At 39.6% G+C, this 57,671-nt stretch carries 38 protein-coding genes (2 of these 38 cut by a window edge); 14 read left to right on the forward strand and 24 right to left on the reverse strand.

Annotated elements, in window-relative coordinates:
* Both ACHWSC_RS11920 and ACHWSC_RS11925 read right to left on the reverse strand, forming a co-directional pair.
* A protein-coding gene (locus ACHWSC_RS11920) for an isoaspartyl peptidase/L-asparaginase family protein (RefSeq protein WP_394676896.1) crosses the window boundary here: on the reverse strand, positions 1 to 672 show its 5' portion. It extends 414 nt beyond the left edge of the window; 672 of the gene's 1,086 nt are visible here — the first part of the coding sequence; its start codon is at positions 670 to 672; its stop codon lies off the left edge, out of view.
* The gene (locus tag ACHWSC_RS11925) at positions 629 to 1,039 is read right to left on the reverse strand and encodes an RNA-binding S4 domain-containing protein (RefSeq protein ID WP_088159990.1); all 411 of its coding nucleotides are present in this window, start codon (positions 1,037 to 1,039) and stop codon (positions 629 to 631) included. The genes ACHWSC_RS11920 and ACHWSC_RS11925 overlap by 44 nt, the downstream gene beginning before the upstream one ends.
* Positions 1,040 to 1,438: 399 nt before the next feature.
* On the opposite strand from ACHWSC_RS11925, the gene ACHWSC_RS11930 reads away from it, so the two are divergent.
* From ACHWSC_RS11930 to folP, 4 genes are read left to right on the forward strand one after another with little or no spacing between them, the layout of a single operon-like run.
* Positions 1,439 to 2,257, forward strand: coding sequence for a 2,3,4,5-tetrahydropyridine-2,6-dicarboxylate N-succinyltransferase (locus ACHWSC_RS11930; RefSeq protein ID WP_317668667.1), 819 nt, complete (start codon positions 1,439 to 1,441; stop codon positions 2,255 to 2,257).
* Positions 2,258 to 2,281: 24 nt separating this feature from the next.
* The gene (locus ACHWSC_RS11935; protein WP_088159989.1) at positions 2,282 to 2,860 is read left to right on the forward strand and encodes an L-threonylcarbamoyladenylate synthase; all 579 of its coding nucleotides are present in this window, start codon (positions 2,282 to 2,284) and stop codon (positions 2,858 to 2,860) included.
* A 1-nt stretch (position 2,861) separates the two neighbouring features.
* Positions 2,862 to 3,341, forward strand: coding sequence for a DUF4920 domain-containing protein (locus tag ACHWSC_RS11940; protein WP_394676897.1), 480 nt, complete (start codon positions 2,862 to 2,864; stop codon positions 3,339 to 3,341).
* Positions 3,342 to 3,373: 32 nt separating this feature from the next.
* The gene (gene folP, locus ACHWSC_RS11945) at positions 3,374 to 4,216 is read left to right on the forward strand and encodes a dihydropteroate synthase (protein ID WP_394676898.1); all 843 of its coding nucleotides are present in this window, start codon (positions 3,374 to 3,376) and stop codon (positions 4,214 to 4,216) included.
* A 7-nt stretch (positions 4,217 to 4,223) separates the two neighbouring features.
* Here folP and ACHWSC_RS11950 read toward each other — a convergent pair whose 3' ends face one another.
* From ACHWSC_RS11950 to ACHWSC_RS12055, 22 genes are all read right to left on the reverse strand, one after another.
* Positions 4,224 to 5,246 carry a cytochrome-c peroxidase gene (locus ACHWSC_RS11950; RefSeq protein WP_394676899.1) on the reverse strand — a complete coding sequence of 341 codons (1,023 nt, stop codon included), beginning with the start codon at positions 5,244 to 5,246 and terminating at the stop codon, positions 4,224 to 4,226.
* 148 nt (positions 5,247 to 5,394) lie between these two features.
* Positions 5,395 to 6,243, reverse strand: a complete 849-nt coding sequence (locus ACHWSC_RS11955; protein WP_394676900.1) for an MbnP family protein — start codon at positions 6,241 to 6,243, stop codon at positions 5,395 to 5,397.
* Between the two features lie 22 nt (positions 6,244 to 6,265).
* The gene (locus ACHWSC_RS11960; protein WP_394676901.1) at positions 6,266 to 8,254 is read right to left on the reverse strand and encodes a TonB-dependent receptor plug domain-containing protein; all 1,989 of its coding nucleotides are present in this window, start codon (positions 8,252 to 8,254) and stop codon (positions 6,266 to 6,268) included.
* 5 nt (positions 8,255 to 8,259) lie between these two features.
* Positions 8,260 to 9,165 (reverse strand): hypothetical protein, encoded by a 906-nt coding sequence (locus ACHWSC_RS11965; protein WP_394676902.1) that lies wholly within the window; start codon positions 9,163 to 9,165, stop codon positions 8,260 to 8,262.
* Between the two features lie 414 nt (positions 9,166 to 9,579).
* A complete protein-coding gene (locus tag ACHWSC_RS11970; RefSeq protein ID WP_075990767.1) occupies positions 9,580 to 9,957 on the reverse strand; it encodes a hypothetical protein in 378 nt (125 codons plus the stop codon).
* A gap of 197 nt (positions 9,958 to 10,154) precedes the next feature.
* Positions 10,155 to 11,492 carry a DUF5125 domain-containing protein gene (locus tag ACHWSC_RS11975; protein ID WP_394676903.1) on the reverse strand — a complete coding sequence of 446 codons (1,338 nt, stop codon included), beginning with the start codon at positions 11,490 to 11,492 and terminating at the stop codon, positions 10,155 to 10,157.
* A gap of 57 nt (positions 11,493 to 11,549) precedes the next feature.
* Positions 11,550 to 13,022: a glycoside hydrolase family 30 beta sandwich domain-containing protein gene (locus ACHWSC_RS11980; RefSeq protein WP_394676904.1), complete on the reverse strand. Its 1,473-nt coding sequence runs from the start codon at positions 13,020 to 13,022 to the stop codon at positions 11,550 to 11,552.
* Positions 13,023 to 13,101: 79 nt separating this feature from the next.
* Positions 13,102 to 14,619, reverse strand: coding sequence for a RagB/SusD family nutrient uptake outer membrane protein (locus ACHWSC_RS11985; RefSeq protein WP_394676905.1), 1,518 nt, complete (start codon positions 14,617 to 14,619; stop codon positions 13,102 to 13,104).
* A gap of 11 nt (positions 14,620 to 14,630) precedes the next feature.
* Complete coding sequence (locus ACHWSC_RS11990) at positions 14,631 to 17,609, reverse strand: SusC/RagA family TonB-linked outer membrane protein (RefSeq protein WP_394676906.1); 2,979 nt, start codon at positions 17,607 to 17,609, stop codon at positions 14,631 to 14,633.
* Between the two features lie 256 nt (positions 17,610 to 17,865).
* Positions 17,866 to 19,494, reverse strand: a complete 1,629-nt coding sequence (locus ACHWSC_RS11995) for a DUF6377 domain-containing protein (protein ID WP_394676907.1) — start codon at positions 19,492 to 19,494, stop codon at positions 17,866 to 17,868.
* Between the two features lie 164 nt (positions 19,495 to 19,658).
* Positions 19,659 to 24,209 (reverse strand): efflux RND transporter permease subunit, encoded by a 4,551-nt coding sequence (locus ACHWSC_RS12000; protein ID WP_394676908.1) that lies wholly within the window; start codon positions 24,207 to 24,209, stop codon positions 19,659 to 19,661.
* A gap of 13 nt (positions 24,210 to 24,222) precedes the next feature.
* Positions 24,223 to 25,329: an efflux RND transporter periplasmic adaptor subunit gene (locus ACHWSC_RS12005; RefSeq protein ID WP_394676909.1), complete on the reverse strand. Its 1,107-nt coding sequence runs from the start codon at positions 25,327 to 25,329 to the stop codon at positions 24,223 to 24,225.
* Positions 25,330 to 25,512: 183 nt separating this feature from the next.
* Positions 25,513 to 25,875, reverse strand: coding sequence for a hypothetical protein (locus tag ACHWSC_RS12010; protein ID WP_070561742.1), 363 nt, complete (start codon positions 25,873 to 25,875; stop codon positions 25,513 to 25,515).
* 225 nt (positions 25,876 to 26,100) lie between these two features.
* Positions 26,101 to 28,398 (reverse strand): GH92 family glycosyl hydrolase, encoded by a 2,298-nt coding sequence (locus ACHWSC_RS12015; RefSeq protein WP_394676910.1) that lies wholly within the window; start codon positions 28,396 to 28,398, stop codon positions 26,101 to 26,103.
* A 164-nt stretch (positions 28,399 to 28,562) separates the two neighbouring features.
* A complete protein-coding gene (locus ACHWSC_RS12020) occupies positions 28,563 to 30,485 on the reverse strand; it encodes a RagB/SusD family nutrient uptake outer membrane protein (protein WP_394676911.1) in 1,923 nt (640 codons plus the stop codon).
* Between the two features lie 19 nt (positions 30,486 to 30,504).
* Positions 30,505 to 33,759: a SusC/RagA family TonB-linked outer membrane protein gene (locus tag ACHWSC_RS12025; RefSeq protein WP_394676912.1), complete on the reverse strand. Its 3,255-nt coding sequence runs from the start codon at positions 33,757 to 33,759 to the stop codon at positions 30,505 to 30,507.
* Between the two features lie 160 nt (positions 33,760 to 33,919).
* Positions 33,920 to 34,621, reverse strand: coding sequence for a response regulator transcription factor (locus ACHWSC_RS12030; RefSeq protein ID WP_394676913.1), 702 nt, complete (start codon positions 34,619 to 34,621; stop codon positions 33,920 to 33,922).
* Positions 34,622 to 35,944: a sensor histidine kinase gene (locus tag ACHWSC_RS12035; RefSeq protein ID WP_394676914.1), complete on the reverse strand. Its 1,323-nt coding sequence runs from the start codon at positions 35,942 to 35,944 to the stop codon at positions 34,622 to 34,624.
* Between the two features lie 88 nt (positions 35,945 to 36,032).
* Positions 36,033 to 38,327, reverse strand: a complete 2,295-nt coding sequence (locus tag ACHWSC_RS12040) for a GH92 family glycosyl hydrolase (protein ID WP_394676915.1) — start codon at positions 38,325 to 38,327, stop codon at positions 36,033 to 36,035.
* Positions 38,328 to 38,337: 10 nt separating this feature from the next.
* Positions 38,338 to 39,060 (reverse strand): basic secretory protein-like protein, encoded by a 723-nt coding sequence (locus ACHWSC_RS12045; RefSeq protein ID WP_201666722.1) that lies wholly within the window; start codon positions 39,058 to 39,060, stop codon positions 38,338 to 38,340.
* Between the two features lie 10 nt (positions 39,061 to 39,070).
* Positions 39,071 to 41,419, reverse strand: a complete 2,349-nt coding sequence (locus tag ACHWSC_RS12050; protein WP_394676916.1) for a GH92 family glycosyl hydrolase — start codon at positions 41,417 to 41,419, stop codon at positions 39,071 to 39,073.
* A 148-nt stretch (positions 41,420 to 41,567) separates the two neighbouring features.
* The gene (locus ACHWSC_RS12055) at positions 41,568 to 42,554 is read right to left on the reverse strand and encodes a LacI family DNA-binding transcriptional regulator (protein WP_394676917.1); all 987 of its coding nucleotides are present in this window, start codon (positions 42,552 to 42,554) and stop codon (positions 41,568 to 41,570) included.
* A 387-nt stretch (positions 42,555 to 42,941) separates the two neighbouring features.
* On the opposite strand from ACHWSC_RS12055, the gene ACHWSC_RS12060 reads away from it, so the two are divergent.
* From ACHWSC_RS12060 to ACHWSC_RS12105, 10 genes are all read left to right on the forward strand, one after another.
* Positions 42,942 to 44,375 carry an arylsulfatase gene (locus ACHWSC_RS12060; protein ID WP_394676918.1) on the forward strand — a complete coding sequence of 478 codons (1,434 nt, stop codon included), beginning with the start codon at positions 42,942 to 42,944 and terminating at the stop codon, positions 44,373 to 44,375.
* Between the two features lie 161 nt (positions 44,376 to 44,536).
* Positions 44,537 to 45,112: an RNA polymerase sigma factor gene (locus tag ACHWSC_RS12065; RefSeq protein ID WP_394676919.1), complete on the forward strand. Its 576-nt coding sequence runs from the start codon at positions 44,537 to 44,539 to the stop codon at positions 45,110 to 45,112.
* Between the two features lie 152 nt (positions 45,113 to 45,264).
* Positions 45,265 to 46,392, forward strand: coding sequence for a FecR family protein (locus ACHWSC_RS12070; RefSeq protein ID WP_394676920.1), 1,128 nt, complete (start codon positions 45,265 to 45,267; stop codon positions 46,390 to 46,392).
* A 185-nt stretch (positions 46,393 to 46,577) separates the two neighbouring features.
* Entirely contained in the window at positions 46,578 to 50,153 is a 3,576-nt protein-coding gene (locus tag ACHWSC_RS12075) for a TonB-dependent receptor (RefSeq protein WP_394676921.1), read from the forward strand.
* Between the two features lie 12 nt (positions 50,154 to 50,165).
* The gene (locus ACHWSC_RS12080; RefSeq protein ID WP_394676922.1) at positions 50,166 to 52,082 is read left to right on the forward strand and encodes a RagB/SusD family nutrient uptake outer membrane protein; all 1,917 of its coding nucleotides are present in this window, start codon (positions 50,166 to 50,168) and stop codon (positions 52,080 to 52,082) included.
* A 55-nt stretch (positions 52,083 to 52,137) separates the two neighbouring features.
* Positions 52,138 to 53,412 carry a DUF5000 domain-containing lipoprotein gene (locus ACHWSC_RS12085; RefSeq protein ID WP_200845686.1) on the forward strand — a complete coding sequence of 425 codons (1,275 nt, stop codon included), beginning with the start codon at positions 52,138 to 52,140 and terminating at the stop codon, positions 53,410 to 53,412.
* A 6-nt stretch (positions 53,413 to 53,418) separates the two neighbouring features.
* Positions 53,419 to 54,144 carry a DUF4998 domain-containing protein gene (locus ACHWSC_RS12090; RefSeq protein ID WP_394676923.1) on the forward strand — a complete coding sequence of 242 codons (726 nt, stop codon included), beginning with the start codon at positions 53,419 to 53,421 and terminating at the stop codon, positions 54,142 to 54,144.
* A 200-nt stretch (positions 54,145 to 54,344) separates the two neighbouring features.
* Complete coding sequence (locus ACHWSC_RS12095; protein WP_394676924.1) at positions 54,345 to 54,902, forward strand: RNA polymerase sigma factor; 558 nt, start codon at positions 54,345 to 54,347, stop codon at positions 54,900 to 54,902.
* Between the two features lie 209 nt (positions 54,903 to 55,111).
* Complete coding sequence (locus ACHWSC_RS12100) at positions 55,112 to 56,227, forward strand: FecR family protein (RefSeq protein WP_394676925.1); 1,116 nt, start codon at positions 55,112 to 55,114, stop codon at positions 56,225 to 56,227.
* Positions 56,228 to 56,261: 34 nt separating this feature from the next.
* On the forward strand, positions 56,262 to 57,671 hold the start of the coding sequence (locus ACHWSC_RS12105; RefSeq protein ID WP_394676926.1) for a SusC/RagA family TonB-linked outer membrane protein. Its footprint extends 2,049 nt past the window's final position; the window shows 1,410 of its 3,459 coding nt (coding positions 1–1,410); it begins with the start codon at positions 56,262 to 56,264; its stop codon lies beyond the right edge, outside the window.

The raw sequence follows: 57,671 nt of genomic DNA on the forward strand, positions 1-57,671 counted from the left end.
ATCTTTATTGATGACGCCTAAACGTGAGCTTTGTTTTTGATCGTGATCTAGTTGTGTTCGTGTACTGTCATCCTTGCTCACTTTCTGCAAAGCTTCCCAACGTGCTTCCGTCCAAAAATAAGAAGGGTCTACGATGGTCAATCCCACTTGCTTCGCAAACTCTTCGGCACCTTTACCCACCATCATAACATGCTCAGATTTTTCCATCACCGCCTTGGCTGCCGAGATTGGATTTTTGATCGTCGTCACTCCTGCAACCGCGCCTGCGGCTAAGGATTTACCATCCATGATGCAAGCATCCAGTTCGTTGCGTCCGTCATGTGTAAAAACCGCCCCTTTCCCTGCATTAAACAAGGGTGAGTCTTCCATAACATGGATAGCAGATTCGACGGCTTCCAAACTGGATTTACCTTCTTGCAACTTTTGATAGCCCATACGAAGGGCTTGCTCCAAGTCGATCCTATAAGCTTGCTCCATCGAATCCGTCATATTCTTTTTCAAGATCGTCCCCGCTCCACCATGGATCGCCAAAACAAATTTTCCCTCCGTCATGGCCACAGGTTTTTTATACGATTTACAGGAAATTGCCAACAGGCTTCCCGCAATTATCATGGCGCATATCTTGAGGTTATTCATCTTCCTTCTCCCACCATTCTGAAGATTGTAAATCATCTATCTCACGACGGTCTTTTTTAGTAGGGCGCCCTGTACCGCGGTCGCGTTTTAGGACAGGAGCATGAAATACGGATTTAAACCCTACAGTTTCTTCAACAGGTGTTTGATCCTCGTAGAATTGAACAGCAGTCTTGGCGTCAACACGACGTTCCAAAAGACCTGTCACCATCACCACTTTTTTCTCAATTCCCTTTTGGACATGGTATACATCTCCGATCTTAACTTCATAAGAGGGTTTTATATTTTGGCCTTTTAGTTTCACCCGACCTGCCTTACAGGCCTCTGTTGCCAAAGTTCTTGTCTTAAATAAGCGAATTGACCACAAATATTTATCAATTCTCAATTTTTCTGATGTTCCAGCCATAACACAAAAATAATTATATTTTTAGAACCATTATAACCAAAAGCAATTATGGAAAATTCCTATTAAACTGAGTTCACTTATTAAAACGTCTTTCATCCGTTCGCCGGAAGAGTTTAATAGCTAATTGCGGACAAGTTGTCATCAAATACATACCAACTCCTGACTGCAAGCGGACTGTTAAAACAATGTCTGTAGTGTGAATGCACCTTAAAAAGGTGGACTCAACGTGGACTCACTGTGCACACACTGTGGTTAGAGTCAGAAGTTGATCATAATCTAGTAGGGTGTTGTTATCAGGAAAGTCTATTGCAAGGAACAATGGATAAAGTTGTTTTTAAGTCCAACTTTATCTAAGTTTGTACATCAAAATAAACTAATTCAAATAAGAAAATAAATAATATGGTAGAGCCACTTAAAAAACTGATTGAGGAAGCTTGGGAAGATAGGCAATTATTAGAATATAAAGAATATACAGAAGCCATCCGCACTGTTATCATGAAATTAGATAGCGGTGAAATCCGCGTCGCTGAAATGATCGGTACAAGATGGCACGTCAATGACTGGATTAAGAAAGCTGTTATTTTATATTTTCCAATCAATGATATGCGCGAAATGACTGCAGGTCCTTTTGTGTTTCATGATAAAATGAAATTAAAGACAGACTACAAGCACACTGGAGTACGTGTTGTACCAGGGGCTTCTGCTCGTTTAGGTGCATATTTGGCTAAAGGAGTGATTATGATGCCTTCTTACGTTAACATCGGTGCTTATGTAGACGAAGGTACCATGGTGGATACCTGGGCAACTGTTGGCTCTTGTGCACAAATTGGTAAACATGTACATTTAAGTGGCGGCGTCGGAATTGGTGGCGTATTAGAGCCCGTACAAGCAGCTCCAGTTATTATTGAGGACAATGTTTTCATAGGTTCAAGAGCGATTGTAGTTGAAGGTATTCGTGTAGAAAAAGAGGCTGTATTGGGTGCTAATGTCGTATTGACAGCGTCAACAAAAATTATCGACGTTACGGGACCTCAACCAGTAGAATATAAAGGTTATGTACCTGCCCGCTCTGTTGTTATCCCGGGTTCTTACACCAAAAAATTTGCGGCAGGGGAATATCAAGTTCCTTGCGCTTTGATCATTGGTCAACGTAAAGAGTCTACAGACAAAAAGACTTCATTGAATGATGCACTACGTGATCATAATGTAGCTGTATAAAGTTAAAACTAGTATAAAGATAAGATGAGTGCATTCGTAGATCGTGAGGATTTAAATAAGGCCTTGGAGACCTTAAAAAACGGCGGATTAATTCTATACCCCACCGACACCATTTGGGGGATCGGTTGTGATGCCACCAATCCTGATGCCGTGGAGAAAGTTTTCCAGCTGAAAGGAAGAGATAAATCCAAAAGTCTGATCGTCCTTTTACACAACGACAATCAATTGGCAAGTTATGTAAATGAAATCCCGGATGTGGCTTATCAACTTATTGAATACACCGAAAAACCCTTGACAATTGTCTATTCGAATGCCAAAAATCTTGCGCCCAATGCGATTGCTGAGGACGGTTCAATTGGCATTCGAATTGTCAAGCACCCTTTTTGTGAACAACTTTTACAACGGTTTCGCAAACCAATAATTTCAACTTCAGCAAATATCAGTGGTGAACCAACGGCGAAAGATTTTGATGAAATATCTGATGCCATCAAAGATGGGGTAGATTATATTGTCGCCTATGACAGAGACGTAACAACAGATGGGAAATCATCTACTGTCATGAAGCTGGACCCAAGTGGTAAATTTGAATTTATTAGAAAATAGCATGAAAAAGATCGTTTTATTTTTTGCATTAGCATTTGCTGTTACCAATTTATCTTTTGCGCAGCAAAAGGATATTCCCGCCGCCAAGCCTGGTGTAAAATATGGAAAAGAAATCTCTGCGACCAATGCGATTTCAGTGGCAAAGCTTGAAAAAGAACTCACGCAAAAGAACGCATTCAACGGAAAGGTGACAGGTAAGGTCGTTGAGGTCTGCAAGAAAAAAGGCTGTTTCATGACCCTGCAACGGGAAGGCGAAGAGCCGATTACCGTCCGTTTTAAAGACTACGGATTCTTCATGCCAGCAGACATTGTCGGCAAAACGGTGGTTGTCGAGGGTATCGCAAAGAAAAAGGAAGTTTCTGTAGCATCATTACAACATGCGGCAAAGGATCTTGGTAAATCACAGTCTGAAATAGACCAGATTACACAAGCTAAAAAAGATATCAGCATTATTGCTGACGGTGTTTTGGTTGTCAAATAAGGCGTTCTCACACCAAACCTAGCATTGTTCTGATGAAAAGATTCCACACTTCACCCTGTCACTCCATACTGGTCGATGGTACCTTAATGACCTTCGAAAAGCCCATTATTATGGGGATACTCAATGTGACTCCAGATTCTTTTTATGACGGAGGTGACAATACAACCGTCGAACTCGCGGTAGAGAAAGCAAAGAAGCTATTGCTTGAAGGTGCTCAAATTCTTGATATTGGCGCATATTCCTCACGTCCGGGCGCTCCATTAATTTCATCACAGGAGGAAATGGATCGAGCTCTTCCCGCTATTCGAGCAATTAAAACTGCATTTCCTGACGCTATTTTATCAATAGATACCTTTAGGGCAGACGTTGCGGCTGCTGCAATCGATGCGGGAGTGCACATCATAAATGATGTGTCGGGAGGTACACTCGATGATAACATGTTCGCCACGGTGGCAAAATATCAAGTTCCTTATATTCTCATGCATATGCGCGGTATTCCCGAAAATATGCAGGAAAAAACAGATTATACAGATATTGTAACTGACGTAGCCACCTTTTTAGGTGACCGCATTGCGACGCTAAGAAGTATGGGGGTGAAAGATATTATTCTCGATCCGGGATTTGGTTTTGCAAAGACAGTCGAACAGAACTATGAGTTGCTCTATCGTGTCAATGAACTTCACTACTTCGAATTACCAATTTTGGGCGGAATATCCCGTAAATCCATGATTTATAAAAAAATCGGGATCACCGCCCAAGAAGCTTTAAATGGCACCACCGCTTTAAATACCTTACTTCTCGAAAGAGGCATACAAATTCTCCGCGTACATGATGTAAAAGAAGCGAAACAATTGGTTGATCTCTTCTATTCATAAATCAGCATTATTTGCCTACAAATTTGGGATCACTTAATGTTTTAATAAAAGCTATAATAGCTTCCTTTTCTTCTTCTGTCATAGGAATTCTTTTGCCATTTTCTTTAAGAATCGGATCTAGGTTAGCTGCATCCAAAACACCTTTGTCAAAATAATCCAGGACAGATTTCAACGTTGGGAACTGCCCAAAACTTCCATAAGGCGCTGTATATTCCGCATTTCTTAAAGAAGGTACCCGAAAAGCCATATAGTCCGTTTCAATACCTGTGATACGTGCTCGCCCGGCCTCGTCTGGATGTTTATTTAAAGGAAACCCTACATTTCTAAAACTCTGATCGGTAAATAATTCTGTTGCATGGCAGCTTTCACATTTCAACTTAAACAGCTGATAACCACGTTCTTCCTCGATCGTGAATTGCTCCCCTTCACCTCTTTTTACCTGATCATATTTACTGTCGGCCGAAACTAAGGTATACTCATACTGTGCAATGCTTTTATAAATTCGTTCAGGTGTAATATTCTCGTCTCCAAAAGCCTTCTTGAACAATACTTTGTAGTCAAAATCCCCATTAATTTTACCGATAACCTCCAGAATAGAAGAGTTCATCTCCTCATGCGTGATAATTGGCACTAAAGGCTGCTTTTCCAGTTCAAGTATATTGCCATCCCAATTATAAAATTTCATAAAAGCCAAATTCTGTAAAGGTGGAGTGTTCCGAAATCCGACACGATTATCTATACCCACTGCCTGCATCTTTCCATCGGAAAAAGCCAATGAGGGATTATGGCAACTGGCACATGATATCGTATTATTTCCACTGAATCTTTTTTCATGAAATAGCTTTTCACCCAATTCAACACCATACTTTGTTGGCTTATTGCTATTAAATGCATTATTCAGACTCGGAAAATCCGCAGGAATATTGAACGTGACTGTTGGGTTGTCTTCCTGCGTAGATTCAACGATATCATCCCTACTACAGGATAAAGCAATCACTATAACTGTCAGGATTAAGATGACTTTTTTCATCCTTTTATTTTTATCAATGGTTGATGAATATTCAAAATGCACACTTGAAAGTCATGGTGCAATCAGACGGCGTTCTTTTTTTTATGCATAACGTATTTTCAGCAAATGGCTACAACCTCATTCAAGATCATAGCCATTTACGTAAAATTTAGTTAGAAACACTCTCAACAGTGAACATTCCAGCTGTATCGCTGCTACCGTTACCGCCAAGATTATCAACAAATTTGACCATTTCGACTGCCGAATGAATACTAGGCACAGCATTGTTGGCACCCAGTGTGATGGTATTCGTTTTTCCGCTTAAGAGCTTATCGAAATCCGCCCTGATATTAATCTGTGGTACACTTTTTCCAACAGTAACTAAGGAAGGTAAATTCAACGTAATATCCCGATAAGCATCTACCCCCTGTTTATAAGTGGATTCATCACCATTTGTTCCGTTGATCGTACTTCCAGTGTGAATAGACAACTCTTTATGATCTGCATCATAAAAGCCTTCCAATTTCGTAAATCGGTAACCTGTCCCCCATTCCCAGTGCATTTTGGTGTCATTAGCCCCTGCTGTTGCATAGAAAACTGGGAATCTCAGTTGATCCAATGTATTTATTTCCTGTTTTACCCCTAAACCGAATTTGATCTGTTTATACTCGCCAACAGGTATATTACTCAGTACATAATTTAAAGTTGCCGCTTTCGCCTGATCAATTACTGCAGCCCCTTTATCCAGGTCATTTACATTATAAGGGATTTCAGATCCATCGGCTTTAATAAGTCTGATATTGCTAATTACATACTTCAGCTCAGAAAACTGATGCAGTTGTCCACTGGCTGATGTATTTTTTGAGGCAGCTGGTGAATCTGCACTACCCAGCACAATTGTTGTATTTTTAAATGTATTGTTGAAATGTAAGTTAACACTGTTGGCGACATCTTCACTTTTGCTACAAGAAACCATAACCAAAGAAATCATCAGGAGCTTAATTGCATTGTTTATCATTTTATTCTAAGTTTTAAGGTATTTAAAAATTGATTTTTAAGGATGTAAAAATATTCCTACCCATGCGTGGTATATTTCCCCAATCTGCATAGGTACTATAGTATTCATTGAAGAGGTTCTCCGCACCGACCTGAAACATTGCATTCAATTTTCCAATAGTGAAGGTATAGTCTGCCGAAACATTCCATATCTTATAGGATGCAGTTTGGTCCTCTCCGTATTCAGGGCTAAAATTGACCTGGCTAAAGTCCCCGTTCATTGAAGTTTGCACACCGATCGTTTTGTATCGGTAATGCAGTGATGTTTGATAACTTAAGGGACGTATAAAAGGCAGGTTTCCGCCCATATTGTCTTGCCCTCTGGCATAGGTAAGTACGACTTTCCAATCTAGACCTGGCAAAACTTGATATTGCGCATTGAGTGCAAGATTAAACAGAGTCGCATGATCTAAAGAGGTATAGCCTTTCACGCCTACCGATTGATAGTTCATAGGGCTACCCAAACTCAAAATCCGGCCAATAATGTAGTCTTGGATAAAGAAATAATTGGCCTTGGCCCCAATGCTTAACTTTCCGGTCTTAAATCCGGCACTGGCATTGGCTTCATAAGAGACTTCATTTTTTAAATCCGGATTTCCGATATAGTCATAACGATCGAAACTGTTGTAAATGTAATAACCATACGCTTCCGAAACAGAAGGAGCACGATGCCCAAACCCTGTTCCTAGGGAAAAGTCAAACTGACCAATATTTAACTGATAGCTAGCATGTAGGCTCGGCAGAATTCTATTTTTCTTCTGAGGAGAACCAGGATGGAAGATCCAATTGAATTCAACGTATTTCGAATAGTTATAGTTCAAACCCAATGAACCTCCAAAGACAAGTCTACTGATATCAGAAAGATCTAACGAGTTATTAATGGCTACACTCGCGAAACGGGTGGTTACCCATGGCCAGCTATAGGCAAACATGGTCTGTTTGGATCGATCCTGCGGATACATGCGCATCTCAGCTATCGAGAGATTATCGTAAGCATTTACCTGTATTTCCGAAGAATAGCGGTCTTTCTGCAGATTAATTTTAGATAAAAGACCATAGGTCGTACTCCAGCCTGGCATATCCATATGAACCAAATTTTCCGGACGGGTCGTATCATCCATATAGTGCTCAACTGCATTAAAATAAACTTTGGTGTCCCATACTTTTACCAAGCCCTCTTCAAACAACTGTTTGTATGCAGCGGAAGTGATAATCGCTCTGGATAAGGATAAGTCCATTGGCAAAGCAGGAAATCCCACATCTTTTGCACGATCAAAAATAGCATCTACCCGAACAGCAGAAAGCGGACTTGTTTTATAGGCCAAGCCCAACGACGCATTGAATTTATTATATTGCGAATGCCGTACTTCATCGTCATTTCCATCATAATAATTTCCAGCCTTCCGAAAGGCAATACTTCCATCTGCCACAAATTTGTCACTTGAGTAATATAAATTCCCAAGATTGAAAGTCTGCTTATTATTGAATTCAAAACCTGTCTGATAAGCTCCGCCAATTTTTTTCTGCAGACCAAACGCGGTATTCCTTCTTTTTAGATCTATACTGCCAGCGACCGTAGCACCATGCAGATTACCTTCCTGCCCCGATTTAATATCTATCGCAGCAAGGTTATTACTTTCTACATACGAGGTTATCGGGTCCATTTTATCCGTACATGCTCCAAAGACATGCATCCCATCGATCGTAATTGTCGAACGCTCACTACTCATATTATTGAGCAGAGGTTCCCAAGCATAGGCTCCACGTTTTATGAAGCTGATATTACTTGCAGAAGCCAAATATTCATCCACGGAGACTGTCATCTTCAGATCGTTTTCAATCCTCTTTTTGGCAGCTGCATTGACTGTAACCTCCTCCAGACGTCTCGTTGTATCGCGGGTAACAGGACTGTTTTGTCCGTGTACGTTCCATCCCAAAGACAACATAAAGAGAATAATACTTATCTTCCTCATAGCCGCTAGAATAGAATATCAATGTATAACTCACTTTTACGACCTTCTACTCCAGGTGTAAAGTCCTTGGGTACCTCAGTACCTGCTATTACCCTTCCATTTTGGTTGACCAAAATAAAATTCAATGTCCAGTTACCTGTCATTGTGTAATTCACAACACCATGGTACAACCCGTCGGCCTGTTGTACTAAGTCCTTATTATTGGGCGACGAATGGTTGCCCATCGAAGGTTCTGGCATACGCGGATCCAATTGTAAGGTATATCCATTCACTGTCGTATAAGACAATTGTGCAGCGTCTAACTTATAAATCCCGGCGACCAGTTTATTTTCAGAAACAGTTGGTTTCCAAGGAGCAATCAAGGCGATTAAATACTGTTCGCCATCTTTCCCAGTGAAAGTGGTTATGTTACGATTTTTATTTACCTGCGGCTTCACAGTTACATGCTGTGTAGCGGTGAAGGTCTGACCACCAATTGTAAAATCGATTTCCAAACTCCAGTTTGCTGCTGCAGAGCTTTCATCTGTAAACACACTGTAACCCGAAAAGTAGCGACCATCCAACGTGTAGGCCATTTCGGACTGGTGCGGACAAACAATTTTCATTCCTTGCACATTGGTTTGGACTGGCAGCAATTTGACTGAGGAAACGGCTACAGGTTCATTATTTTGCTGCTTATTGATTATCACGCGGATATCATTATAACCGCGATACAATACCCCGCCTAGAGCCTCAACACGAATACTATACCCTGACGAAACAAGGCTTGTAACCTCTTTAAACTCTGTATTCTCTGCCACAGTATTTCCCCGCTCTGCCTCATAGTCTGTTTTCTCCTTTGTACAAGCGATTAGGAGAAAGGATATAATCGCGATATAAAAACCCACTTTTTTTATAAATAAATCTCTCATCTATAATTTTTCATTTGTTAGGAAGCTATCCGATTTATTGCGTGAGCTCCGGAACCCACGCAATAAATCAAAATGATATCCTATTGTGACGAACGGATGTATTTCATCGTAATAGATGCGCTCCATTCAACTTCTAGCGAAATGAAACCATCATACTGATATTAAACAGATTATTAGCTATTATCAATATTCAAATGATTCGGATCCACACCGCGATGTAGCCCAAATAATTAGGAAAGTTTCATTGAAATAAATAGTTATTGAATAAATAGCTTAACCGAAAGATCGATTTTATGGACAAAGCATCACTAAAAGCAGTTTCACAGCGAAATTATAACGCGAAGGAAATCTTAGCATACCTTGTAATCCATCGTCAGTGATCGACTACTTAATCAAATAAATTATTAACTGGATTTAAACCAAAGGGGGGTGAAATATTGTAAAAATGGGATTATAGGAATAATCTTCTTTATATACTGGAAGCAGGCGCTCCACAGTGTCTTCATAAAGAGCCGTATTTTTAAAAGTAAAATCTTGCGTATTATTTATAAAAACGACATCAATAATACGTAATTCAAGATTTTTTTGTTCCTTTTCCTCATGCTCGCGCATTTTTTTCATCAAAATACACTGGCCTCGACAGGCAAGCGCATTATCGTTAAAACGATTGATACATTCGTAACGTGCGATATAATCTCGATTCAACTCGAAGACTGTCCATAGCCATACCGTTGAGAAGCTCTGCAGGAGCATCAAGGGTAATAGAATCCATATAAACAGTCTAATTTTCATTCGAATATTTTATTCTCAATAGCAGCTTACATCGTTAAGATTGTTTCTTTAACTTGTAAACTTACCAAATCGAGCTCATGATGATTCATCTTGAGTTTGGGCAAATATAACAAATGAATTTTGGAATAAACAAATGCTATTTAAAAGAAAAAGTCCTAGGCAGACTACTACCTAGGACTTATAAAACTCAATTTCAATTATTTTGACGCAATCGTCAAAACCGCTTTCTTATTGCCGGCAGTTAAATCCAATGTAAAAACATAGGTTTTACCTGCCTCTAAAACTTTACCCGTTTTGATACCCAAATTGCCTGAATCACGACCATTCTTGCCATCTCCCACAAAGACGATATCATTTGAGGTTGTCACATCTGTACCTCCAAATTCACCTCCCCATCCTTTTTGATGGAAAAATTTGAAGTTGATGTTATCAGAATTTATAGACTCTCCTGCCTTAACAGTTATCTGGTATTTCTTGTTACCTAGTGGAACCAGACAAAGTGCTTTATCCGTGTTCCAGCCCACTTGGTTACTGGATACTTTAGGCTTTCCAATTCCTTCACCAATAATCCACACAGCCCCAGATCCATCATCTTGTAGTTTTGCCAAATCATTGCCTGTCATCGCCTCAACTACAAAGTATTTTAAGTTAAAATCTGCGGTAACACGGTATTTTCCAGTTGATCCTTTAAACGATAGGCTTCCATCGGCCGCTTTGGTAAAGAAATCTGGATCGATCCACCAATCTTGCAGATCCGCAATCCCTTCAAAAGTCGTCGTTTTCCCTTGAGCCAGCTCGAGTTCAACTTTAGCATGTTTATCATCCAGTCGACTGAACTGCGATCCATTTAGCAGTACAACAATAAATGGAGATGCCTGAAATGTCAATGTATTAAATTGAATTGGATATACACCAGAGGTTGAATTTGAAAAAGGAATTTCAGCGGTAGACCCCAAGTTAATAACATTATTGACCCAACCAAAGTTCATCGCATTGCCTTGTGTACCTACTTTTGGCGCTTGAATATAGCCTTTTACCTCAGCTGCAAAATTTTCTTTTGCCGCATATTGATTACGCCCGACCTTTTCCATGCGATAGGATTTGGATTCTGTGACTAAAGTTAAATATGGAAAGTCGGGTCTGCTCAGATTAATATCAAAAGATTGTTCTGTTATTTTTTGGCTAATATTCTGTAAGACAAACTTAAGAGTTGCTTTTCCATCGGGAATATCTTTCAAGAACGGAACATAAATTTTTCCAGCATAGTCTCCATTTTGTTTGGTACGGATGACGGTTTCTGTTACCTTGTCGTCTGTAAAATACAATTGTGCTTTAACAGTAGACAGCGCAACTTCACTATCCGACACATGCACCTGAAACTCGAGACTATCCCCAAAATTTGCGGCCGAGATAGGCGATTTCAATTCGATTTTAGGATCCCCTATTTGATAGGTATATTTTTCATCCTTTTTACAGGAACTAACTGCAGTAATAGCAGCAGTTCCCAATAGTATATTGATGAGATATCTTTTCATTTGTTCATAATTTATGCGCTATCAATGTGATAGCGCTTAGGGTTTATCATCCTCCAGTTAATAGGTCCAACGGTAAGAAACAACCGATTTAGCTGGCACATCATAGCTAAAATGATGTTTACCGTCTGCGACGGTAATTTTACGGCTATCTCCCGACTCGTTTAACAGAACAATAGCGTAGGTCCCATCTGTATTTTGAAAGGCTGTATAAACTAACCCTTCTGCTGTATACCCAGAAGTACCAATCCGCGAGGCTCCTGATTTGACAACCGAAGAAAGATGACCAACAATATAATAATGCGAATTGCGCGTTATATTCTTATAATTTGCCTTACTAATATCCACGGCGCCATAACATGTCTGACAGCCACCTTCGCGATTTGGCCCTTTGTCAGTATCAAGCATCAGGTTCCATACTATGACACCTTTACTCCAATTGTTGACGGTGCCCAATGCAACTTCACGCATATCCTCCATCAAACGTTTTTCAAGATTGCGTCCATCATTCCATTCCCCAATGGATGTTTCTGTAAATACCAGTTCCTTGTCTGGGCGTTGATTATGAATATCGATAAGTTCAGCTTTATCCCCACCATAATTATGGTACGCCGCTCCGGCGAAGAATGAAGCTGCTCCGGCATCGTTATAAATCTTTACTGGGTAATCAGACTGATCGGCAATATTATCATAGTTATAATTATGATCAAATGCATAGATCTTTGTTGATAAGTTAGCCGCTTTTAATTGCGGGCCCAAAGCTTGTTTGACAAAAGCCTGTTGTTCCTGCCATGACATATAAAGCGAAGCGGAATTTTTTCTATTCAATGGTTCATTTTGAACAGTAATCGAATAAATATTAATGCCTTCTTTCTTCAGTGCCTGGATCCATTGAACGAAATACCAACCATAATCCTGGTAATATTTTGGATTTAACTGACCACTGGTCCATGAATCAAAGGGCTTTAAATCAGTCAGGTTGTTAACTTTCATCCATTTCGGTGGAGTCCATGGGGAGCCCATGATTTTTATGGATGGATTGATAGCAAGTATTTCTTTAAGCACCGGAATGATATATTGGGTCTCTTCAGACTGCAATCCAAAATTTTCCTTTCCTTCTTTGTCCCAACAGGTATATTCACTCAAAGAGAAGTCGGAACATCCAATAGCAATACGGATATAGTTCATTCCCATTCCATCTTTATCTGAAAACGTCTCTGTAAGGAATTTTGTCCGATCTTCCTTACTCATTTTCATTAAATTATAACATGTTGAGCCTGTGATGGCTGCACCGAAGCCGTCCATCGTCTGGAATTTCTTAGTAGGATCTAGCGTAATTGTATTGGGCGACATATTAAATTTGGAGCTGAAATCAACAAAGCGTTTTCCAAAATCCAAAGACCGACTGCCTGTCGTCGTATAAATGGTAACATCACCACTTTTTTTAATTTCATCACCTTGCGAAGGTGTATAACTGTCACGTTTACAAGATGTTGCCGTCACTAGACAGGACAACAAGAATGTATATATCATAGTTTTTTTATTAGTACGTTTCATCTGTTAATATATTTGTCTCCATCCATCAGATGGGGGATTCCACTTGTTAAATCAATTAATACCCCGGATTCTGAACTAGATTAGGATTCTGATCAATTTTTGGTTGCGGAATCGGTAAACGGTAAGAGTTCTTCGTGAAGGGATACACCTGTGCCTTTCTTCCAGCGTCTTTTGCATAGACCGCATTCATGACAGATTCCACCTTGTCCAAGCGCACAAGATCGAACCAGCGTTGTCCTTCGAAGGCTAATTCCAGACGGCGTTCTTTCAAATAAGCATCTAATAAAGCATCCTTATTTGAACGTATCGCAGTTGGCAATTTTGGTAATTTAACACGTGTGCGAATTTTGTCAATAATGTCTGCTGCGCCGGATAAATCAGATCCCTGTTGAATTAAAGCTTCTGCCTTAAGCAATAAAAGATCTGCGTAACGAAGCTTGACAATACTATTAAATGCAGACCGCAGTTTAAACATGAATGGATAATGATTGGAAGGATAATAGTTGCTCCAAGTAGTGGAATAATAGACAATAGATTGCCCCAAACGAATCTGATCCCCTTCATTCGTATATGCTTGTATCAAATCCCGTGATGGGGTTATCCATTTTGCCCATGTGAAGTTATTATCATAATTGGACAAATCCCGTCCAAACATCCAAGTCGCCCAGTTACCTCCACCTGAAGTAAACTGTGCTTCCAAAATCGATTCTTTCGTATTCCGTTGCGCAAGATCGGTGTTGCTTGCATTCATTGCATATAAATCCGAGTAATTGGTATTCAGATCAAAACCATCCGCAGTCAATGCGTCAACAAATTGAATAACCTTAGCATAATCTCGAATTGGTTTTTCGGCATAGATCTTTGCCAGCATAGCTCGTGCTACGGATTTGGTAAATAAAGTTTTATTCCCATTATTGTTGGCTGGTGCATCAGCCAATCCATCCATCAAATCTTTTTCGATCTGCTTATAGGCTTCTTCTTCGGTAGCTTGTTTTGGAAAATATTGCGGATAAACTTCATTGACATTATCACCGGTAATATCGGGTGCAATTGTGGTGATGACAGGGATAGATCCGAATATACGGACCATATCAAACATCGCCAATGCTCTGAATAGCTTAGCTTGTGCTTTATAAGTCCTAATTTCTGTATCGCTCACCGATTTATCAGCGACACTATCCACATAAATGATCAATCGATTTGCACGTCCAACATCTTCCAGATATCTTCCCCAATCCCGGTCAACCACAGAATTAGACCCTTCAATAGAATTATTTTCAAAAGGTACAACTTCCGCTCCGGTTGTTCCCGCATAGGAATTATCGGCGTGTGAATCGCCAATCAAGAGCAGGTCGAGGTACCAATGTTCCTGCCTATCTTTCATCTGTTGGTAGATCCCCGCCAAGTAAGTTTCAACTTCGGTTTTGTTCTTGAAAACGATCTGCGTTCCTGTCTCTGTCTTTCCTTGACTAACATCCGAATAATCTGAAAGTGGATCACGGTTCAAAGAGCAAGAAAATAAAAACAAAGAGCCGGTTAGCAAAGAAAGAGCGTTACTTATATATTTTTTCATGATACAGACAATTAAAACTCAATATTAAGACCTAAAACAAATGAACGATTCTGTGGATAGGTTCCCCAATCAATACCCTGGATTCTGGAATCAGATCCACCGGAATACTGGTTTACTTCGGGATCCATACCTGAATATTTAGTCAAGGTAAATAGATTACTTACAGATAGATAAGGCTGAATTTTATGGATACCAATACGTTTCAGTCTCTCCGGAGAAATGGAATAGCCCAAGGAAACATTTTTCATCCGCAAATAACTACCATCTTCAACAAAATAGGTTGAATTTTTCATGTCAAACCCAGCTTTCGGAACGTTGGTAATCTGTCCCGGTACCCGCCAACGATCCAATACAACAGTAGTTTGATTTCGACCATCATACATCCCCTCTGTTTCCATGCGGCTCGCATTGAAGATATCGTTTCCGTAAGTTCCCTGAATAAATATACTAAGGTCGAAATTTTTCCAGGAGAAGTTGTTTGTCATACCATAGACAAACTTTGGAAGAGGATTACCGATATATGTACGGTCGCTCGATGAAATCTTTCCATCGCCATTCAAGTCGCGGTACATCAGTTCGCCGGTTTCAGGGTTTACACCATCAGAGATATAACCGAAGAACCCTGCAAGTGATCTTCCTGGCTCATTCTTCACTACAAAATCATTGACATAATCGTTTGTCTTTACATCGTAGTACACTTGTTGTAGATCCAGCTGTTTCAGTTTATTTCTGTTAAAAGAAATATTAAAATCGGTATTCCAAGTCAAGTTGCCGGTCAGATTTTTTGAATTTACTGCAAATTCAAAACCATGGTTTTTCAGCCGGCCGCCATTTCTTTGGATTGTGGTTGCTTGCTGTCCTGCGGGCAAACTTGCATTCATTAAAAGATCCTTAGTATCCTTGTTGTAATAATCTGCACTGATGCTGAGTCGATTATTCAACATCGTGATATCAAAACCAATACTGGTTGTGCTTGTCGTCTCCCAAGTCAAGTCTTTCGCTCTTAAGATTGTTGGTTTATTGATATTTGGCAATGAATTGTCTTTTCCCTCAACGAACCACTGTTGACGTTGGATCCCACTCAACTGTAGGTACGCATAATCACCTAATCCATATTGATTACCTGTCTGTCCCCATCCGCCTCGGATTTTAAAGTCGTTTATCCAGGTTACGTCTTTCATAAAATCTTCGGAAGAGATTCTCCATGCAGCTGAAACCGATGGGAAATACCCCCAGCGACGTTCCGGACTCAACTTTGAAGAACCATCGGCACGCATATTTGCGGTCAATAAATACTTGCCATCATAATTGTACATTGCGCGTGCGAAATAGGACATAATCCCCCAATTGGATGCTGTAGATCCTGTTCTATCCCAAGAGATCTTATTTGCCGCATTAAGTGTCTCAATGATTCCATTTGCATAGTTTGAACCATAGATATAGCTTCTGGAGTACTTGGAATCTGTCCATGACGAACCGCCCATTACTTCCATGTTATGCTTTCCAAAGTTCTTCGTGTACGTCAAGAAATTGTCCCAAGTCAACACGGTATTTGTATTACGAATATCTGAAGCCTCCCCGAATTGGTTTCTTCCCCAAGCTGTTGTCCAAGGGTCCAAAAAGGTGGTCATCACCCCGGATCTTCTATCCAATGAAAACGCAGTTTTCCAAGTTAAATTAGGCATAAAAGAAACCAGTGCACTTCCTGTGGCAACAAGTCGGTTTTCGCGGTTATTATTATTTCTTGTCCGGGCTAGGTTCTCCAAAGGGCTGGTGATGTTGTTGATCCCATAGAAATTATTATAGAATCGATCCGGATTGGTTGGATCCCATACAGGCGCATAGGTTGGTGTTGTAATCACCGATGTAACTACCCCCCCACGATTAGAACCCAATCCTGAGGTAATTCCATTATCATTGTTATCGGAATAATTGATATTCGCATTCACCTTTAGCCATTTTCGGACTTGATTATCAATATTAGCACGAAAATTATATCGCCTAAAGAAGGATCCCTGTAATGTTCCTTTTTCGTTCAAATATCCCCCACCTAAATAGTAACGAAGCTTCTCATTGCCATCCGAAACGGATATTTGATGATTTTGTTGAATACCTGTCTTATAGGTTTCTTTAAACCAATCTGTTTGATCCAACAATCCCTCTGGCAGATTTATCATGCCTATTTCATCCTGTAAATCTTTGTATTGACTGGTATTTAAAACTTTAACCGTGTTATTGACAACATTGGCTGTCCATTGTGTTCCCAGTGTAATTTTTGCTTCTCCGGCTTTTCCTGATTTTGTCGTAACCAAGATAACACCGTTCGAACCACGCGAGCCGTAAATCGCTGCCGATGACGCGTCCTTTAGAATTTGAATATCCGTGATATCATTAGGAGACAAGAACTTAATATCTTCCACAGGAACTCCATCAACAACATACAAAGGAGTGGTATTACTATTAAAAGACGTTATCCCACGAATTTGTATCTGAGGTGCTGCACCTGGCTGACCACTCGGCTGAATAACAGTGACCCCGGCAGCTTTACCTTGAATGGCTTGCCCAAAATTAGTAACGGGTCTCTTTTCTAAATCTTTGGTGGAAACTGAAGAGATTGCAGTCGTGACATCTTTTCTTTTCACGCTACCATAACCGATTACAATAACATCCTCCAGCAAATTGGTTGAGGAATTTAATTGGACAATCATGGTACTGTTGGCAGGTAGTTCTTTACTGTCGTAGCCAACAAACGTAAATTGGAGTATACTGCCCGTGCTAGCAGAAATTTGAAAACGTCCATCTCCGTTACTGGAGACTGCGTTATTACTTCCTTTTTGTGTAATGGTTACTCCAGAGAGTGGTTTCTGATCTTGGGCATCCAAGACACGTCCACTAACTTGAATTCGGTCTTGGGCAAACACCAAATTCACCAAAGTAAACAAGAAAGCTAACCCCATTGAAAAGGCAACTTTTCGTGTAAAGTAAATCATATGAAATAAAAAAATTGGTTATTGTTTAATCTTTTGGTTATTCCAAAATGGCAATGAGTTTCCCCTGCTTCATTGCTCAAAACAAAACTAAGATCAGCTTGACGGAGAAAAAAGAGCTAGTACTTAAAAAGTACCGAAGAAAAAACATAAATAACTAAAAACAAGATGACTACAAAAAATACACACCCCTAAAAAGTACCTAAAGGAGCGTACAATTGTCTTTAACATAGCTAATTTTCGGGTATTATAGCTCATTTTATGCCCGGTCGATCACCGCAATTTGACATACAGCCGCCTCGAAAGCATCACGATTTCCTGCGGCTTTATTCCGTACTTTTGTTCTATAATTATAAACCGTCCGAAGCGAGTATCGCAGGAAACTTGCAATCTTCACGGAATCATCGATCCCTAATCGAATCAATGCGAAAATCCGAAGTTCAGTATTTAACAATTCTGTCTTTTTGGGATAGATCTTCTCCTCTTCCTGAAGTAGTGCATTGAATTCATCAACAAAGGTTGGATATAGATTTAAGAAGATACGATCAAAATTAACATAAAGTTGCTGCACTTCCCTTTCCTCCATTTGCGTTGACTTTAACTGTTCCCGCAGCGCATCCCATTGCTGATTCGTCGCTTTTTTCAATAATGCCTTTCTGATATCTTCCATTTTATCGATGTAACTCGAACACATGTCAAAAAATTGGGCGATATATTCTTCTTTAATATGGTTGGATTCCGACAATTTAAGGTTAGTCTGGTTAATTTCGTTATTCAATGAACGAAGCTGTTGATTTGTAGCCGATAATTCTGATCGTATCCTTCTCAAATGTTGCACCTGTCTATAGATAATGACAAGTCCAATAATGACACCGATCAATAAAATACTAACGATAATGACCAGTCCAACCAATTGTCGATTTTGACTACTGATTTTCTGCTGATAGGCGGCATTGATTATAGGATAAGAAGAGGTGCCCTCAATAATGCGATACCGTACTTTACATAACATCGCATCGTCGATTGCTTTTTCAATAAACTGAAAAGCCCTATCAAAATCCTGTTGGTCGTAATACGTTAGCGCCAGATCATGAAAAGATGCGTTATCCCGATTTGCCATTTCAATATCTGCACTGGCCGATATTGAAAGATAGTAAATTTGACTTTTCGTATCCTTTTCATATTTATAAATGAGCCCCATAAAATAGGCGATCAGCGCGCGCTGCTCAATATCCTTTTTATTCTCATTCCAGAGCATTAACAATTGCTTTTTAGCGTCCTCCCGGTTACCGTTAAACAGCGTTTTTATCGCAATGGTGGTACGATACTCCAAGGAAGACTTCGGTAGTACCGTTAACAAAGAATCACGATACTTTTCACTTGCTTGGTAATATTCTGGTCGATTATTGCTCTGACCGTAATGACTATAGAACGAGCTGTAGGTATCGTAATACTTGGCGAGAAGATCCCTACCTAGATGAGTGGGATCGACTTGCTTCAACAATTGTGAAGCTTCTATATACCTTCCGATGGTGGAATACACCCAAGCCAAATCGAGATGAATCACTGCCTGTAGGGAGTCATTATGCGGTGGAGCGAGCTTTTGACATAGTAAAATATAAGTAAGCGCTGCGTCAGAATCAAACTTCTTATAATTTTCAAAGATTTCGTAGTTCTTCTTCAAAAATTGAACAGGATTACCTTCTAATGCTTTTGCCTCCTGTTTTAATTTCTCCAATTTGTCTTCACGGTTCTTGATGTAAATTTTCTGATTTTCCATCAGATATTCCAATCGTTGCAAAACCCGGGTGCTATCGGAAGCCACTTGTGCAGATAGGTAAAGACTAAAATGTGCGAAAAGAATAAAAAGAAAAATGCGCTGCAACATAATAAAATCGGTTCAAGATAGTGTAGACTAAACTACATAAAAATAACAACAAAAAAGAGGACGTCTCACGACGGCCTCTTCCCCTGACCCAGTTAAGGGTCCAAGAATTAACAAGTTAATTCTTTATCGCATGAAAAATAGTTTTCTTTTTAATCCATAACCACCTATTTCCAACCTCCTCCCAAGGCTTTGTAAAGTAGAATCTGATTTAAAGTATTCTCTTTCTCCAATTCTACTTTTCCTATTTGAGCTTCCAGAGACTCTTTTTGGGCCGTAACAACATCTAAAGAAGTCACCCGCCCCGCAATAAACAGTTCCTGTGCCGCTTCAATAGAGAGGTTTAACGCTTGAACATGTTCATCGACAAAGCTACGTCGTTTGACGATTGCCTCTTGCGTCATGACAACATTGGAAACTTCGTTATAAGCGTTTATAACTGCTTTTTCATAGTCTACAAACGCAATTCCATAATCTGCTTTCGCAATCTCATACTGCGTTTTAAGCTGTCTTTGATTAAATATCGGCAGTGTAATACCGCCAAATAAATTATACGCAATAGATTTATCCAAATTAAATAACTTGTTAAAGCTAAAGCTCTGTAATCCGATAAATGGACTTATTGCAACAGAAGGCAAAAAAGCCAAACGTGATGCTTCCTGATTATTCGAAGATGCAATGACTTTCAAATACGCGGCCTTAATATCCGGGCGTTGGTTCACGAGATCATCTGGTGTACCAAAACGCATTGCATGATACAAATCTGCATTTTCGGTATATGTACTTCTTACAATAGGTTGATAAAAACGCCCCAACAGGCCGTTGATATGGTGTTCCCAAAGTGCTATTTCCTGGCTCAATTGTTCTTTGGCAGCTTTCGAGTTGGCTAATAGTGCTTTAAATTGTTGCACAGAAAGTTCAGTCGCATAACCGGCATCTTTTTTTATCTCAACAACTTCCAGTGCATTTTTATGTAATTCAATATTCCGATTGTAAACTTTTATCTTTTGATCCAAAGCAATTAGTTCATAATAAGCCGTCGCAATATTGGATACCAATTCCGTTTCTAATAGACGCTTGCCTTCCTGCTCAGCTAAAAAGCTAAAATAAGCGGCCTGCTTTTGACTCTTCAACTTTCCCCAAAGATCAATCTCCCAGGACGAACGAAGTCCTATAAAATAATCTGGGATAAACGGTTCGGGCAATTTTTCATCACTTTTCAAGTTCTCCGAAAAATTTGAATCATAATTACCTATTCCTGATTCTGTATAATGCCCATATTTCCGAATTCCACCTTCTACTGCTGCCTCTACAGTGGGCCCCAATGCCGCCTTCCGTTGTTTAAAATAAGCTTGTGCAGATTCCAACCGCAAAATGGATTGACGAATATCTAAATTGTTCTGCAGCGCAGAATCAATTAGAGAAACCAACTTCGGATCTTTAAAAATTTCCTTCCAAGACCGGCTTCCTACATTTAAACTATCTGGAGAAAGATGGTTGGAAAATGAAGTAGGTACATTTAATTTCTCCGGTTGAAGCGTTTTTTTGGGAACCGAGCAACTACCAAATAAAATAAGTGCAGCTATGACTAAAGAAGCTTTTTTAATGACCTGTTTCTTGTTATCCTTTTTTGAAAATAAGATCACTAATCCTGGGATGACAATTACTCCGAGTATGGTTCCGATAAGCATTCCTCCCACCGCAGCGGTACCGATACTTCGATTACCCAATGCTCCTGCACCACTGGCCATCATCAAGGGAATTAGACCTGCAATAAATGCAAAGGAAGTCATTAATATCGGACGCAAACGGGCAACAGCTCCTTCGATTGAAGCGGTCACGATATCCATTCCCTGCTTATATTTCAAATTGGCATATTCCACAATCAGGATCGCATTCTTACCTAGCAAACCAATCAGCATGACCAATGCGACCTGCGCATAGATATTGTTTTCCAATCCAAAGACTTTCAAGAAGATGAATGCACCAAAGATCCCTGCCGGAAGACAGAGCAGAACAGGTAAAGGCAACAGAAAGCTTTCATACTGTGCACATAACAACAGATAAACAAACAGAAGACAGAGCGCAAAAATATACAAGGCTTGATTTCCGGATATTTTCTGTTCACGAGTCATCCCCGACCATTCGATACTATACCCTTGCGGCAAAGAAGAAGCAATTTTCTCGACTTCTTCGATAGCTTGCCCGGAGCTGAAACCAGCTGAAGACTGTCCAGTAATCATTGCAGAACTAAACATATTGTAACGGGTAATTTGTTCAGGACCATATATTCTTTCCATCGAAATAAAGGCATTGTATGGTACCATCTCACCCGTCTCATTCTTCACATATAAGCGTAATACATCTTCTGGTCTTTGGCGATATTCGGGACCGGCCTGTACCATGACCTTATACATCTGTCCGTAACGGATGAAATTTGTCGCGTAAAGACTTCCCATTAAGGTCTGCAGCGTATTCATAGCATTCTCCACCGATATTCCTTTTTTTGCAGCCATATCGTAGTCCACCTTCAGCATATACTGTGGAAAATTCACATCAAAACTGGAGTTGATATCCTGAAGAACATCACTTTTTTCCATATCGTCCATAAACTTCTGTAATACCTCGGCCGTCTTGTTGAGATCCTCATTCCCGCTACGGTCCAATAAACGTAATTCAAAACCCGAAGAGTTACCAAAACCGGGGACTGTTGGCGGCGGAAAGAATTCAATCTCTCCATCAGCAAAATCCTTTGTTTTATCCCGCAATTCTTTAATGACATCATTTACCGTTTGATCTCGCTCTTTCCAAGGTTTAAGATTGATCATCCCCATCCCATAAGAAGCACCAGATACTTCAGTTATGATACTATACCCCGACAATGTAGACACCGTTTCAACAATATCGAGTTTCCGTGATACGGAGTCAATTTTATCCAAAACACGTTCTGTACGGTCTACGGTTGCTCCCGGTGGGGTTGTTACAGCGACATAGATCATTCCTTGATCCTCGGTTGGAATAAAACCTGAGGGTAAGATGGCACTACTTCCCCAGGTCGCTAGAAAGAATCCTCCAAGTAGAAGGAGAGTCAGTCCACGTCGCGCACTGGTTTTTACCAAAATTCCCTTATAGCCGAAGGCAGTCTTGTCATAAATGGCATTGAATTTTTTAAAGAAACGGTCCAACCAGTTATTCGAAGGTTTACGGTCATGGGGCGATTTTAGGAAAAGCGCACATAAAGCAGGCGTCAATGTCAACGCGTTGATACCTGAAATAACAATGGCAGCCGCGAGCGTCAATGAAAATTGACGATAAAATATCCCCACCGGTCCTGAAAGAAAGGCAACAGGAACAAACACGGCAGACATCACCAACGTAATGGCCACAACAGCGCCACCGACTTCTTTCATTGCCTCCAATGTCGCTTCCATAGGTTGAAGATGTTCTTCTTCCATCTTTGCATATACAGCCTCGACGACGACAATTCCATTGTCTACCACAATACCTATGGCCAATACCAAGGCAAACAAGGTCAGCAGGTTGATAGAGAAACCTAACATCTGCATAAAAAATAATGCCCCAATCAAACATACTGGTACAGCCAAAATTGGTATAATAGTCGCCCTAAAATCCTGTAAAAAGATAAATACAACGATAAAAACCAAAAGAAACGCCTCCAATAAGGTTTTGATGACAGAAGAAATTGAGGCATCCAAAAACCGCGACACATCATAACCCATGGTATAGGTCATGCCAGTCGGGAATTGCGTCTCTTTCAATTCCGCCATGCGGTCTTTAACACGCTGAATAACCTCTTGTGCATTTGATCCCGGCAATTGCTTTAGCATGATGGATGCGGATGGACGGCCATCAGTTTTGGATACCATTTCATAATCCAATGAACCAAATTCAACATCTGCTACGTCTTTTATACGGATAATAGAACCATTTGAAGTAGCTCGAATAGGTATATTGGCATATTCCTCAATTTCAGTGAATTTACCTGGATAACGCAATACATATTGTTGCATGTTACGCATTTTATCGGAACTGATACCGGTTTGTCCTGGCGCAGCCTCGATATTCTGTTTTCGTAATGCGGCCACCACATCCTCCGTAGAGATATTATAAGCTGCCATACGGTCAGGTTTAATCCATACACGCATCGCATAATCACGCATTCCCATAATCTGAGCTAGACCGACACCTTCAATCCGTTTCAGTTCCTTTAAAATGTTGATATCTGCGAAATTGTAAATGAATCTTTCGTCCGCGGTTTCATCATCGGTAAAAACATTCAGATACATCAGCATGGAGTTGACCTCTTTTTCGGTGGTTACCCCTGCTTTGATGACCTCTTCAGGGAGTTCATCCAATACAGTAGTTACCCTATTCTGTACGTTTACAGCTGCAATATCTGGATCTGTACCAACTTCAAAAAAGATTTGAATAACCGTGCTGCCGTTATTGGTAGACACTGAATTCATGTAAGTCATCCCAGCTACACCGTTGATTGCTTTTTCCAAAGGAATAGCGACGGCATTTGTGCTCACCTCAGCATTGGCACCTGTATAATTGGCATTGACGACTACCGAAGGTGGTACAATATCCGGAAATTGTGTAATGGGCAATGTAAATAAGGCCAACAACCCTAAAAGTGTAATAAACACCGAAATAACCAACGACAATATGGGCCGTTTTATAAATGTTTCAAACATAATCTATCCTCCCCTACAGTTTCCTCATTTTTGGATTAATCTTCATTCCACTACGTAAACTCTGAACTCCCTCATAGACAATCTTGGCGTTGGGATCTAAACCTCCATCCACAATGTAATAATGCCCCACGCGCGGGCCCGCTGTAAAAGGTGTCATTTTTACGGTACTATCTGCCTGTACAGTATAAACGTATGTCTTATCCTGAATTTCAAATACTGATTTTTGGTGTACAAAGGTCTGTTCCCCTGTCTGCATTGGCACTGCAATCTTACCTGTTGCACCATGCTTTAGGATATGCTCGGCATTGGGAAATTGAACTCGCAGGGCAATGGATCCAGTATTGGCTTCAAATTCACTTTCTACCAAATGGGCAATTCCCTCATGTGGATACAGCTCACCATTGGCCAAAATTAACTTGACCGATTTTTGCGTTTCCTTACCGTCCAGCTTATCGCGCATAAGTGTCAGATACTCCCTTTCAGAAATATCAAAATAAACGTTCACTTTGCTTAAATCGGAGATCGTCGTAATTAAGCTACCCTCGGTCAATAAAGAGCCTTCTCTCAATAAGATACGGTCTATACGGCCGTCAAAAGGAGCCTGTATAACAGTATAGTCCAATCTTGTCTGTGCCTGATTAACCAAAGCTCGGGCTTCTTCTATCTTAGAATTGGCCGCTTTTAATTGAATTTTCAATAAATTATATTCGGAAGAGCTCACAATATTCTTGTCAACCAATTTTTGAGTTCGCTCCATTTCCAGCTTAATCTTTTGTGCTTCGGCAATGGCATTATCATACTGAGCTTTAGCCTTGGCTAATTCCGAACGATATTCCTCATTATTATACTTAAACAGCATTTGGCCTTTCTTTACCCAAGCCCCCTCGTCTACATAAATTTTATCCAAAAAGCCATTCAATTTGGAACGAATTTCGACGTTTTTTAAGGCTTGAACATCCGCAATATATTCTTGATAAACAGTCGTATCCATTACCATTAAAGGTACTACAGGTATATTTTTGAGTTCTTCTTTCGGATCAGCGTTAGCGTTGGATGAATGACATGAAGCCAGCATCCCAACCATACCCACGAAAAGGCACAGTAAAAGTAATTTCTTCATAAACGATAAAAAATGTAAAATGTTAAACCCTCCTACGGTATTTTAAAATCAGTCGTTAGGAGAATGTGTTAGATGGGAGCTACAGCAATTCTATAGCGTAAAGAGCGGCCCAAAGCCTTCCTACCATATATAGAAATAAAACTAAATTGTTGCAGCCTCCGCTAGAAAATTAGAGGAGCGTAACTAGAATGGCCTAAAACGGGATAGGAAACGATAATACCCTGGTAAGCATAGGGTTTTAGATCGGTAAAAAGGATGTTCATCATCTTTTGCAAAACACAATGCCGTAAAGACGATTCCAAAAACAAAAATAAAAATTGGTAGTACTTGACTATTGAGTGAAAATATACGATAATCATCTTGCAATAGTACTTTTTCTTCTTGGGAAGAATGAATGGGTTCCAAATCCAATACGTCATCCAGAAAATACTCCACTATGGTCTCACCTGCATGCAGCACCTGTCCAGTTGCCGAGGAGAAAGACTCATAGGTCAACAGATTAAGGTATGCAAAGAGTGTTAAAAAATGAAATATTTTGCCTAACATATCGAAATTTCGAATCACAAAGGTATGACTTTAAATAGCTAAGATTATTTTATTCGTGTAAAAAAACCATGACAGCCTAAAAAATTAGCAGTCATGGTTTTCAAAAAACAAGTAATGTTCATGGTTTCCGCTATAAACCTTAAAAGATCAATTAAACAGTCGATACAATTACTTAGAACTAAAGTATCATTATTGAATTCATTATTGTCTATCAGAACTCAATCTTTATTTTCCTTTTATTTTTTCGTTACTAAAGGAATATGGAGCATCTTCTTTTTTTGTACCTCTATTTTTATTCGGTGCTTCGCTCATTTTGAAATCAAGTTTGGCACCCTGCAATAAATCTTTATAACGGATATAATTATGATTATAAGGCTTTCCATTCCAAGTTAGTTGATCTACGTAGACCTGATTTGCTCCCTGTTGTTTAGCTTGGATATTCACTTTTTTCCCATTTTCGAGATTTAGTGTAACCTTATCGAATTGTGGTGAACCAATCACATATTCGCCCGAGGCAGGAGCAACGGGATAAAATCCCAGCGAAGAGAAGACATACCAGGCTGAAGTCTGCCCGTTATCTTCATCACCACAATAGCCGTCTGGTGTAGGCAAATAAAGTTTATCCATTATTTTGCGTACCCAATATTGTGCTTTCCAGGGCTCTGCAGCATAATTATACAGATAGGGCATATGTTGGATAGGCTGATTTCCATGCGCATACTGCCCCATATTCATCACCTGCATTTCACGCATTTCGTGGATCATTCCGCGACTTTTCATGCCCTCATAACTCGGAATAACAAACACCGTATCCAACATGGACACAAATGATTTATTACCACCCATCAAATTAATTAAACCCTGAGGGTCATGGAACACACAAAAACTCCAATGCCAAGCATTTCCCTCCGTATATTCTCTTGACCAGGCACTTGGATCAAAATCTGAGACGAACGATCCGTCTGCTTTTTTCCCACGCATAAGTTTTGTACTTGGGTCAAACAGATTTTTATAGTTCATCGCGCGTGTTGCATAAATAGCTGTTTCAGCTTCCGGTTTACCCAATGCTTTGCCGAATTCATAAATACACCAGTCATTGTATGCATATTCCAGTGAACGTGCAACATTTTGGTCTACTTTTACATCAGCAGGTATATAGCCCAATTTATTATAATATTCATAACCGAAGCGTCCCGTCGAAGAGTGTTTCGGATAGGCATTATTGGCCCCATGCTTAAGCGCTTCCCATAACAGGTCTTTATCATAGCCTTTCCGATCAGTCATCAAGGCATCTGCAACAATAGAAGCAGAATTGTTTCCAATCATCGATGCACGATGTCCCGGCGAAGCCCACTCCGGAAGGTAACCACTCTCTTTATACGCATTCACCAAACCTTCCTGCATCCGATCATTCATCGACGGATACAATAAGTTCAACAAGGGAAACAAACTTCTAAAGGTGTCCCAAAAACCTGTATCTGTAAACATTTCGCCAGGCAGGACCTGCCCATTGTAGGGGCTATAGTGCATACGCTTGCCTGTTCCATCAATTTCAGAAAAATCCCTCGGAAAAAGTGTTGAACGATAGAGGCTGGAATAAAATGTACGTAACCGGTCAATATTATGGTCTTCAACCTGTACTCGCCCAAGTATTTCATTCCACTGTGCCTTACCTTCGTCAACAACCTGCTGAAATGTTTTGGACTTCACTTCTTTTAGATTAAGTTCTGCCTGCTCAAAACTTATAAAGGAAGAAGCAATACGGGCGGTGACCTTTTCCCCTCTTTTCAAGGAAGAGAAACCAACGACTGCTCCGGCGTGATTGTCCTGAATTTCCAATTCGTCTTTACTTATCGCTCCGCTTTTAACAGCAGCTTTGTAGGAGAATGGTCTATCGAAAGTAATGACGAAGTAATTCTTGAAATTCTCTGGAACACCACCGCTATTTTTTGTTGAATACCCGATAATCTTATTTTCCTGCGGAATTACTTTAATATAAGACCCCTTATCAAATGCATCAATAATAACATAAGCACTGTCTGTTTTGGGGAATGTGAACTGAAAGATTGCTGCCCGTTGTGATGGAGACAATTCTGTTGTCACATCGTGATCCGCAAGGTAGACGCTATAATAATAAGGTTTTGCAATTTCCGCTTTATGTGAAAACCAGCTCACCCGCTTTTCCTGATCAAATTGCGGTGTGCCTGTTATTGGCATGATTGAAAACTGACCATAATCATTGTTCCAGGGGCTTGGCTGGTGGGTTTGCTTAAATCCTTTAATTTTATCTGCCGTGTAAGTATATACCCAACCATCGCCCATATTTCCAGTCTGCGGGGTCCAAAAATTCATACCCCAAGGCCGAGCGATCGCAGGATAAGTATTGCCATTAGACAATTCATACTTCGATTCAGTACCGATCAAAGGGTTAACGAAATCAACAGGTGAGGTTTGTTGCGCCATTCCAGCATGCGTCGCGAATAGAAAAAGAATACTACCTGTTAGTTTTTTAATATTAAACATAAATAAAGCGTTTGGTTAAGCTTAAAATTATTAGCAAAAAAGCTAAAACGTATTAGTAAATATAGGTAAGAAATTTAAATATAGTAGATTACCCAGGTCTTTTCCACAAGATGGTTACAAAAAAACCGCAATCAAATGATTGCGGTTTTTATATCACACAAATACTACCACCCAGGGTTCTGCCCTAACGAGGGGGATTTTTGGATCTCTGAGTTTAAAATAGGAAATAAGTAATGAGTCGGAGCAGTAAAAACTCTACTTTCAACAAAGAAACGTTCCATTTTATAACGTTTATCACCGATTTGGATTTTACCATTTACATCTTCAACAGCTCTCATGCCATTAATCATATTTTGAAGTTTCGGATAAGCTGTATTATTATTCTTCCAGTAGTTTATACTTCGTTCACTATTTGTACTACCTGATGCAGTAAAGGTCTGGTATTTAGTTTTCTCCACCGAACTACTGGGCTCTAGATATAGGCGACTATCAAAAGCTCTCTTATTCTCATAGAAGAATTCGACCCTTCTTTCACGGTAAATGTACTCACGCATCAAATTTTTATCAGCAAGTGTTGTCAAAGGCATTGGTGCCATAAAGGATCTAGATCTAACCTGATTAATTAAATCATAGATCTCTTGTGTTGGTCCATCAACTTCGTTAACCGCCTCAGCATAAATGTAAATAAAGTCTGGCAAACGCCAAACTGGAGGCGCACTAATGATAACACTGCCATTCTTATTCCAGGCTTCCTGCAAAAATTTCCTCAGATAATATCCAGTGCGGGTTGCATTATTCGCCCCAATCTGATCGGCTCCACTTGCAATATTTGTCTGAGAAGGATTATTGTTACCTCCGCGGAATGCTGCACCATGAAATATAATGTCGCGATAAAAGCGTGGATCCCTTTTTACTGAAGTGTAAGGATTTCCATCATCATATCCATCTTGTTTAGCCTTGGCACTATAAATCGGGTAACCAAAGCCGTCTGGCGACAGATACTCATACTCATCTACTTGCTCCTGAACGGGCATCTGACGAGCTCCGCCGCCTCGACTTGGCGGATATACATCACCAAACCACCCCTCTCCTTTATAGCGCGTAAAAAACAAAACATACTCATTTTTGAACGCCTCCATATCATAGAACATCTGCCAGAGACGTGTATAAACTGTTGAGTTGCTCGTGTTTTGACCACCGCTATCACCAAAATCGGTATTTGAATATTTCTGATACAAACTATAACGTTTTCCACCTGCAACCTTACTTTCAAGAACTGCCTTAGCGGCCTCTTTAGCTTTCACCCAACGCTGAGGATCATATGTAGCGTATTCGGACTCAAACTTACGTGTCCCATTATAACCTTTTGCGGCAGCTCCATTCCAAAGTGGTGTAGCGGCCATCCACCGTGCTTCTGCAATCAGCCCAAGACATGCCCCTTTATCGATACGTCCAAAATTCTGCCCTTCCCATTTTTCCGGGACAGCATTATATGCTGTTGTTGCATCAGCAACAATTTTGTCAATAACTTTATGAACTGACTCACGTTCGAAGTTCATATTTTCAGTTGCCGTAATTACATGGTCTATATAAGGGATCTCACCATATATACGAACAGCCATTAAATGAAAGTAAGCTCTTAGGAAATAGACCTCGCCAACGCGCATAGGAAGTGAGCCTGGTTCCAGGATATCGTCTGGTGTACTGTACTTTTTTATTCCTTCCAAAATGACATTGGTTCTACGGATCCCGTCAAACATACTACTCCAAAATTGCCCGTTGTCTCCTGGTAGTTCATTGATATTCCAATCGCCGGTATTATATCTATTCGTAATATTTCCCTCTACTGTAGAACCTTCGGCCTCATCGGTTATTGCAGCACTCGAAAAATGATAGAACCACGAAATAGGTTGATTGACACCTTTAGCCTTAGCATACACATCCGTAACGAGCTGATTTACTTTCTCATAACGAGTAAAAACTTCATCTTCCCGAATTTGATCGTCGGGTAATTTATCCAAATATTTGTTGCAACTTGCGATCACAGTAAGAACCACACCTGCCGTAAAAAAAAGTATTCTTTTCATCTTCAATACATTCATAAGATTAGAAATTAAGATTTATTCCAAAGTTGTAGACTTTGAGAATCGGGTACCAATAACCGCTCGTATTTCCCATCTCAGGATCTATACTTAAGTCCTTTAAACCTGACCAGGTAAATAGGTTCATCCCTTGCGCATAAACGCGTAATTGGTTCAAACCAATTTTTTTAATAAGATCTTTCGGTAAATTATAACCAATCTCTATATTTTTGAGCCTTAAATATTTAGCATCATATAAAAACAAACTACTGTTGCTATTTTTATTATTCTCGGAATTGCCAATATGTAGAGCGGGGTAAGTTGCAGTTTCGGCCGTTTCCGGTGTCCAACGTCCCATATGAATTGGTCGAACGGAGCCGAGTTTATCTTGATCAAAAGTCGGGAAATCCCATACAGCCGCATCTTTCAATAAAATTGAAGAATTTAACGCTCCTTGAAACAAAAGACTAAAATCAAAACCCTTGTATTGCAGAGATATTGGTAAACCAAATTGAATCTCTGGGCTCCTAGGATTTCCCATCACTGTGCGATCCCCTAAATCTGTAATTTTACCATCACCGTTCAAATCCTTATATACGACATCGCCTGGTCCTACTGTTCCCCAAGGTTGAAAATTACTCTGATTTAATTTGTCCGCCTCGGCCTGATCTCTAACGAAGTGATCGAAAACATAGACAAAATTTTCATAAAGTCGTTTGCCCGTTGCTTGTCTGTATTCATATTGTCGTGGCACCTCTTGTCGGTAGATCAACTTATTTCTAGAAAAGGTGAAATTAGGTTTTAGAGAAAATCTGAAATTATCCCCAATCATGTCTGAATAACTCATCTCAATATCAATACCACGGTTGCGGACCTTTCCAATATTGATCAGCGGAGAGCCTTTACCAACTACGCCAGGAAAACCAATGTCATCCGCTCCTAGTTCGGTAATAATATCATAACGATAATCTTCAAAAACATCAATACTAAAGTTCATCTTATTCTTTAAAAAGCCCATATCGAGACCGATATTGGTTTTTCTAGATTTCTCCCATGTTATATTTTCGTTTGCCAGGCGTCCTTCACGAAGGCCACTTAGTCCATTGTTAAAATTCTGTTCCCCAAAACTATAACCATCTCCTCCCTGAAAAAATGCGAGATATCCGAATCGAGCGTCACCTGGCATTTTATCGTTGCCCACAAGCCCCATCGAGGCTCTAAGCTTTAAAAAGCTAAGCCAGTCTTTGGTATTAGACATAAATTTCTCTTTGCTAACCACCCAACCCAATGCTCCAGCAGGGAAAAATCCATAACGTTTTCCCTCTATAAAATTTTCAGATCCATTGTAACCAAAGTTAAATTCCGCTAAATATTTTTCTAGATAATTATAAGTAAACTGCCCTGTCATACCTTGATAACGAATATCAACACTGGCTCTTGAATTTGTCGCATCATAGACAGACTGGCTTGAGCGATTGAAAAGCAACATCCCAGTTACATTATGCTTATCGTTAAATAGACGATTGTAATTTATTTTTCCTTGAATGAAAGTTCTATTAAAAGGACTACTTTGTGTAAATGAATTTCCAACGGTTTGATCTACCGTATATTTGTTCCCATTTCTGTAAGTACCCTCATAGTATTGCGGATTCATAAAAAGATCGATACCATCTGTAGGCTGAAAAGTTGCATAATTGGGATATACCCTATATCCTTCACTATAGGTACCCAACTCGCGTCGGACCCATTGTTGCTCTCTAGCATCATAGGAAAATATTCCGTCAACAGAAAGTCCCTTGGTAATAAAATCCATATTCCAGCCGGCAGCAAAACTGCCTTCCAAATAGGTGTTTTTTTCTGTATGATATCCTGATCTAGTCAACTCCCCAAGAACATTAAATCGGTAAATTTGATTACCAAACAACAAGCCCGAGGGATTATTCAGCAGATACCCCTGCGTAGAAGGTTGGCTATTGGGTTCAAGAATGATGGGTAAATACGGGGGCTGTGTCATTGCCAGAGTCATCAATCTACTTGCGGAAGTTCCAGGTGAAGTTCGATTGGTAATACGAGCACCTAAATTGAGTTTTACCCACAAGTTTTTAGTAATGTTGACATCAATATTGGACCTAAAATTATAGCGCTGAAATTTAGGAGAAACATTATATTTAGATAAATCAACATGGTCATAATTATTATCTTGTCCCATGTAACCGCCCATCACAAAATATTTCGCAATATCATTACCACCCCGTATTGATAGATTATATTCGTGCTGCGGTGCAGTTCTAAAAATATAATCGAAATAGTCCCAGTTATAACCTAACCCGTCCGAATTATCACCCTTTGCCCTTCGAAAATTGTTTATAGCATCCTGACTAAATAATTTCAAGTTATCGATATTTCCACCAGACAGCTTCGCATCATTCATTAACGCTTCATTGTAGAGAGTCGCGTAATCTGCAGATCCTAAAAGCTTCGGCAATTGTGCAGGTGTATTTAGTCCATAAGACGCTTTGAAGTCTACGGTTGCTTTATCGGCGGATTGTCCTCGTTTTGTGGTAACAACGATAACCCCATTCGCTCCACGAATTCCGTAGGGTGCCGTAGCTGCTGCATCCTTCAAAATGGAAACAGTCTCAATTTCGTCTGGAGCCAAATAGCTCATATCGCGTTCAATTCCATCCACAATTACAATGGGGGATTGATTACCATAAGTTGACTTACCACGAATAAACAATTCTGAACGATCTACTCCTGGCTCACCTCCAGCATATTGGTTGACAACCAGTCCTGGTAATCTTCCTGCAAGCATGTTATTAATATTTGCTGCAGGACTCTGTACAAGATCCTTAGTCGTAATCGTTGCGACGGCGCCCACAACATTTCTTTTCTTCTGTGTTGTGTATCCAACAACCACAACATCCTCTAATGCTTTTACATCTTCTACTAGGCTAACCTGTAGCGTTGACCTTCCGCCCGCCACAATTTGTTGAGGCTGAAAACCAATATACGAGAAGGTCAATACCGCATCCTTATAGGGAATTTCTATTCGATACCGACCTGATGCATCTGTTTTCGTTGATTTGCCACTCGCCTTAACCACAATGGTGACACCTTGCAAAACTTTCCCTGTCGAACTGTTTAAAACTGTTCCCTCTACAATAATACCCTCTTGTTGGAAACTGAAGTGGCTAGACGCAGCTTTCAATTCGGTCCACAAATTGAACGTGCTACACACCGAAAGCGTAAAAAATAATGGAATTACCTTTCTTTTCATAAATAATAATTAATGATTGGTTTACTAATACAACAATTGGTCGTCAATCAGTTACTTCTTTGAAATGAACACCCCTCCAAAGAAAACAACCTTAAGCTGATAAACTAATTCGTTTTAGTAAAATTAAAAAGAAAGAAAAGAGAAAGTTGTTAATCGATTGTTAATGACAATTATTGAAATCGACCTCTAAAATAAATCCCACTTTGTAAACAGTTTTAATAGCAACATACCGCGATCTTTTCAGCATTTTTCTAATCTTGCATATAAAAACATCAAGACTTCGTCCCAAAAAATAATCGTTATCTCCCCAAAGAGCGAGTAAGATCTCTTCTCTTTTCAAAACAACATTCGGTTTGTTTGCTAAGAATGTCCAAAGTTCGAATTCACGTGGTGATACTACCTGCCGAGATTTATCATTAAATTCTATTGCAAGTAAATTACGGTTAAGTTTAATGTCACCAATATTGAGTTGTAATTGACAAACAACATGTTGCTTAACCATATAATTTTGAAGTTTCAGAGACAATTCTTCAACATCAAACGGCTTTGTTATATAATCATTGCCCCCTAGACGGAGGCCCTTTAATCGATCTGGTTTAGACAGTCTTGCTGTAAGAAAAAGCACAAACTGGTTTTTATTTAACTGAGAAATATATTCAACGAATTGAAACCCATCCCAGTTGGGAAGTTGTATATCTACTACAAGGATATCATATTTATCAATCTTATAATAAGATATTCCCTCTTCAGCAGACATTGCATGACTAACATCAAATCCGAAATTTGACAGATAATCTATGAGCATTGTCGCTAAATCAAGATCATCTTCAATCAGCAATATATGTCCATATTTTGGTATCATCTATTTTATTATTGGTATTGAAATAGAAAATGTTGTTCCAGGTTGGGTATCTGATTTAACGTCAATTTTCCATCTATGAATCCGCATGACTTCCTTTACGAAAAAAAGCCCCAGGCCCAGCCCATTTGAAGAAGCTTCTTGTTTACCCCGATATCCCTTCGTGAAAATATACGGCAATTGGTTATGTGAAATACCTATTCCATTATCTTGTACAGTCATCACCACCGTATCTCTAGCGCCAATACTCAAACGAATATGAATATGCTTTATTCGCTCTTTATTATACTTCAGGCCATTATCGACCAAATTGTTTACCGCGGTAACAAACATAAATGGGTTGACAAGCACCCTAGCCTCTTTAACGTTTTGATCCACTAAGATTTGAATCGCCACACTTTCTGATACTAAAATCGCAAGATCTTGTTCTAATTGATCCATAAGTTCTGCCAAAAAGTGTTCCTCTATACTCACCTCTTCTTGATTAAACACACTCAAATCAATCGCTTTGTTAACTAATCGATCCAAACGGTTTATCTGACGCATCAAGGTGTCCAAAGTTGTTGACATTTTTAACTTATCATCTTTCGAAACTTTTACCGCTAAATTGGTTAAACCAATTCGTATGGTTGTCAATGGTGTATTGAACTCATGTGTGACATTGTTAATAAAGTCAGAAGCCATTTCTGCCATTCTTTTTTGCTTTATCCAGCTACTATATGTCATCAAATACAACCAAACAATACCAATTATACAACAGCCCGACAGTAATAATAATGGGAAAATGGATCTTAATACAGAAAAATTTGTATCAATATTTCCAACGTACAACGTAAAAGCCACACGATTTGACATCTTACTATTTGCAGTTATTGCAATCGACGATACTAGGTTGTCTTTGTCAATAAATCTAAATTCCCCTCCAATAGGAATATGCTGATCTATGCCAAAGTCCAGGATTGGTATAAAGGTCTTCGCATCAAAAGTCACCGAAACATCTCTCAACACAATGGCATAACCAAAGCCTTCGCCCAAATTGACTTCGGATCTTATGACCTGAAATAGGCTATCCATCGCAGGATGATTTCGAAGCCTCATTATCAAGTTCTTCGCGATACTATCTTTCAGACTATTGAAAGCATTTCTATCGTCTTGATAATAAGCTCTCAGACGAACTAAATGAGGCATTAAGGTTGAATCGACAAGTTTCTGTCCGCCCGGGAATATCTTATCGTTGGAAATATGCTTATCGTAAACAACCTTAATTTCCTTTTTTTCTTTTTGAAATAGTTCGCCTCTTTTGATCTCATATGATCTTGCAATCATGAGATATTGTAATATCAAAAACAAAACTAAGCAACAGATAGCTATCCATTTATATACACCTGACCGTCTCATTTTTGCAAACAGACTATTATTTATTCGGTTTATTGCTCATCTCGAAGATTAATTCACCGCCATTTACAATGCTACTATAGGGTAGTAGCAAATCAACTAATTTTCGTCCATTTAAAGACACGGATTTAACGTAAACATTCTTTTCAGACTGGTTACGGGCAACTATAGAAAGACTGCGTCCATTTTCAAGATTAATCTTTGCCGATTTTACCAAAGGACTGCCAATCCAATAATTATCTTCCCCAGGTGCCACTGGGTAGAAACCTAATGCAGTAAATAAATACCAAGCAGACATTTGTCCACAGTCATCATTCCCTCCTAAACCCGCATGACCATTATGATACTGATTGCGTATGATTTGTCTTACACGTGCCTGAGTTTTCCAGGGGCTCTTGGTTATATTATACAAGTATGCCACATGATGGGAAGGTTCATTTCCGTGCACATAATTTCCGATAATACCATCCCGGGTAATATCCTCCGTATGTTCAAAATATTTATCCGGTAATTCCATGGTAAACAGTGAATCCAAATAAGACTCTAAACGTTTTTTGCCTCCCATTAATGCCATCATTTCAGTAGGTTGATGCGGTACATACAGGCTGTAATTCCATGAATTACCTTCAATAAATCCTTGCCCATGTGTATCCAAAACATCGAATTTCTCCTGAAATTTACCCGCTGAATTCTTCGGACGCATAAATCCAATAGCGGAATCATAGAGTGATTTCCAACTTTCAGCCCTTTTGGAAAAAGTAGTGTAAATATCCTCTTTTCCCAATTTTTTCGCTAATTGCGCTATACACCAATCGTCATACGCATACTCCAATGTATTAGAAACAGATGTTCCCGATACATCTGCAGGAACATATCCCTTATCTATGTAAGCCCCAATCCCCTCGTACTGACGTGTATTTGCTGTTTGTACACAAGCTGCTAACGCAGCTTCCGCATCACCTTTGTAAACACCTTTGAGGATAGCATCAGCAATAACCGATACGGAATGATAGCCACTCATGCACCAGTTATCATTTGCATAATGCGACCAAATCGGCAAGATCTTCAATACACTCTGGTCATAATGAGCCATCATGGATGCCACAATATCTGCATTCCGAGAAGGATTAATTAAATTCAACAGCGGATGAAAGGCCCTAAAGGTATCCCACAATGAAAATGATGTGTAATTCGTAAACCCTTCGGCACGGTGTATTTCCTGATCCAGCCCCTTATATTCACCATTAACATCCATATAGACTGTTGGCATTAAGCTTGCATGGTACATAGCTGTATAAAAATTGACAAGGTCTTCCTTATTCAACATTTCAGCTTCTATCTTATGCAACTCCTTTTCCCAGGCGTTCTGCCCTTGCTTAACGTAGCCGTCAAAATTCCAGTCCGGAGCCTCAGCCTCCATATTGGCCAAAGCATTCTTCATGCTTACTGGACTTAAAGCTACTTTCAGAAGGATGGCCTCTTGTTCTTTTGTATCAAAATCCAAGTGAAGCTTAATATTGTGCGCTGCAAGATCAGGGAAATTGTTTTGTTGATCAAACTTACGCCAAAAACCATTATAGACAGATTTTCCATCTTCATATTTAGCACCGTAATTCTTAAAAGCTTTTGATGTCTTTATTGCAAAGTATACGGTGCGGGTTCTTGACCAACCGTTTGTCTGGCGGTAGCCTACCAGGGTTGAATCGTTCAAGACCTTGACAACGGTCCAAACATTCTTGCCGTCATAATTATAGATCCCAGCAGTTAAGTCTACAATAAGATGTGAAGCATTCGATTCTTTGAACGTATAACGGTGTAGTCCTACACGTGTTGTTGTCGTTAATTCAGCTTTAATCTGATGTTTATCCAGTAAAACACTGTAATAGTTGGCCTCAGCCCGTTCGTTGGCATGCGAATATGGTGATCGATAACCATCTTGTGGTCGATCAGCTGTACCCGGGTTTAATTGGACTTTTCCTTGTGTCGGCATGATCTGTATATCACCAAGATCGGAGTGACCTGTACCGCTAAAATGCGTATGACTAAACCCAACAATCGTCGGATCATCATACTGATAACCAGCACAATATTTATAAACATCGCCGTTATACCGCCCATTGACAGCATACGATAATGTATCCGTATCAGGGCTTAATTGTACTGCGCCGAATGGAACTGTCGCCCCAGGAAAAGTATGTCCCATTTTCGCCGTACCGATGAGCGGTTTGACATACTGAACTAATTTCGTTTCTTGTGCCTTTAATAGATATGGGACACTAATTAATCCCAAAAAGACTAAACTTCTGATATTCATCGCTTATGAATTATAGTTTGGGGTTTTGGCTATAATCGGCCCATAGCTCATCAATAGTTTTACCCGTCTCCACTTTCCAAAAAGCATCACTATAGCTTTTGCTACGCATCGCCGCATCCAATTTTTTGACAAAATCCTTCTTTATATGTAGATTGATCCAGTACAAAAAGCGCGCTGTAATACGATAAGAATCCGTGTATTTCTGCTTTTCGTTATATTCTGGCAGCTTCCAATTTGCTCCTGCATTATCTATTCCATCATCAAATCGCACAAAATCGGCTATCCCCTCGGTAATCCACCAAGGGCCCGCCCCGTCGGGGTATGCTTGGACAATATGCATTACCTCATGGGTAACCACATCAATATCGCCCGGATTTTTGGCAAACCAAGCTGGACTGTAGCGGACAATCCCGCCCGCTGTCGCTGCCACACCTTTATAGTCCGGATCAATAACGAAAGACACCTTTTTTATGGTCTTTTTATTATATTTCTTCGCTAGTTTAGGGTAGTTTGTAAAATATGCTGCTACTAACCTTTCTTTTAAAGGAGCACTAAAATCTTTGTCTTTATTTATCCAAATCAGCGTGTATCCACCTTTACTGATACTATCAACATCCACAGCCACCTTGCGGTCGTTTTCTGTATGTTTCCAGTTGTCCTGCGCGAAAAGTGAACAAGAGTATGCCAAGCCAAATACGGTAACAACTACTTTTAAGTTTTTAAAGTTTATCATAACCCAATGATTATTTCTTTTTGTTCGATTTCAACTTGATATTTGTTTGCAAATCCGTTGTCATTGAATAAGGCGCTGAATTTTTGGACGATCCCCTCGTATAATTGGGTTTTGCCGCCATGTCAAAATTAAGTGTGCCACCTTCATGCAATGCTTTGTGACTTAACCAGTTTTTACCATAATCCTTACCATTCATTTGCAATGTGTTTACATATACATTTTCAGCTGAGTTCTTTGGTGCATCAATAGTCAATGTCTTACCATTTTCAAATGTTAATGTCGCTTTTTTAAATAATGGAGCTCCGAGCACATATTCATCCGTCGCCGGACAAACAGGATAGAATCCAAGCGCTGAAAAAACATACCATGCAGAGGTTTGACCATTATCTTCATCACCGCAATAGCCATCAGGTGTAGGCTTATACATTCGGTCTATCACTTGACGTACCCAATATTGTGTTTTCCAAGGTTGGCCAGCATAATTGTACAAATATGGCATATGCTGAATTGGCTGATTACCATGTGCATATTGCCCCATATTCGCAACTTGCATTTCACGTATTTCATGGATAATACCACCATAATAGCTATCGTCGAAATCTGGAGACTGAACAAACACCGAATCCAACATGCTCACAAAAGTCTTTTCTCCTCCCATCAGATCGATCAGCCCCTGAACATCGTGAAATACGCTCCACGAATAATGCCAGCTATTTCCCTCTGTGAATGCGTCACCCCATTTCAATGGATTAAAAGGAGCCTGGAATTTTCCATCTTTATTCTTTCCACGCATAAGATTGGTCGATGGATCAAATAAATTCTTATAGTTCTGTGCACGCTTAGCATACAAATCAATCTCAGCCTTCGGACGGTTCAATGCTTTTGCCAATTGGTAGATCGTGAAATCGTCATAGGCATATTCCAATGTACGCGCTGCATTTTCATTGATTTTAACATCATATGGCACATAACCCAAACTATTGTAATATTCAACGCCTTTTCTTCCAACAGCACTCATTGGTCCTTCATTATTAGCACCGTGTTGTAAAGCCTCGTATAACTTATTGATATCATAACCGCGCAATCCCTTCATATAAGCATCCGAAACCACCGAAGCGGAGTTATTACCCACCATGATATCAGCATATCCCGGACTGCTCCATTCAGGAAGAAAGCCTCCTTCTAAATAGGCATTGAGAAGACCTTCCTGCATTTCCTTATTAATGGAAGGATACATAAAATTTAAGAATGGGTACAACGCTCTAAAAGTGTCCCAAAAACCTGTTCCTCCGAACAAATAACCGGGAAGTGTTTTTCCATTATATGGACTGTAATGTACAGCCTTTCCTTGCGCATCAATTTCATATAACTTGTTCGGGAAAAATAAAGTCCGATACATGGTCGAATAAAATGTACGCAGTTGATCAATATCATCACCCTCTACTTTAATCTTTCCTAAAGTGGAATTCCAGATCTGACGTCCGTCTTCTTTTACTTGATCGAAAGATTTGTTACCTAACTCATTTAAGTTTAATAAGGCTTGGTCGGCACTGATAAAGGAAGACGCTACTTTCACCTGTACTGGTTTCGTTTTGTCTTTTACCTTAAACCCTACAATTGCACCAGTGTGATCACCTTTGATCTGAAGTTGCCCATCCTTCTTCTCTTTGCCTTCCCAAGTAGCGACACTTGCAAAAGGCTGATCAAAAACCAAAACAAAATAGTTCTTGAAATTAGCTGGCAGCGGACCGCGTGCATATTTCGAAGAATAGCCAATTATCATATTTTTTTCTGGAATAATCTGAACTTCAGATCCCTTTTCATAAGCATCCAAAACAATATAAGCGTCGTCTGTTTTATTAAACGAGATCCTAAACATGGCTGCGCGTTCTGTTGGTGTCATCTCTGCAGTCACATCGTGATCCGCTAGATAAACCGAATAATAATACGGTTTTACAATCTCCGCTTTATGCGAAAACCAGCTCGCACGCTCATCTTGATCAAATACAGGCTTTCCAGTTACAGGCATGATAGAAAAAACACCGTAATCATTCATCCAAGGTGATGGCTGGTGAGTCTGTTTTAATCCACGAATCTTATCAGCGGTATATTGATACTGCCATCCGTCGCCATTTTTTCCTGTTTGTGGTGTCCACATATTCATTCCCCAAGGTCTCGCAATCGAGGGATAGGTGTTACCATTGGACAGCTCAAATTTGGATTCGGTACCCATTAATGGATTAACAAGATCGACAGCTTCTAGCTGCTGTCCTCTAAATTTCTGAGCCAAAACCGGTTTTGCGTAAAACAAACCCAAAGACAATAACGACCCTAGAAAAACACTTAAAGATTTCTTCATTATTTAGGATATATAAAAATATTTCTACTAAAACGTATTAGTAAAGATATAAAAAAGAATATTAAATCAAAATAAAGACCTGGAATTGGACAAACACGTCTTATGATTTTTACAATTCAATTTCTATATATTCATTTGTTGTCCCATTTTAGCGTCGCATCAATTTCGTTGAGATGATATATTCTTTTGGTGTGGATATCCCCTGATCTATTTCCTTTAACAAAACTTTCACACAAGTTTTAGCTAGAGCTTCCAATGGTTGTTGAATACAGGAAATTTTAGGATTCAAAATATCAAATAATTCATGGTCATCAAAAGAAAACATCGGAAAATTACAGCTATTCTCAGGTGCCGACCGTAATACCTTCAATCCGAGAATACAAAGATAATTTGTGGTAAAAAATAGACCATCTAAGCCTATCTGCTTAGCTGCCCAATTTTTCAACATACGTGAACCTTTCTGCTTCAAGTGCTGATAAGGTAATTGCAGTATGCGAGGTTCCATTCCGTATGTGTCACAAAACTCCAAATAAGCACGCTTACGTGCCAGCATTTGTGGTTGATCCGAATCGATGGTTACCAGCCCAAAATTTCTACAACCAATAGATTTCAAATAATCACATGCATTTTTCCCACTAACTTCATTGTCAATATGTACATAATGGGTTTCCACTGTTGGCGAATTTCTATCAAAAACTACCAACGGGACCTTATGCTCCAATATTTTGCGCTGATATTCTTCCAGATCTACTGTCGGGGCCAAAATAATACCCTCTACTTTCTTTTCCAACATCGAATCGATGATATCGCGTGCATTTTGCGAATCTCCAAGCGTACTACTGTAGAGGACGTGATAATCTTTCTTTCGGAACAATTCCTCTACATACAATGCAAATGGGCCAAAAAAAGAATCCCCAATATTCTCTACAATTAGACCAATGGTATTTGACCGCCCCGTTGCTAAACTCTTAGCGAGAGCATTGGGTTTATAGCCAACTTTTTCAACGTATGCAAGTACGCGGTTTTCCAATTCCTTGCTAATGCGTGCCCGCTCGGCTTTGTGGTTAATGACTAACGAAACAGTTGATTTAGACACATTGAGTTCCTGTGCTATTTCTTTAATTGATTTGGCCATAAGAGCATTTTCATAAAATTAGGGTGAAATTAGAAAATAAATATGAACATATCGGAGATTACAATTGATAGCACACAATAAATTATTACACAATCGTATGCGCGGGAGTCAAAAAAGGATCAGATTGACAATGAAGACTGTTTAACTAACACTATTATACTTTTATGAATGAAGACCGATATGGCCTAAAAGATATTTTTGCCTAGATTTAAACTTCATTCTTTATGAATAGCAAATGTCTATTACAAATAGATGTATAAAAAAGGAATACAAACCATTATTGATAACCATCAGAATTTCTTATAAAGATTAAGATGACCATTATCTAAATGAGTGGCTTATCCTAACCAACAAAGAGATTTGATTTGACGAATGAACTAGATGCAAATGAAAACACCTTTTATGTTATCTTTTCTGATGATGTTAACAGCCATGGTTGTAGCGCAAGAGAAAGACAAAAGACCCAATATCATACTTATTATGGCGGATGATCTTGGTTATGGAGACCTTGGGGTATATGGTCAGCAAAAAATTGAAACGAGGCATATTGATTCATTGGCTGCTAAAGGAATGAAATTTGATAACTTTTACGCTGGTACATCTGTATGCGCTCCGTCGCGGTCATCGTTAATGACAGGACAGCACACCGGCCATACCTATATACGCGGTAACAAAGAAATTGAGCCCGAAGGACAACAACCTCTAGCCGACTCTGTACAAACTTTTGCTATGCTTCTACAACAAGCAGGATATACAACCGGTGCGTTTGGAAAATGGGGACTTGGCATGGTCCATACAACAGGTGCTCCTGATCAAAAAGGATTCGATGAATTCTATGGCTATAACTGCCAACGTCAATCCCATCGCTACTACCCAACTCACCTCTGGCATAATAACGAAAGGATAGAACTCCACGGCAATGGTTTAATGGCCCAAGGACAGTATGCACCAGCATTAATCCAAGAAAAGATCTTGAAATTTATTGATGAAAATAAAGAAAAACCTTTTTTCCTTTATGTACCTACAGTTCTTCCTCACGCCGAATTATCAGGTCCGGATGACAAATATTATCAGTTATATGCAGACAGGTTTGATGAAAAAACACATAAAGGAAATGACTATGGCCCACAAGCGACTGTTCCCGGTTACGCTTCGGTAGAAAAACCGCATGCCATGTATGCGAGTATGGTAAGCCGTATGGATGCTTATGTCGGTCAAATTGTTGATCGCTTACGCGAAAACAAGCTATTGGATAATACAATTATCATTTTCACGAGCGACAACGGATCGCACAAAGAAGGCGGAGCCGATCCCAATTTTTTCAATAGCTCTGGCGGGTTACGCGGCAACAAACGCGACCTCTATGAAGGTGGCATCAAGACCCCTTTCATTGTTTATTGGCATGGTAAAGTTGCGGAAGGAAAAACCTCAAACTACCTGGGCGCTTTTTGGGATATTATGCCTACGATGGTCGAGCTTGCCGGGACAAAAAAACCGCATTATACAGACGGAATTTCATTTTTACCAACGCTGCTAGGTAAAAACAAGCAACAAAAACAGCACCAATACCTGTATTGGGAATTTCATGAAGATGGGGGACGTCAGGCCCTGCGTCAAGGAGATTGGAAACTTATCTTACAAAAAGTTACAAGTAGTCAACCTACAGCCGAGCTATATAATCTCAAACAAGATCCAAAAGAACAACACAATATTGCCCAGGAAAATCCAACGAAAGTAAAAGAATTACGTCAACTGATTGAAAAAGCGCATGTCGAAAGTGGTATTTTCCCATTAACAAGTGTAAACACGCACAAAAAATAAAACTAAGGTTTGGAGAGTAGCTAACTGCGTATTATTCCCCAAAAAACGATTAAAGTCACTGAAAATATAGCAATGTAGTAAGAACGCTAAAAAATAGAGATTATCTTTCCTGTAACAAGAAATCATATTTTTTTCGCTAAGTTTACTGTCCGAGTACACCCATGAAAAATCAAAAATCATATCAATATCACGAACTTCTCCCTCTTATACGTCAAGGGGACCAGCGAGCATTTGTTATATTATATGATCTATTTACGCCCGATTTAATTGCTTTTATTGCAAAAAAAGTTTCAAGCAGCGAAGTCGCTGAAGATATACTGCACGACCTTTTTATGTCAGTATGGAAAAATCGGGAAATGATTGAACAAATAGAATCTCTCCCGGCCTATCTATTTAGCTCCTGTAGATACCTCATCCTTGCTCATTATCGTAAGAATTTAAAATTAAAGGTATCATCTCTCGAATTTGAGGAGCTCGAACTGGAAGATGAAACCGTTGCAATAGAAGATAAACTCTATTATCGTTATATCATCGATATTGTCGCCAAAGAAGTCGAGAACCTTCCCGAAAAGTGCCGAGAAGTATTTAAATTGAGCCGTGACTTCTACATGAGCAACAAAGCTATTGCCCAACAGCTTAATATCAGCGAGTCTACCGTCGAAAAACACATTAATAAAGCAATCAAACATCTTCGAGCAGCGACAAGCCATTTATTTCATTTTACACTGTTTTTCTAGTCAACACCCGCCCCTTTTTAACAGGCATTTTCATAGATATTTTACCCATTTTAAAAAAAATACTTTTTTTTTCATTTTCGACTAGAGGTTCCACCTTATTTTACACACTTGTATAGTAACTGACCATTCCAATGGAACCTGTTATGAATCAAATGAACGAAATATACAAGCTGATTTCCGTCTTCTTGAACAGGAAGGATACTGTTCAAGATAGAAAAGAACTACTCGACTGGTTTGAAAAACAGTCCGAAAATGGCATTTCTGAGACTGAATTTGCGGATATTCAAAATAATACAAAAAAGAGCCTTATCAAGGAAATACAAAATCCGACAAGAAAGATTATACAGTTTCGTACAGTCAGGTATATAGCAATCGCCGCAAGTATACTGCTGATAGGTTTTTCGACCTTACAATTCTGGCCAAAGTCCGAGATCTTAGCGACCACAGCGCAATTGGCATCAATCCCGCCCGGTAAAGAAAGAGCAATCATTATCTTGGGAAATGGTAAACGAATAGATCTTGAACATCTTTCGCTCAATCAAAGCATACAAACAGGCGATGTCATTATAAAAAAGGATGGTAAGGGACAAATCAGCTATCATGATGTTAAAACAGGACAAATAAGTATACAAAAAAATAGCATGTATACGCCGAAGGGTGCCACCTATGACCTAACCTTATCAGATGGCACATTAGTGACACTAAATGCTGATTCGAAAATCTCTTACCCAACCTCCTTTGATAATGGAAACAGAGAAGTTGAATTACAGGGTGAAGCCTACTTTCATGTACAGAAAACAACCAATAAAAGCAAATTTATCGTTAAAACACGTGGTCAGAAAATTGAAGTTCTTGGAACCCGCTTTAATGTCAACGCATACCCTGAAACAGATAGAACACAAACAACCCTAGAGGAAGGGTCTGTGGTAGTCTCAGCACAAGATGTACCTCAATCCAATCTTTACCTAAAACCAAATGAGCAGGCTACTCTGCAACATGGCACACTAAATTCCCGCCACATAGATCTTGAAGAAGTATTAAGTTGGAAAAAAGGTCAGTTTTATTTCAATGGTAATAACACGGAAGAGGTAATGCAACAAATTGCCCGCTGGTATAATATTGACATTATCTACAGACGAAGTAAAAGCAAAGAACAATACACGGGCACAATTCCCCGCAATCTAAGTTTAAACAAATTGATTGAGCTGCTCAATTTTGCAGATATCAATACAAAAGCTTTGGTGGGTGACAATAGCCGAATTAAATTAATCATTACATAACCAATTGCTAAAATTATGAAAAGCACAAAACTGCCACCATAAATCCTTATTGATATACCAATAAAAAACGGACCCTGTTGGCGCAGAATCCGTAGTAGTAATTGGTATTAAAGCATCGTATAACATCTCAATTATTAATACATTAAAACCAAACGAATTTAATGAAATTTTCAATAACTCCGTTCATGAAGAAGGAGAGGGATTTTCATGAAGGTTTGTTGGGCGATCGCATGACGCCTAATAAAAGCCTTAAACGTGAAAAACAAATACCTTTTTTTGCGCGACCATTACCTAGATCTCTTATGAGGGTCAACTTAATCACTTTATTGATCGGCATAGGACTATCCCAAGTGGATGCTCATACCTATGCACAGCAAATTACGCTTAAAAAGCATAATGCAAGTCTTCAAGTTATTTTAAAAGATCTTGAGAAACAAAGTGGATATACTTTCTTCTATAAAAAGAATGAAATATCTGCCAATAAAGACATCTCTATCGATGTAAAAAACCAGCCATTTTCACAGGTTTTAAAAATTGTATTGGGGAATGCAGATTTTACTTACGATTTCTTTGACAAAACAATTGTCATTAAGAAAAAAAATGAACCGCTGAGAGATGACCTTAACAAGATTATTAGCAAACCAATAATCAATAAGAGTTTAGACCTACAGCAAGAAACTCAAGTAACAGGTTCTGTCAGTGACACCTTAGGCAGAAAACTTACCGGTGTAAGTGTAAGTATCAAAGGGAAATCAGGCCTTGGTACAGCAACAGATATCAATGGAGCTTTTGTACTAAAAGTACCCGCTAATGCGACCCTGATTTTCACAATGGTTGGATATGACCCACAGGAAGTTGCTATTAACGGAAAATCAAAATTTGACATCATATTAAAAGAATCTGCATCAAGTTCTATTGACGAAGTCGTTGTTACAGCATTTGGTCAACGCTCCAAGAAGAGCGACCTTATTGGTTCCGTTTCATCACTTAGCCCCAAAGAATTACGTGCACCGGTAAGCAATCTTACGGCAGCATTACAAGGCAAAGTTGCCGGTGTCGTTTCATTTCAACGTAGCGGAGAGCCGGGAGGTGATAATGCCGATTTCTTTATTAGAGGTGTAGGTACTTTTGGAACAAATAACAAGCCGTTAATCCTTGTTGACAATATGGAGGTAACAGCGGATGATTTGGCACGTATTCCAGTTGATGACATCGAAAACTTTTCGATATTACGTGATGCCACCGCATCAGCCGTGTATGGCTCTCGTGGAGCAAACGGAGTTGTCCTCGTGACAACAAAGGTAGGACGTGACGGACCTGCAACGATCAGCTTTAGAGCCGAACAACGAATATCAACACCTACCCAAACGTTGAAATTTGCTGATCCTGTCACTTGGATGAAAATGTACAATGAGGCTGTTACAACACGTGACCCCTTGGGGGTAGAACCTTATGGGCAATATAAAATTGAACGCACCGCTGCTGGAGATGATCCTATCACCTACCCAGCAGTAGATTGGCTGAATGCCCTCACTAAGAAAACCACAACAACCCAAAACTACAACTTAAGTGTATCTGGCGGTGGACAAATTGCTACTTATAACGTGAGTGGAAATTTTACCAATGATAATGGTCTACTTAAAATGGATGCCTTGAACAACTTTAACAATAACGTTAATTTCAAGGTTATGAACCTGCGGAGCAATATTGGTATCAACCTAACCAAATCAACATTCGCTATGGTTCGCACCGTGGCCAATCTGCAAAACTACAGTGGTCCACCGACAAATGGAGCAGAGGCCTATAATCTTGCACTTCGTGCAAATCCTGTTTTATTTCTCCCTGTATATCAAGCTGGTCCTAGTCAGTCCTATATTCAGCATCCACTCTTCGGAAATGCCGATAAGGGACAGTATGCCAACCCTTACGCACAGATTATGCGCGGATACTCGGAAAGAAAGCGAAGTGATATTCAGGTACAATTGGAATTAAAACAAGATTTTTCAACAATTCTTTTGGAAGGTCTTAATTATAGAGGACTCTTTAACCTAAGTAGAAATTCTTATTTTGCCCAATCACGCCAGTACAACCCGTTTTATTATGAACCAATAGGAACCGATCCAAAAAACAACTCTTTGCTCTTTCGCGAGATCAATCCTGAAACAGGAACAGAATATCTCGACTTTGTTCCTGGAGAAAGAACCCAATCTGCTGTTTTCTATATGGAGAATCAGCTCTCCTATCAACGGACCTTTAATGAGAAACATAATGTATTTGGAATGTTGATCAACACCATTCGGGATAATGTCAAAACACCCGTCGACAATAACATTTCCCTAATCAATACGCTTCCCAACAGAAATGTGTCCTTATCAGGTAGTTTCACCTATGGTTATGATAATCGTTATCACGCTCAATTTGCTTTTGGATATAATGGCTCGGAGAAGTTTTCGGACAAATTTCGTTGGGGATTTTTCCCTTCCTTCGGTTTAGCATGGAATGTCTCCAATGAGCAGTTTTTCGAACCAATTAAGGACGTCGTAAGTAATTTAAAATTCCGCTTCACTCGTGGTGTTCTCGGGAATGACCAGATACTTGATACTCGATTCTTCTATCTTTCGGATGTCAATCTTAATAGCACAGACTATGGTTATTCCTTTGGATTACCTGCCGAGTCAGGGCGTAGAACCGTCAATGGTATTGTGGTCAATCGGTATGCCAACCCCGACATTAGATGGGAAATTTCCAAACAAACCAATTTAGGAATTGACTTAAGCTTATTTAAAGGCGCATTAACATTCACAGGTGATTTTTATCAGCAAGAACGCGACAATATCGTTCAAGCACGTTCATTATCCTCAATCAATGGTCTAACCGCCTCTGTTTTTGCCAATGTCGGAAAATATAAGAGTAAGGGATTTGACGGAGAATTGGTCTACAATAAGTCTGTTAACAGTGATTTATGGTTCCAAGGTAGAGGAACATTCACTTTTGCAACTGGGGAATATGCATTTTTCGAAGAGCCAGCGTATAAAAACGAGTACCGTCAACGTCAAGGAACTTCCGTCAGCAATCAGTTCGGTTATATAGCGGAGCGCTTGTTTATTGATGACAACGAAGTCTATAATAGTCCTGCCCAAGAATTCGGATCAACAGTCCGTGGTGGAGATATCAAATACTTGGACGTTAACCGAGATGGTTTAATCAATGACGACGACCGCATGCCAATTGGCTATCCTACGACTCCAGAAATAAATTATGGATTTGGTTTAAGCACTGGCTATAAAGGTTTCGACTGCTCGTTCTTTTTTAGCGGAGTTGGAAGAACATCGTTATTTATTAATCCAACAACGAATAATACGAGCAGTCCATTGAGTCGAGGAATTGCTCCATTCGGTGTTGAAACATCACCCAACGCTGTCTTCCAAGAATGGGCAAATAACTATTGGTCCGAAGACAATAAAAATATCTATGCAGCATGGCCTCGTTTAAGCGTAATGCCAATGGCCAACAATACGGTTCAAAGTACTTTTTGGATGCGTAATGGCAGTCTGCTTCGGTTAAAACAAGTCGAATTAGGCTACACATTCAACAAAAAACTAACGCAACGATACAAATTCAAAAACCTACGTATTTATGCCAGTGCAACAAATCTATTGCGATTTAGCTCTTTCAAATTATGGGATCCTGAAATGGGTGGTAATGCGCTAAACTATCCGCTGCAAAGGGTATTTAACATTGGTATCAATGCTAATTTATAAGAAACTATGAAAATGAGATTTAAGAAAAGTATAATCGCGTTAGGGTTGTTCGTAGGTCTTTCGACCTCCTGTAATAAGTTTCTGGATGTTGTTCCAGATAATGCACCTGTACTCGACCAAGCATTTGCAATGCGTACAATGGCCGAGCGTTATTTAGTGACTTGCTATAGTCAATTACCACAAAGCTTTTCGATGACCAATAACCCAGGCTGGCTCTCTGGAGATGAATTTTGGTTAAACTCCGAATCGACCTATTCGGGGTACTTCAATTGGAGAATCGCTTTGGGTAACCAAAATGGCGACAACCCCCTATTAAATGCTTGGGATGGGAACAATGGAGCAACAAATCTTTGGGTGGGTATCACAAACTGCAATACATTTCTCGACAATATTATGTCGGTACCGGATATGACAGACGAAGAGAAACAGATGTGGATCTCAGAAGTCAAATTTTTGAAAGCCTACTATCACTTTCTCCTAATGAAACAGTACGGTCCAGTACCTATCCGAGACAAGAATATCCCTATCTATGATAGCCCGGGATCTTCTCAGTTGCCTCGAAATAGTGTAGATGAATGCTTCAACTATGTTATCGGTATGATTGATGAATCCATCCCCAATTTAATGGATGACGTGACTGCGGTGAACAGTGAAACAGGACGCATTACAAAAATCGTCGCCAAAGCAATGAAGGCTGAGATATTGGTTTATGCCGCCAGTCCTCTTTTCAATGGAAATGTTGGTACGGAAGCTTCTATTAAAAACAGCGATGGGAAAGAGTTATTTAATCATACCTATTCAGCTGAAAAATGGCAATTGGCAGCAAAAGCTTGTAAAGAAGCCATCGATTTTGCTACTGAACATGGTAAGAAATTGCATACCTGGACGCCCACTGGAGGATTCACGCCTCAAGCGAGTACACAGTTTCAAATGAATATTCGAGAAGCATATAACGAAAATACCGACAACCCTGAAGTATTATGGCTAGATACAAAATCAACCGCTAATGGAACCATTCAAGGTTATTTTATGCTACCTCGCTATACCGCCAATGCAACATCGGGAACCTTGTTGGGCTTTATGTCTGCAACAATAAATATTGTTGAAAAATTTTATTCAAACAATGGCGTCCCTATTGAGGAGGATATTACTTATCCATATACATCGAGATTCGATTTGATTACAGTTCCCAACACAGATGCTTATAAATACGATTTGGTCGCCGGGAAACAAACCGCCCGGATGAATCTAAATCGGGAAAATAGATTTTATGGCACCTTAATGTTTGATGCCGGACGTGTATTTATGTTGCAAGCCGGTTCGGATGCAAATGCCTACAATATTGATCTCAAATATTCGGGATCTTCGGGAAAAGTGGACCCCACACGATTCAATTGGACAGGATATGCCTCAAAAAAACATTATAATTATCGAAGTACAGTTGGCGCAAGTAATGCATATACTGCGCGAGTATTTGGCCATCCGATCATGCGTTTAGCCAATCTTTACCTTTACTATGCAGAAGCATTAAACGAAGCAAATGGACCCTCAGCAGAGGCTTATTCCTACATTGATGCTATCCGAACGCGCAGTGGCCTTAAAGGTGTCGTTGAATCATGGCAAAACTACTCTTCTGCGCCAAATAAACCTGCGACCAAAGATGGACTGCGTGAAATTATCAAACGTGAACGTACCAATGAGTTTGCTTTGGAAGGTGTACGCTTTTGGGATCTTCGCCGTTGGAAAGATGCCGTCAAAGAACTAAACAATCCAATTTTAGGATGGGATATCAATCAATCATCCGAAGGCTCTTACTATCGGACAACACTATTATATACACGGTCATTTATGGATCGGGATTACTTTTGGCCATTGAGCTTAAATGAAAGAAGACGTAACCCAAATCTTGTCCAAAGTGCAGGATGGTAATTTAAATTACAAATATCGCATAATGAAAAATTTAATAAATAAAACCGCTCCAATCATGCTAGCAATCCTTTTGATGGCTCCATTACTATGGACAAGTTGCAAGGAAGACATAGGCATTACCGCAGCAAGACAAGGAGAAAAACCGAATACCTTAAAGAACCTTGCCTATGAAGAAGCTCCTGGCGGAGCAAAGATCAGCTACGATTTACCTACTTCAGCAGACTTGCGCTATGTCAAGGCAACCTATACATTAGAAAATGGAAAAGAAATGGTCACCAAGGCCAGCATATACGATAACCAACTTGCTGTGCAAGGATATGCTGCGATAGGTGAACATGAAGTTAAACTTGTTGCTGTCTCAGTTGGTGACGTGGAATCCGATCCTGTTACCATTAAAATCAAGACAGGAAAGCCCAATTATATCATCTTAGCCGAATCGTTTAAATCTAACGATTTTTTCTATAGTACATTTGGTGGGGTAAACCTCAAATTTGAAAATAAAGATGCTGCAAATATCATTTTAAGCGTATTCAAATATGGTGAAAATCCGACCACCAAAGAGATCGGCTGGAATGTCCTGAACGAGACCTATACAAAATCCAAAGAAGGTGTTATTCGGGTTCGTGGAGAACAACCGATCGCAACAACCTACGGTATTGTAATACGCGATCAATGGGGTAACGTATCAGACACCATTCGTCGCAATTTAACACCACAAGAAGAATATGAAATCAACAATTTACTGATCTATAATGGCATCACGGCCTATAGCGATATGAATAGAAATGGTGATTACATCAGCAATTACAATGCACAAAGCGGAAGTGCCGAAATGCAGGTATCACTATTTGATGGGATTGAAGGATCACCATATTATATCACAAACAAGCAGTGGTGGGGTAAGGCTGCTCCGATCCCATTCCAATTCACGTTGGATGCGCGTAAAAAGGCACAGGTAAGTCGGGTCAAACTTTGGGGTCGAAACGACAATTATGGACTATTGTTTCAAGCTACACACCCAAAAGAATTCGAACTTTATGGCAGTAATTCACCTGCACAAGATGGTTCATGGGATTCTTGGACATTACTCGGAACATTTGAAGGCGTCCGTCCATCCGGCCTAGCCTTTGGCACTAACGCAAATAGTGAGGATCAAGATTATGCACGTAAGGGAGAAGATTTTGAAGTAAACTGGGACAACCCGAGCGGATTCAAATATTTCCGCATAAAAGTAAACTGTACATGGAACGGCGTTAGAGAACAACCTCTAGGTAATGCCCTCACAGTTGCGATATCGGAGTTGAAATTATATGGAAAATACGTAGACTGATAAATTATGAAAAAGATATTGAATTATATGCTGATCGTATTGGGCACTGTCCTTTTAACCTACAGTTGCAAGCCATCAGACTATTATTATGGGGAATACCTAAAAAATGGGGAAATTTACTATCCGGGTCGCGTAGATTCGCTATCTATTATCCCCGGTAACCAACGAGGGATACTACGTTTTAAGGTAACGACAGACCCCAAAGTGAATAGTGTTAGAGTCTATCTAAGGAGCAGTCTCTCGCCTACGGCAGAAGTAAAAAATTATCCGATAGAAGGCAGCGAACATGGTAAAATCAAACTTATCACCTTAGATGCACTTTCGGAAGCAACATATACGGCAAACGTTTATTCATTTACCAGTCAAGGTGATAGCTCTCGATCTGTTGCCTCGAGTCAGTTTATTTACGGTCAGAGTTATATACGTACCCTTGTAAATCGTTCATTTTCAAAATTTGACAAAGCGAACGCCAGCGAGCATTTCCTAGTATTGGCACGAGAGAACAATTTGCCCAGACAGGGCACATTTTATCCAATGCAATTTACAGAGGTTACCTATCGTAACAATTCCGGCGATTCCACGACTGTGCGTATTACACCCTATGAGGATTTTGCAAGTTTAAAAAATATTGCAAGTCCAAGCACGGTCAAGTATAGGACTGTTTACAAACCTGTACAAGCTTCTATCGACTATTTTTATACCGCTTTTACAGAACAGGAATATAGCAAATAACAAGAATACCAACAAAATTGTAACTATTGCGACGATACTTGGTAAGGTAAATAATTGGGATTTCCTTACATGCATTTTTTGATCCCGTAGATTACAACAGAAAAGGTTAGACGGAAACGCTTCCCAAGCAGTTCCCTGTCTAACCTTTTTTAACTATCTTTTTTTTAGATACATTTGTACCATAATTGGGGAACTAAAAGATGGATAGTACAATTGCACTTTGGCTGAAACAAATCGCAGAAGGCGACCGAACTGCATTCGATGCACTATACAATCATTTCTGGAAAACAATCTACCAATATGTTTACCCCAAAACTAAAAATACAGAAGTAACAGAGGACATTCTACATGATCTATTCCTGAGTATTTGGAAAAACCGGAGTAGATTGCAAGAAATCAATAACATCGAATCCTACCTCAAAACTGGCGCACGCTACCTCACCTTCTCCTACTTCAATAAAAATAGCGAACAGCATATGGTGGATATCGATAAAGTAGATATCATCCTCGATGATGCGCCAATCGAAGATCGCTTACATTACCGCTATCTATTGGACCTCATTCAAGAAGAAATACAAAATCTTCCTGAACGTTGCCGAATTATTTTCAATGAAAGCCGCATCAACCACAAATCCATCAACCAGATAGCCCTAGAATACGGCCTATCAAAAAGTACCGTTGAGAATCAAATAAACAAAGCTCTCAAACGTTTACGCCTAGTTACCAAAGACTTCCACACCTTTCTCTCATTTTTTTAATTTTTTTTCATTTTAGCGTAGGTGCTTTCAGTTTTTTCGATGACTATATCTATACAAGGCTAACCAAACGACCTGTGAAGTCATCATGATGTATTCAAGTGATACAGGATAATGCATATCACTGATAACTCAATCATAGCTGAAACAGTCGAAGGCAACATAAATCTCTTAAAGAGACTGCTTACTAATGAATAAACAGATTTAACTAGATGAAAGTACCTAATACGCTGCAAAAACTAATCAAAAACTATCTATTGGGCTTTGAGAATAAAGCCGAATACGATACCTTGAAAAAATGGTTTGAAGAAGCCGAGTCAAACAACATGCCCACGGATAACGATATTCAAGCAAGTCAGCACCGTATACTACAACGTCTAAATCATAGTATGGCATTCCCTGAACCTAAATCAATTGGCTATAGGTATGGGATTCGTATAGCGGCTTCGATTACGATTGCGCTCGGTTTTGCCATGGGCTACTTCTACTATCAGCATGCAGTGTTCGATAAAATAGCTCCTGCGCAAGTAGCCATGATACGCCCCGTCCAGGAAAATGTACAGCTTACTTTTGAAGATGGAGCAGTCGTCATACTCAATAACCAAGGTAAAGCTACCCAAGCTATTGAAGGCGTTCAGGAAATCAAAAACGGAGAACTTGTCTATAATGACAACGCAAATCACATCGTTCAAAATACGCTTTCAACACCTCGGGGACAACTATTTAAAATTGTACTTCCCGATGGAACCAAAGTATGGATGAATGCGAACAGCTCCTTGAGCTACCCCTCGAAATTCATAGGCCCAGAGCGTTTAGTTGAATTACATGGTGAAGCCTATTTTGAAGTTAGCAAAAATCCGGAACAACCGTTCATTGTAAAAACAACCGATCAACAAGTCAAAGTTTTGGGTACACATTTCAATATCAATGCCTATGATAATGATCTTACGACGCAGACAACACTTGTTGAAGGTAAAGTTGAAGTACAACATCAGCAGCAGAAAATACTCTTGACCCCCAACCAGCAAGCGAATTTTAAAGGCACTGCGCTCAGTAAGAAAAATGTGGATGCCGCCGAGTATATAACCTGGCGTGAAGGTTATTTTACCTTCCATAATGCCACAGCAAATGAAATCATGCAACAGTTGGCAAGATGGTACGATCTCAACGTCCGTCTTGACGACTCGGAAATAAACGAACGATTCAGTGGAAAAATCAATAATCAGATGAATTTGCAGGAAATCCTAACCGTCCTCCAAACTGCTGGATTGAATTTCGACATCGTACAGAATAAAAATCAACAAAAAACAATCCTACTGAAAAACTAAATTATTAATACTGAACTTATAAAACATTAACCTAATGCAAAACAACAGGAAGGCCAAACCTTCGGTCCCATGGGATAACCATGTCCAAATTCCAGCAAACTCCGATGCCATCACCTGGCCTCGGGCTATTGTGGAGAGCAGTAATGACAGCAAATTACCCACCGTATTTAACCGAAAAGACAAACTGCGTTTTCACCTTGTTTCGGCGCTTTTGACCATCAGCCTGATGCAGCTCCACGGAACTACCAATGCGCAGCGCATCTCTATCAATTCAAATCAGTTGTCTATCAAGCAAGTTTTCCAGCAACTGGAAAAACAGTCTGGCTATAGTTTTTTCTATAAAGACGTCATTCTCGAAAAAATTAAGGATACGGGTGTTAGACTCGAAAATAGCTCCCTTCAGCAAGCTTTAGATGCCATTCTTAAACCAAATGGTTTGGATTATGAGGTTGTTAATATGACGGTGGTGATTAAACCAGCGCCAAAAAAGAGCTCGAATAACAGCAATGTGAGCCAAATCCGGCAACAGTACATTACTGGAAAGGTACTTGATGAAAACGGAAAACCAATTGAAGGAGCATCCATACGCCAAAAAAATGACGATAGGAAATCAGTTAAAACCAATACAGATGGAGTATTCCATCTACCTATCATTTCAATAAATGAAATGCTCGTTGTCTCCTTCATTGGCTACGAAAATCAGGAAATTAAAGCAACCTTGTCTATCAATGGAATGTTTATCAAACTTCGCAAGAAGGACAACATGATCGAAGAAGTCGTAGTTACAGGAACGGGAATCAATAGAAATAAAGACAGCTTTACAGGTACGACCACAAAATTCTCTGGTGCTGAATTAAAAGCAGTAAGCAACAACAATATTATTCAAAGTTTGAAGACATTGGATCCTTCTTTTTTGCAAATTGAGAATAATTTGGCAGGATCAAATCCCAATGTCATGCCGGTGATCGAAGTTCGCGGCAAGAGTAGTATCCCTAGTTCCACGCTAACGGACCAGTTCGGGGCTGATCCCAATCAGCCACTATTTGTATTAGATGGATTTCCAACGACAATACAGACTATTGTTGATCTAGACATGAATCGCGTCGCATCAGTAACCATATTGAAAGATGCTGCATCAACAGCGTTATATGGTTCACAGGCATCTAACGGAGTTGTTGTTATAGAGACTGTAAAACCCAAACCTGGTGAATTACAGTTTACGTACACACAAGATTTTAGATTCGAAATGCCCGATTTGTCCGCATACAATATGATGAATGCGACTGAAAAATTGGAATTTGAGAGGCTCTCCGGACGTTACAACTCATCAGTAAGCCCAACACATCAAATCTATCTCGATAGCCTGTACAATCAACACCTCAAATTTGTAAAAAAGGGAGTTAATAGTTACTGGTTAAGCGAACCGCTACAAAATGGCTTTTCG

It is taken from the genome of uncultured Sphingobacterium sp., from assembly GCF_964277905.1.
Classification (GTDB): Bacteria; Bacteroidota; Bacteroidia; order Sphingobacteriales; family Sphingobacteriaceae; genus Sphingobacterium; species Sphingobacterium siyangense.

Coding starts and splice junctions, on each gene's coding strand:
- ACHWSC_RS12085 (WP_200845686.1), top strand. CDS start 52,138: ATGCTAGCAATCCTTTTGATGGCTCCATTACTATGGACAAGTTGCAAG.
- ACHWSC_RS12060 (WP_394676918.1), top strand. CDS start 42,942: ATGAAAACACCTTTTATGTTATCTTTTCTGATGATGTTAACAGCCATG.
- ACHWSC_RS11990 (WP_394676906.1), bottom strand. CDS start 17,609: ATGATTTACTTTACACGAAAAGTTGCCTTTTCAATGGGGTTAGCTTTC.
- ACHWSC_RS12020 (WP_394676911.1), bottom strand. CDS start 30,485: ATGAAAAGAATACTTTTTTTTACGGCAGGTGTGGTTCTTACTGTGATC.
- ACHWSC_RS12035 (WP_394676914.1), bottom strand. CDS start 35,944: ATGATTGCAAGATCATATGAGATCAAAAGAGGCGAACTATTTCAAAAA.
- ACHWSC_RS11935 (WP_088159989.1), top strand. CDS start 2,282: ATGAGTGCATTCGTAGATCGTGAGGATTTAAATAAGGCCTTGGAGACC.
- ACHWSC_RS12010 (WP_070561742.1), bottom strand. CDS start 25,875: ATGTTAGGCAAAATATTTCATTTTTTAACACTCTTTGCATACCTTAAT.
- ACHWSC_RS12005 (WP_394676909.1), bottom strand. CDS start 25,329: ATGAAGAAATTACTTTTACTGTGCCTTTTCGTGGGTATGGTTGGGATG.
- ACHWSC_RS12030 (WP_394676913.1), bottom strand. CDS start 34,621: ATGATACCAAAATATGGACATATATTGCTGATTGAAGATGATCTTGAT.
- ACHWSC_RS11950 (WP_394676899.1), bottom strand. CDS start 5,246: ATGAAAAAAGTCATCTTAATCCTGACAGTTATAGTGATTGCTTTATCC.
- ACHWSC_RS12045 (WP_201666722.1), bottom strand. CDS start 39,060: ATGATAAACTTTAAAAACTTAAAAGTAGTTGTTACCGTATTTGGCTTG.
- ACHWSC_RS12100 (WP_394676925.1), top strand. CDS start 55,112: ATGAAAGTACCTAATACGCTGCAAAAACTAATCAAAAACTATCTATTG.
- ACHWSC_RS11940 (WP_394676897.1), top strand. CDS start 2,862: ATGAAAAAGATCGTTTTATTTTTTGCATTAGCATTTGCTGTTACCAAT.
- ACHWSC_RS12050 (WP_394676916.1), bottom strand. CDS start 41,419: ATGAAGAAATCTTTAAGTGTTTTTCTAGGGTCGTTATTGTCTTTGGGT.
- ACHWSC_RS11980 (WP_394676904.1), bottom strand. CDS start 13,022: ATGATATATACATTCTTGTTGTCCTGTCTAGTGACGGCAACATCTTGT.
- ACHWSC_RS12055 (WP_394676917.1), bottom strand. CDS start 42,554: ATGGCCAAATCAATTAAAGAAATAGCACAGGAACTCAATGTGTCTAAA.
- ACHWSC_RS11925 (WP_088159990.1), bottom strand. CDS start 1,039: ATGGCTGGAACATCAGAAAAATTGAGAATTGATAAATATTTGTGGTCA.
- ACHWSC_RS12015 (WP_394676910.1), bottom strand. CDS start 28,398: ATGTTTAATATTAAAAAACTAACAGGTAGTATTCTTTTTCTATTCGCG.
- ACHWSC_RS11970 (WP_075990767.1), bottom strand. CDS start 9,957: ATGAAAATTAGACTGTTTATATGGATTCTATTACCCTTGATGCTCCTG.
- ACHWSC_RS12090 (WP_394676923.1), top strand. CDS start 53,419: ATGAAAAAGATATTGAATTATATGCTGATCGTATTGGGCACTGTCCTT.
- ACHWSC_RS11985 (WP_394676905.1), bottom strand. CDS start 14,619: ATGAAAAAATATATAAGTAACGCTCTTTCTTTGCTAACCGGCTCTTTG.
- ACHWSC_RS11930 (WP_317668667.1), top strand. CDS start 1,439: ATGGTAGAGCCACTTAAAAAACTGATTGAGGAAGCTTGGGAAGATAGG.
- ACHWSC_RS12000 (WP_394676908.1), bottom strand. CDS start 24,209: ATGTTTGAAACATTTATAAAACGGCCCATATTGTCGTTGGTTATTTCG.
- ACHWSC_RS11975 (WP_394676903.1), bottom strand. CDS start 11,492: ATGAAAAGATATCTCATCAATATACTATTGGGAACTGCTGCTATTACT.
- ACHWSC_RS12080 (WP_394676922.1), top strand. CDS start 50,166: ATGAGATTTAAGAAAAGTATAATCGCGTTAGGGTTGTTCGTAGGTCTT.
- ACHWSC_RS12040 (WP_394676915.1), bottom strand. CDS start 38,327: ATGAATATCAGAAGTTTAGTCTTTTTGGGATTAATTAGTGTCCCATAT.
- ACHWSC_RS12025 (WP_394676912.1), bottom strand. CDS start 33,759: ATGAAAAGAAAGGTAATTCCATTATTTTTTACGCTTTCGGTGTGTAGC.
- ACHWSC_RS11995 (WP_394676907.1), bottom strand. CDS start 19,494: ATGTTGCAGCGCATTTTTCTTTTTATTCTTTTCGCACATTTTAGTCTT.
- ACHWSC_RS11960 (WP_394676901.1), bottom strand. CDS start 8,254: ATGAGGAAGATAAGTATTATTCTCTTTATGTTGTCTTTGGGATGGAAC.
- ACHWSC_RS12075 (WP_394676921.1), top strand. CDS start 46,578: ATGAAGAAGGAGAGGGATTTTCATGAAGGTTTGTTGGGCGATCGCATG.
- ACHWSC_RS11965 (WP_394676902.1), bottom strand. CDS start 9,165: ATGAGAGATTTATTTATAAAAAAAGTGGGTTTTTATATCGCGATTATA.
- ACHWSC_RS11955 (WP_394676900.1), bottom strand. CDS start 6,243: ATGATAAACAATGCAATTAAGCTCCTGATGATTTCTTTGGTTATGGTT.
- ACHWSC_RS12070 (WP_394676920.1), top strand. CDS start 45,265: ATGAACGAAATATACAAGCTGATTTCCGTCTTCTTGAACAGGAAGGAT.
- ACHWSC_RS12065 (WP_394676919.1), top strand. CDS start 44,537: ATGAAAAATCAAAAATCATATCAATATCACGAACTTCTCCCTCTTATA.
- folP (WP_394676898.1), top strand. CDS start 3,374: ATGAAAAGATTCCACACTTCACCCTGTCACTCCATACTGGTCGATGGT.
- ACHWSC_RS12095 (WP_394676924.1), top strand. CDS start 54,345: ATGGATAGTACAATTGCACTTTGGCTGAAACAAATCGCAGAAGGCGAC.